This window comes from Enterococcus sp. AZ163 (assembly GCF_050498925.1).
Classification (GTDB): Bacteria; Bacillota; Bacilli; order Lactobacillales; family Enterococcaceae; genus Enterococcus_A; species Enterococcus_A ferrettii.
Genome location: NZ_JBIPAO010000001.1, coordinates 115,344 through 173,014, shown reverse-complemented (window position 1 = coordinate 173,014; position 57,671 = coordinate 115,344). Strand labels below are relative to the sequence as shown.

52 protein-coding genes, 1 other RNA gene and 1 pseudogene (2 of these 54 cut by a window edge) are annotated in these 57,671 nt (G+C 41.0%); 37 read left to right on the top strand and 17 right to left on the bottom strand.

Annotation, left to right across the window (positions count from 1 at the left end; all coding sequences use genetic code 11):
* Positions 1 to 154 carry the final stretch of a cysteine hydrolase family protein gene (locus tag IGI46_RS00840; RefSeq protein WP_429964471.1) on the top strand. Its footprint begins 392 nt before the window's first position, so 154 of the gene's 546 nt are visible here — the last part of the coding sequence; the start codon falls outside the window, past its left edge; it ends in the stop codon at positions 152 to 154.
* A gap of 91 nt (positions 155 to 245) precedes the next feature.
* Here the strand turns inward: IGI46_RS00840 and IGI46_RS00835 are convergent, their stop codons facing one another.
* On the bottom strand, positions 246 to 746 hold the full coding sequence (locus IGI46_RS00835) for a DUF2922 domain-containing protein (RefSeq protein ID WP_429964470.1): 501 nt from the start codon (positions 744 to 746) through the stop codon (positions 246 to 248).
* 53 nt (positions 747 to 799) lie between these two features.
* Positions 800 to 1,182: pseudogene (locus IGI46_RS00830) on the bottom strand (hypothetical protein).
* A gap of 892 nt (positions 1,183 to 2,074) precedes the next feature.
* Between IGI46_RS00830 and crcB (IGI46_RS00825) the strand changes: the two are divergent.
* The 10 genes from crcB (IGI46_RS00825) (at position 2,075) to IGI46_RS00780 (ending at position 9,735) form a co-directional block, all read left to right on the top strand.
* A complete protein-coding gene (gene crcB, locus IGI46_RS00825) occupies positions 2,075 to 2,458 on the top strand; it encodes a fluoride efflux transporter CrcB (protein WP_429972670.1) in 384 nt (127 codons plus the stop codon).
* Complete coding sequence (gene crcB / locus IGI46_RS00820) at positions 2,455 to 2,808, top strand: fluoride efflux transporter CrcB (protein WP_429964468.1); 354 nt, start codon at positions 2,455 to 2,457, stop codon at positions 2,806 to 2,808. Before crcB (IGI46_RS00825) ends, crcB (IGI46_RS00820) begins: the two co-directional genes overlap by 4 nt.
* 15 nt (positions 2,809 to 2,823) lie before the next feature.
* The gene (locus tag IGI46_RS00815) at positions 2,824 to 3,336 is read left to right on the top strand and encodes an adenylate kinase (RefSeq protein ID WP_429972669.1); all 513 of its coding nucleotides are present in this window, start codon (positions 2,824 to 2,826) and stop codon (positions 3,334 to 3,336) included.
* A 233-nt stretch (positions 3,337 to 3,569) separates the two neighbouring features.
* Positions 3,570 to 4,601: a 2-hydroxyacid dehydrogenase gene (locus IGI46_RS00810; protein WP_429972668.1), complete on the top strand. Its 1,032-nt coding sequence runs from the start codon at positions 3,570 to 3,572 to the stop codon at positions 4,599 to 4,601.
* A gap of 12 nt (positions 4,602 to 4,613) precedes the next feature.
* Entirely contained in the window at positions 4,614 to 5,789 is a 1,176-nt protein-coding gene (locus IGI46_RS00805; protein WP_429972667.1) for an iron-containing alcohol dehydrogenase, read from the top strand.
* A 19-nt stretch (positions 5,790 to 5,808) separates the two neighbouring features.
* The gene (locus tag IGI46_RS00800) at positions 5,809 to 6,465 is read left to right on the top strand and encodes an L-fuculose-phosphate aldolase (protein WP_429972666.1); all 657 of its coding nucleotides are present in this window, start codon (positions 5,809 to 5,811) and stop codon (positions 6,463 to 6,465) included.
* A 69-nt stretch (positions 6,466 to 6,534) separates the two neighbouring features.
* Positions 6,535 to 7,473, top strand: a complete 939-nt coding sequence (locus IGI46_RS00795; protein WP_429964463.1) for a sugar-binding transcriptional regulator — start codon at positions 6,535 to 6,537, stop codon at positions 7,471 to 7,473.
* 55 nt (positions 7,474 to 7,528) lie between these two features.
* A complete protein-coding gene (locus IGI46_RS00790; RefSeq protein WP_429964462.1) occupies positions 7,529 to 7,996 on the top strand; it encodes a PTS sugar transporter subunit IIA in 468 nt (155 codons plus the stop codon).
* A 14-nt stretch (positions 7,997 to 8,010) separates the two neighbouring features.
* Positions 8,011 to 8,307, top strand: coding sequence for a PTS sugar transporter subunit IIB (locus IGI46_RS00785; RefSeq protein ID WP_429964461.1), 297 nt, complete (start codon positions 8,011 to 8,013; stop codon positions 8,305 to 8,307).
* A 24-nt stretch (positions 8,308 to 8,331) separates the two neighbouring features.
* Complete coding sequence (locus IGI46_RS00780; protein WP_429964991.1) at positions 8,332 to 9,735, top strand: PTS galactitol transporter subunit IIC; 1,404 nt, start codon at positions 8,332 to 8,334, stop codon at positions 9,733 to 9,735.
* Positions 9,736 to 9,918: 183 nt separating this feature from the next.
* Here the strand turns inward: IGI46_RS00780 and IGI46_RS00775 are convergent, their stop codons facing one another.
* The 4 genes from IGI46_RS00775 to IGI46_RS00760 form a co-directional block, all read right to left on the bottom strand.
* Complete coding sequence (locus IGI46_RS00775) at positions 9,919 to 10,392, bottom strand: universal stress protein (protein ID WP_429972665.1); 474 nt, start codon at positions 10,390 to 10,392, stop codon at positions 9,919 to 9,921.
* A gap of 57 nt (positions 10,393 to 10,449) precedes the next feature.
* Complete coding sequence (locus IGI46_RS00770) at positions 10,450 to 10,728, bottom strand: hypothetical protein (protein WP_429972664.1); 279 nt, start codon at positions 10,726 to 10,728, stop codon at positions 10,450 to 10,452.
* Positions 10,729 to 10,795: 67 nt separating this feature from the next.
* A non-coding RNA gene (gene ssrS, locus IGI46_RS00765) (6S RNA) lies at positions 10,796 to 10,989 on the bottom strand.
* A 137-nt stretch (positions 10,990 to 11,126) separates the two neighbouring features.
* A complete protein-coding gene (locus IGI46_RS00760) occupies positions 11,127 to 12,404 on the bottom strand; it encodes a replication-associated recombination protein A (protein ID WP_429972663.1) in 1,278 nt (425 codons plus the stop codon).
* 155 nt (positions 12,405 to 12,559) lie between these two features.
* On the opposite strand from IGI46_RS00760, the gene IGI46_RS00755 reads away from it, so the two are divergent.
* The 6 genes from IGI46_RS00755 (at position 12,560) to dtd (ending at position 18,271) form a co-directional block, all read left to right on the top strand.
* On the top strand, positions 12,560 to 13,183 hold the full coding sequence (locus tag IGI46_RS00755; protein WP_429972662.1) for a DNA-3-methyladenine glycosylase: 624 nt from the start codon (positions 12,560 to 12,562) through the stop codon (positions 13,181 to 13,183).
* Between the two features lie 38 nt (positions 13,184 to 13,221).
* A complete protein-coding gene (locus tag IGI46_RS00750; RefSeq protein ID WP_429972661.1) occupies positions 13,222 to 13,695 on the top strand; it encodes a DUF3013 family protein in 474 nt (157 codons plus the stop codon).
* A 17-nt stretch (positions 13,696 to 13,712) separates the two neighbouring features.
* Positions 13,713 to 14,660, top strand: a complete 948-nt coding sequence (gene prmA, locus IGI46_RS00745; protein WP_429972660.1) for a 50S ribosomal protein L11 methyltransferase — start codon at positions 13,713 to 13,715, stop codon at positions 14,658 to 14,660.
* A 1-nt stretch (position 14,661) separates the two neighbouring features.
* Complete coding sequence (locus IGI46_RS00740) at positions 14,662 to 15,411, top strand: 16S rRNA (uracil(1498)-N(3))-methyltransferase (protein ID WP_429964456.1); 750 nt, start codon at positions 14,662 to 14,664, stop codon at positions 15,409 to 15,411.
* A gap of 188 nt (positions 15,412 to 15,599) precedes the next feature.
* A complete protein-coding gene (locus IGI46_RS00735) occupies positions 15,600 to 17,813 on the top strand; it encodes a RelA/SpoT family protein (protein ID WP_429964455.1) in 2,214 nt (737 codons plus the stop codon).
* Between the two features lie 11 nt (positions 17,814 to 17,824).
* A complete protein-coding gene (gene dtd / locus IGI46_RS00730; protein WP_010756710.1) occupies positions 17,825 to 18,271 on the top strand; it encodes a D-aminoacyl-tRNA deacylase in 447 nt (148 codons plus the stop codon).
* Positions 18,272 to 18,300: 29 nt separating this feature from the next.
* On the opposite strand, the gene pgmB is transcribed toward dtd, so the two are convergent.
* The 4 genes from pgmB to IGI46_RS00710 form a co-directional block, all read right to left on the bottom strand.
* Entirely contained in the window at positions 18,301 to 18,960 is a 660-nt protein-coding gene (pgmB, locus tag IGI46_RS00725) for a beta-phosphoglucomutase (protein WP_429964454.1), read from the bottom strand.
* A gap of 56 nt (positions 18,961 to 19,016) precedes the next feature.
* Entirely contained in the window at positions 19,017 to 20,708 is a 1,692-nt protein-coding gene (locus IGI46_RS00720; RefSeq protein ID WP_429972659.1) for a glycoside hydrolase family 3 protein, read from the bottom strand.
* 19 nt (positions 20,709 to 20,727) lie between these two features.
* Positions 20,728 to 22,185, bottom strand: coding sequence for a PTS transporter subunit EIIC (locus IGI46_RS00715; protein ID WP_429972658.1), 1,458 nt, complete (start codon positions 22,183 to 22,185; stop codon positions 20,728 to 20,730).
* A 129-nt stretch (positions 22,186 to 22,314) separates the two neighbouring features.
* Positions 22,315 to 23,175: a helix-turn-helix domain-containing protein gene (locus tag IGI46_RS00710; protein WP_429972657.1), complete on the bottom strand. Its 861-nt coding sequence runs from the start codon at positions 23,173 to 23,175 to the stop codon at positions 22,315 to 22,317.
* 285 nt (positions 23,176 to 23,460) lie between these two features.
* Between IGI46_RS00710 and IGI46_RS00705 the strand changes: the two genes are divergently transcribed.
* The 6 genes from IGI46_RS00705 to IGI46_RS00680 all read left to right on the top strand — a co-directional run bounded on the left by IGI46_RS00705 (position 23,461) and on the right by IGI46_RS00680 (position 35,409).
* The gene (locus IGI46_RS00705; protein ID WP_429972656.1) at positions 23,461 to 27,387 is read left to right on the top strand and encodes a 5'-nucleotidase C-terminal domain-containing protein; all 3,927 of its coding nucleotides are present in this window, start codon (positions 23,461 to 23,463) and stop codon (positions 27,385 to 27,387) included.
* Positions 27,388 to 27,615: 228 nt separating this feature from the next.
* The gene (gene fumC, locus IGI46_RS00700) at positions 27,616 to 28,986 is read left to right on the top strand and encodes a class II fumarate hydratase (protein ID WP_429964449.1); all 1,371 of its coding nucleotides are present in this window, start codon (positions 27,616 to 27,618) and stop codon (positions 28,984 to 28,986) included.
* Positions 28,983 to 30,152 (top strand): NAD(P)-dependent malic enzyme, encoded by a 1,170-nt coding sequence (locus tag IGI46_RS00695; RefSeq protein ID WP_429964448.1) that lies wholly within the window; start codon positions 28,983 to 28,985, stop codon positions 30,150 to 30,152. Before fumC ends, IGI46_RS00695 begins: the two co-directional genes overlap by 4 nt.
* Before the next feature lie 79 nt (positions 30,153 to 30,231).
* A complete protein-coding gene (gene metG / locus IGI46_RS00690) occupies positions 30,232 to 32,241 on the top strand; it encodes a methionine--tRNA ligase (protein WP_429964447.1) in 2,010 nt (669 codons plus the stop codon).
* Positions 32,242 to 32,647: 406 nt separating this feature from the next.
* Positions 32,648 to 33,493: a BglG family transcription antiterminator LicT gene (gene licT, locus IGI46_RS00685; protein ID WP_429964446.1), complete on the top strand. Its 846-nt coding sequence runs from the start codon at positions 32,648 to 32,650 to the stop codon at positions 33,491 to 33,493.
* 14 nt (positions 33,494 to 33,507) lie between these two features.
* Positions 33,508 to 35,409: a beta-glucoside-specific PTS transporter subunit IIABC gene (locus tag IGI46_RS00680; protein WP_429972655.1), complete on the top strand. Its 1,902-nt coding sequence runs from the start codon at positions 33,508 to 33,510 to the stop codon at positions 35,407 to 35,409.
* A 34-nt stretch (positions 35,410 to 35,443) separates the two neighbouring features.
* Here the strand turns inward: IGI46_RS00680 and IGI46_RS00675 are convergent, their stop codons facing one another.
* Positions 35,444 to 36,361, bottom strand: a complete 918-nt coding sequence (locus IGI46_RS00675; protein WP_429972654.1) for a MurR/RpiR family transcriptional regulator — start codon at positions 36,359 to 36,361, stop codon at positions 35,444 to 35,446.
* A gap of 226 nt (positions 36,362 to 36,587) precedes the next feature.
* Between IGI46_RS00675 and IGI46_RS00670 the strand changes: the two genes are divergently transcribed.
* The gene (locus IGI46_RS00670) at positions 36,588 to 37,979 is read left to right on the top strand and encodes a 6-phospho-beta-glucosidase (protein ID WP_207702847.1); all 1,392 of its coding nucleotides are present in this window, start codon (positions 36,588 to 36,590) and stop codon (positions 37,977 to 37,979) included.
* A gap of 17 nt (positions 37,980 to 37,996) precedes the next feature.
* Positions 37,997 to 39,427: a 6-phospho-beta-glucosidase gene (locus IGI46_RS00665; RefSeq protein WP_429964444.1), complete on the top strand. Its 1,431-nt coding sequence runs from the start codon at positions 37,997 to 37,999 to the stop codon at positions 39,425 to 39,427.
* A 47-nt stretch (positions 39,428 to 39,474) separates the two neighbouring features.
* Here IGI46_RS00665 and IGI46_RS00660 read toward each other — a convergent pair whose 3' ends face one another.
* The gene (locus IGI46_RS00660) at positions 39,475 to 39,999 is read right to left on the bottom strand and encodes a putative immunity protein (protein ID WP_429964443.1); all 525 of its coding nucleotides are present in this window, start codon (positions 39,997 to 39,999) and stop codon (positions 39,475 to 39,477) included.
* A 258-nt stretch (positions 40,000 to 40,257) separates the two neighbouring features.
* On the bottom strand, positions 40,258 to 40,545 hold the full coding sequence (locus IGI46_RS00655; RefSeq protein ID WP_207702850.1) for a hypothetical protein: 288 nt from the start codon (positions 40,543 to 40,545) through the stop codon (positions 40,258 to 40,260).
* Between the two features lie 156 nt (positions 40,546 to 40,701).
* Between IGI46_RS00655 and IGI46_RS00650 the strand changes: the two genes are divergently transcribed.
* Both IGI46_RS00650 and IGI46_RS00645 read left to right on the top strand, forming a co-directional pair.
* The gene (locus IGI46_RS00650; protein ID WP_429964442.1) at positions 40,702 to 41,145 is read left to right on the top strand and encodes a MarR family winged helix-turn-helix transcriptional regulator; all 444 of its coding nucleotides are present in this window, start codon (positions 40,702 to 40,704) and stop codon (positions 41,143 to 41,145) included.
* Positions 41,132 to 42,508 (top strand): MATE family efflux transporter, encoded by a 1,377-nt coding sequence (locus tag IGI46_RS00645; RefSeq protein ID WP_429964441.1) that lies wholly within the window; start codon positions 41,132 to 41,134, stop codon positions 42,506 to 42,508. Before IGI46_RS00650 ends, IGI46_RS00645 begins: the two co-directional genes overlap by 14 nt.
* Before the next feature lie 53 nt (positions 42,509 to 42,561).
* Here the strand turns inward: IGI46_RS00645 and IGI46_RS00640 are convergent, their stop codons facing one another.
* Positions 42,562 to 43,176: a hypothetical protein gene (locus IGI46_RS00640; RefSeq protein ID WP_429964440.1), complete on the bottom strand. Its 615-nt coding sequence runs from the start codon at positions 43,174 to 43,176 to the stop codon at positions 42,562 to 42,564.
* Between the two features lie 283 nt (positions 43,177 to 43,459).
* Between IGI46_RS00640 and IGI46_RS00635 the strand changes: the two genes are divergently transcribed.
* The 8 genes from IGI46_RS00635 (at position 43,460) to IGI46_RS00600 (ending at position 50,892) form a co-directional block, all read left to right on the top strand.
* Complete coding sequence (locus tag IGI46_RS00635; RefSeq protein WP_429964439.1) at positions 43,460 to 44,236, top strand: TatD family hydrolase; 777 nt, start codon at positions 43,460 to 43,462, stop codon at positions 44,234 to 44,236.
* Entirely contained in the window at positions 44,229 to 44,795 is a 567-nt protein-coding gene (gene rnmV, locus IGI46_RS00630; protein ID WP_207702855.1) for a ribonuclease M5, read from the top strand. Before IGI46_RS00635 ends, rnmV begins: the two co-directional genes overlap by 8 nt.
* Positions 44,792 to 45,679, top strand: coding sequence for a 16S rRNA (adenine(1518)-N(6)/adenine(1519)-N(6))-dimethyltransferase RsmA (gene rsmA / locus IGI46_RS00625; protein WP_429964438.1), 888 nt, complete (start codon positions 44,792 to 44,794; stop codon positions 45,677 to 45,679). Before rnmV ends, rsmA begins: the two co-directional genes overlap by 4 nt.
* 86 nt (positions 45,680 to 45,765) lie before the next feature.
* Complete coding sequence (locus IGI46_RS00620; RefSeq protein ID WP_429972653.1) at positions 45,766 to 46,884, top strand: DUF3089 domain-containing protein; 1,119 nt, start codon at positions 45,766 to 45,768, stop codon at positions 46,882 to 46,884.
* Positions 46,885 to 47,026: 142 nt separating this feature from the next.
* A complete protein-coding gene (locus tag IGI46_RS00615) occupies positions 47,027 to 47,971 on the top strand; it encodes a rhodanese-related sulfurtransferase (RefSeq protein ID WP_429972652.1) in 945 nt (314 codons plus the stop codon).
* Positions 47,972 to 48,070: 99 nt separating this feature from the next.
* Positions 48,071 to 48,682 (top strand): hypothetical protein, encoded by a 612-nt coding sequence (locus tag IGI46_RS00610; protein ID WP_429972651.1) that lies wholly within the window; start codon positions 48,071 to 48,073, stop codon positions 48,680 to 48,682.
* Between the two features lie 239 nt (positions 48,683 to 48,921).
* Complete coding sequence (locus IGI46_RS00605; protein ID WP_429972650.1) at positions 48,922 to 49,605, top strand: helix-turn-helix domain-containing protein; 684 nt, start codon at positions 48,922 to 48,924, stop codon at positions 49,603 to 49,605.
* 138 nt (positions 49,606 to 49,743) lie between these two features.
* Positions 49,744 to 50,892 carry a glycoside hydrolase family 3 protein gene (locus IGI46_RS00600; RefSeq protein WP_429972649.1) on the top strand — a complete coding sequence of 383 codons (1,149 nt, stop codon included), beginning with the start codon at positions 49,744 to 49,746 and terminating at the stop codon, positions 50,890 to 50,892.
* A 71-nt stretch (positions 50,893 to 50,963) separates the two neighbouring features.
* On the opposite strand, the gene IGI46_RS00595 is transcribed toward IGI46_RS00600, so the two are convergent.
* Complete coding sequence (locus IGI46_RS00595; RefSeq protein WP_429972648.1) at positions 50,964 to 52,727, bottom strand: ABC transporter ATP-binding protein; 1,764 nt, start codon at positions 52,725 to 52,727, stop codon at positions 50,964 to 50,966.
* Positions 52,720 to 54,447 (bottom strand): ABC transporter ATP-binding protein, encoded by a 1,728-nt coding sequence (locus IGI46_RS00590; protein ID WP_429972647.1) that lies wholly within the window; start codon positions 54,445 to 54,447, stop codon positions 52,720 to 52,722. Before IGI46_RS00590 ends, IGI46_RS00595 begins: the two co-directional genes overlap by 8 nt.
* A 123-nt stretch (positions 54,448 to 54,570) precedes the next feature.
* Here IGI46_RS00590 and IGI46_RS00585 point away from each other — a divergent pair, with 123 nt between their 5' ends.
* The gene (locus IGI46_RS00585) at positions 54,571 to 55,386 is read left to right on the top strand and encodes a putative ABC transporter permease (protein ID WP_429964427.1); all 816 of its coding nucleotides are present in this window, start codon (positions 54,571 to 54,573) and stop codon (positions 55,384 to 55,386) included.
* A 15-nt stretch (positions 55,387 to 55,401) separates the two neighbouring features.
* Positions 55,402 to 56,160 (top strand): tyrosine-protein phosphatase, encoded by a 759-nt coding sequence (locus IGI46_RS00580; RefSeq protein WP_429964426.1) that lies wholly within the window; start codon positions 55,402 to 55,404, stop codon positions 56,158 to 56,160.
* 38 nt (positions 56,161 to 56,198) lie between these two features.
* On the opposite strand, the gene IGI46_RS00575 is transcribed toward IGI46_RS00580, so the two are convergent.
* Positions 56,199 to 57,671, bottom strand: partial view of a helix-turn-helix domain-containing protein gene (locus IGI46_RS00575; RefSeq protein WP_429972646.1) — the 3' portion only. Its footprint extends 60 nt past the window's final position; the window shows 1,473 of its 1,533 coding nt (coding positions 61–1,533); its start codon lies beyond the right edge, outside the window; its stop codon occupies positions 56,199 to 56,201.

Genomic DNA, 57,671 nt, shown 5'->3' with positions numbered 1-57,671 from the left:
TACCGACATTTGTGTGTTGCATACCGCAGTTGATGCCTACAACTTAGGGTACAAGCTGATCGTTCCTGAAAAAGCAGTCGCAAGCTTTGATCCTGTAGGGCATGAATGGGCGTTAAGCCACTTCAAAAATACCCTAGGAGCAACCATAATTTAAGCAGCTAGAAAAATAGGAGTAGTCAAAAGGGTGATATCAAGCTCTTTTGGCTGCTTTTTTGACTATTCGATTTTCAAGGAACGCAAGCAAATTAAACGTTTGGCGGATCAGGTGGTGCCTCACGACCTTTGGCTCTATTTTTGCGACGTATTCGCCATGAGAATTTTTCTTTGGTTAGTGTATAAGCACTAGCGATTGTCGGAGCAATGTTTTTTTGTTTTGAGCCGTTACTGTTTGCAGGGCGAGGGGATGTTTGAACTTCTGGTTCATTTTCCACCGATTGCAAATGTTGATTAAGTGCTGTTTGTGCTTGACTGTGAACGTACGTAGGAGCTGGTAGATCAATGACCGCAGCTGGCTCACCAAACAACTTCCCTCCTTCAAAAATAGGAGTTTCAATTGTTTCTACGTATTTGGCTTTGACAACTTTTTGGAACAAGCCGACGCCATCTTTTTCAAACAACCCTAAGCTGGCTAGCAGCTCTAGCGATTCTTTTATTTCTTCTGCTGATTTAGTAGTATCTGGCTCTTTAAAAGACCAGATGTGCTTGTTGCCTTCACTGTTCAGGAAGGTGGTGACTAAGCTGATCATAGTATTTTTCCTTTCATTTTTTTCGACTAAAGGGACGGACAAGGTGTCTATTTTCAAGGAATGGCTTCCTCGTTTGGACGGAATTTGGCAATTTGTGAGCTAAGCAAGGCTGTAGCTTTTTCGACAAACTTCTTAATTGGAAATAGCTTCAACCCTAGCTTGCGCAGTTCACTAGTTTCAAAATAATCCTTGAATAGTAGAAGAAGTGCTTCATGGTACGGGTAGCTTTTGTTCGCAAAAATAAGTGACGAACGAGATCTTTTAGCACTAAAGCAAATTCTTTTGCTCCCAGCTGATGACGTACCTGTAAAGCAAGTATCAGCTTCACCGTTGTTGTTCCGTCTTGCGTCTCTTGATAGTGATCCAAAATTCGAGTTTCTAAGGTTTCAAGCTTTAAATTAAAAAGCTGATGATGAGTAAAGGGTTGTTCTGTCATGTTGATTTCCTCCGTTTTGATTATTAATTATTTCGCTGATTTTTTTAGTTATAGCTTTCTCAAAATCTATGGGAATTTGAGCTTTTTTTGTTCGATTCGGCCGATGACTAGAAGTTAAATGAATAACAAAAAAATGTAAAGAGCAGTTATACGCCATAAATTGCACTTATAGACCGTATTAATTTTTATAAATCCCGGTTTAATAAGGTTTTCATTTTTTGAATTCTTTTCTTTTTGCGATTTTATGGCGTATAAGTACTAAAAAAATTTTTTAATAAAATGACCAAATAACCAGTATTTTTTGTGGGAAATATAGGTATAAAGAGCGCTATTAAAGGATTTTCGTTTGTTGAAATGTGATACGTTTGATTTGGAATAAATTCAAAACAACTGATTTTTCCGTTTTAAAATAACGAATTACTGGATGAGGCTGTTTGTTTTTTCGCCGGCTAAACGAACAAACAGCTGCTGTTCCTTTTTCCAAAATTCTTCGTTTCAGTTTTTACTGCTCCCCGCTGACTGAAGAATAGTAGAATAACAAAGCCGATGCAAATGGGCTACTTTGTAAAAACCCCCTCTACTTTGCAAGCTTTTGATCAGGAATACTATAAAATCAAGCTTCTCAAAAATGTTCTTGCAAAGTGGAGGGGGATTAGGAAAGTTTTCTTTGCATGCGTTTGATGAGAATTCTGTTTGGATAAGTAGAGAAAAGCCTATGTTATGCGGTTTGCTGGGGTCTCTAAAATGAGAAAATTTTAGAGCGTGAGAAAAGAATAACAAGCTCTTCGGGATCTCTGGTAATAAGGAGCGGGATAACTTTGCCTGCATTATTTGCATAAATTTGATTCAAGGCTTATAGTGAAAAAGACTTTATTATGGAGATGAACACGTTATGTTGGATTATTTAGTGATTGCGGTGTTTGCCTTTTTTGGCGGATCGCTGCGGTATTGGATCGGCCTCATTTTGCCAAAGATAGATGGTTTTCCACTAGGCACTTTAGTGGCTAATCTGATTGGTTGTTTTATATTTAGCTGGCTGGTGAAGCATATTTTAGATGATATGGATGTTTCTGCCCGTCTAATTTTAGGCCTAGGAGTTGGTTTTTGTGGAGCCTTAACGACCTTTTCGTCTTTTGCCTTAGATACGATGCAGCTAATACAGGCCGGAAGCTGGGGCTTGGCCTTTTTATATCTCGTATTGTCCTTTGTTGGTGGGATTGCAGTGACCTATATTGGCGAAGCGATCTATCGTAAAGGAGGGCAGGCAGACTTATGATTAATTCACTATTAGTTGGAAGCGGGGCAGCTTTAGGGGCGATGCTGCGCTTTACCTTGAACAATTATTTTGAAGCCCAAACGAAGCGTTTGCCTCGCTCTACCTTTTTTATCAATTTAACCGGCAGCTTTTTGCTGGGAATTTTTTTTGGTATCCATCTTTCGTCTTCTTGGTATCTTTTTTTAGGAACCGGTGTGATGGGGGGCTACACAACCTTCTCTACCTTCAATTTTGAGGTGTTGGTTTTATGGAAAAATGATCGGTCGATGTTTTATCGCTACTTGTTAGGCTCTTATGGACTAGGACTATTATGCAGTTTTCTAGGCTTAATGGTCGGAAGCATGCTTTAAAAAGGGAGAAAAACGATGATTGTTTTAATTACCGGAGCTTCTCATACAGGAAAAACGCTCTTGGCCCAGCAATTATTGGAGAAATACCACTATCCTTATTTGTCGCTGGATTTACTCAAGATGGGACTAATTCGCAGTGGAAATACAGAATTAACACCAGAAGATGATGAGGAACTGAAGGATTATCTTTGGCCGATTGCCTGTGAAATGATCAAGACCGCAATTGAGAATCAGCAGCATCTAATTGTTGAAGGCCTGTATATTCCCTTTGACTGGGAGCAGGATTTTGTTGCAGATTATTTAACTGAGATAAAATTTTATTGTTTAATTATGAGTGAAGCCTATATTGAGCAGCATTTTGATGAAATAAAGCAATATGCCAATGCTATTGAGCAGCGGCTAGACGATTCTACTTTGAGAAAAACTTCGGTACTTGAAGAGAATGCGTATTATTTGGCGATGTGTCAGCAACACAAATGCAACTTTCTGCTGATTGACGACAGCTATCAATTGGAGATTGAACGATAAGAAAGACAGGATCTGATGTAAAATTCAGATCCTGTCTTTTTTCTGTTGGATTTCATGAGTACAGAGAAGGCAAAAATCTCTATAAGGAAGATTTTTTTAGAATGAAATGAAATTTATTTCATTGTAAGAAATAAAAAACAAAAAAGTGTTGACTTTTTTTAGGAAGGGCATTATGCTTTATTCAAGAAATAAATTTCTGATTGAGAAATAAATTTCAGTGAAAGGAGTAAAAAATGAATATTCTATTTACAGCCGAATATGATGAATTCCTTATCGAAGAAGTGAAAGAGTTGGGGAACGTGAATATCCAAGGATGGGCTAAGGGGATTGGGAAACTCTCCGAGGAAGAATTACTTCCATTGGTTGGCAATGTGGAGGTGATTGTAACTAGCTACGATGATATTACTAAAGCAATTATCGATGCGGCCCCAAACTTACAACTCATCTTTTGTACCAGAGCAACACCGGTCAATGTGGATGTTGCATATGCACGAGAGAAAGAAATCAAGGTTCTATTCACACCGGGAAGGAATTCTGATTCTACTGCAGAACTGACAATTGGTCTGATGTTATCAATTGCCCGAAACATTCCTTTTGCCCATGAACAGCTCAAAAAAGGAAATTACACCAGAAGCAGCGATACAGATAATCAAGCAAAAGAAGGTTTGAAACGAGATGTAGTTTGGGGTGTTGGGCCTCAAAGTCCTTATGTTGTCTTTAAAGGGGTAGAGTTGAAGGGCAGAACTTTAGGGATTATCGGTTATGGAAGTATTGGTCGAAGAGTAGCTTCCATTGCACGTGGCTTCGGGATGCGGATTCTGGTTTTTGATCCTTATGTTTCAAACATCGATGTGGACACCTTGCTTACAGAAAAGGTCGGGATCGATGAATTATTGACGGAATCAGATTTTATCTCAGTTCATTTGAAGGTTTCAAAGGAGACGGAAAATTTCATTGATAAGTCTGCTTTTGCAAAAATGAAAGAGTCAGCCTATTTTATCAACTGCTCAAGAGCAGCGGTGGTGAATGAAATGGATTTAATCGAGGCATTGAGAATGAAGCAAATTGCTGGTGCTGGTTTGGATGTTTTTTCGACAGAGCCGATTCCAGAGAAGCATCCATTTATTCAGGAACTGGATAATGTGGTGATTACGCCGCATATTGCTGGAGCAACAACTGATGTCTTAACGAACCATACGAAGATGATCATCCAAGAATTAGATCGGTTTAAAAAAGAAGAGCCACTTCTTTATGAATATAAATAGTAGGAGGAGAACATGAGAAATTTCCAGTATTACAGTCCAACGAAAGTAATTTTTGGCAGAGGACAGTATTCTTGCTTAGGGGAAAATGCTCGTCAGTTCGGCCAACGAGCGTTGTTAGTCGAGATCGAAGGGCCACTAAAGGAGCTAGGTGTTTTCCAACAAGCAATTGATTCGATGAAAGCAAAAGGCATGACAGTTTTTGAGCTAGGCGGTGTAACAGCGAACCCTCATTTGACTGTGGTTGATGAAGGAATCAAGTTAGCCAAAGAAAAAAAGGTGGATGTGATTGTAGCGGTTGGCGGAGGAAGTTCAATTGATACGGCAAAGGCGATTAGTCTTGGTGCAGCAAGTGAGACAGATATTTGGGACTATTTCACAGCGAGCAAGCAAGCGAGAGAAAAAAAGCCGGTCATAGCAGTTTCGACAATTGCTGCTTCGGGATCTGAAATGAGCTGCCATTGTATTTTGACGAATGATCGCAGCGCGAACAAAGCGGATTGGAAAAAGTGGGCGCTGCATGATGAACTATTATTTCCAGAAATTGCGATCGTAGACGCTGAACTGGTGAAGACCGTTCCTAAACGTCTAACGGCAGCGGGAATGGCAGATATTAATTCTCACGTTCTAGAAGGCTATTTCGACGATCAAGTGACGAATAATGATTTGGGCGATTATTTAGCTGAGAGTGTGGTATGTACGATTTTAGAAAATGATAGCGTTTTAGAAAAATTAGATGATATCGATGCCCGCGAGAATATCAGCTGGGCAGCAACCTTGGCGATGAATGGGATCGCTGACTGCGGACGAGATATGAAAGGATTTCCTTGCCATTGGATTCAGCATGCGGTAGGAGCAATGACCAACTCCTCTCATGGTGAAGGTCTTGCCGTAATTGAACCAGCCTGGTTGAAAAATGAGCTTAGGAAAGATCCAAAAAAATTTCTTCGTTTCAATCAAAACGTCCTACATCTAGAACGCCGAGACGCGATGAGTGATGAAGAATATGCAGAAGTCGGCATTAATCACTTAAGAAAAATCTATGATGAGTGGGGCTTGCCATCAACGTTAAGAGAGCTAGGTGTAACGAAAGCAATGATCCCTAAAATTATCGAAGAGATCATGAACAACAATGAAGCCTATGAATTTGATCCAAAAGATATCCAAATAACTTTAGAAAGTTGCTATTAAAAAGGAGAGCTGAAAAAAAATGATGGAAAAAGAAAAAGAGCAAATTGTTGAGTATGGAAAAAAACTGATTACAAGTGGTTTGACGGCAGGAACTGGAGGGAATATCAGTATCTACAATCCTGAAGAAAACTTGATGGCGATCAGTCCAAGCGGAATCGACTATTTTGAAACGAAAGTTGAAGATGTCGTAATCATGGATCTGGATGGAAATATAGTAGAAGGTACGTGTAAACCTTCCAGCGAATGGTCCATGCATATGATTTATTATCAAAAGCGAGGAGAAGAAATTCGAGCTGTGGTACATTCTCACTCGACCTACAGTACTGTACTAGCCATTTGTGGAATGGACTTGCCAGCAACAGATTATCAGGTAGCAATTGCTGGTGGCAACAATGTTCGTTGTGCAAACTATGCGACTTTTGGTACACCAGAATTAGCTGAAGTATCTTTTGAAGCAATGAAAGACCGTTATGCCTGTTTCTTAGCCAACCATGGATTATTAGCTTGTGGTCCTTCCATTGAACAAACATTTGCCGTTGCTGAAGAAGTTGAGCGCTTGGCGGGCTTACATTACATGGCGTGTACACTAGGGAAACCGATGGTATTAGATGATCAAGAGATGGAATTAATGATCGAAAAATTCAAAACCTATGGACAGGTACAGCCTGTAAGTTAAAAGACATTTGTAAAACTTCCATGCACAGGGTAAAATGAATTGAAATTAATTTCATGGGAGGAAATAAAAATGGAACAAGATCAGTTGGAACTAATGAAGGTCGTAACAGAAAAATACTATTATCAAAACATTAATCAGGCACAAATCGCGACAGAATTGAATTTATCTAAGCCGACCGTTTCTCGATTGTTGAAAAAGGCAAAAAAAGATGGGTACATCAAAGTAGAATTGAATTTTCCTACGACGTACCAGCAAAGCCTTGGAGATCAATTAGCCGATACCTTTAATCTTCGAAAAGCCTATGTTTATGATACGCAATTGACGAATAAGAATTTGATTATCGAAGAGATGTCTGATCAAGTTTCTTTGTTTCTTGATGGATTAATCCAGGCTGGGCAAACAATTGGGTTGGCTTGGGGTCGTACACTGCACGAGCTCTCGGAAAACATCAAAGGAAGCGAGAAGCAGCAAACGAAGGTCATTCAAATTACAGGGGCTGCCGCAAGGAATAGTTTAGTGACGAATAGTGAGGCGATCGTCATCAATTTTTCAAAGTGTTATGGCTCGGAGTGGTTCCAGCTGCCGGTTCCTGCATTTGTTGATTCGGAAGAAATCGCGTTAGCATTAAAGAAAGATAGTCAAATCAAGAATGTGTTGGATACGTTTAAAGAAATTGATGTCGCTTTGTTCAGTGTCGGTGAAATCCACAAGAATGCGATTGCTGTAGAAGCTGGCTATTTTGGAGAAGCGGATTACCTCGATTTATTAGAAAAAGGGGTAGTCGGTGATATCGTTGGAACCTTCCTAGATAGTAACGGGAATGTCCTTGAGCTTGGCCTGTCGAAACGACATATCGGAATCAGCGCACAGCAATTACGCGAAATTAAGAGCAAAGTTTGTGTAGCGATCGGTGCGGAGAAGAAAGACATCCTGAGAGCTGCTTTAAGGGGTGGCTATATTGATTATTTGTTTACAGATACCGTAACGGCGAAGGAGATATTGATGTGATAAAGGTATTTCTTCCAATAAATTTGTTGAAGGGGATAGATTAAGGAGGAAAGAGATGGATGTGGATTCAAAAAAATTTGTTTCGGAAATTTTTATTTCCTTGGATGTCACTAAAAAGAATTTGATCGAACTCTATCAAGATGTTGGACAGGAGTTATTTGAAAGAGGATTCGTGACAGCAGACTATGGCAAACAACTATGCATGCGAGAAAAAGATTTCCCCACGGGTTTAGTTACAAAATTCGGGAATGTAGCAATTCCTCATACAGATGCAAAATATGTAAAAAAGCCTTTCATTTATGCAATCCGCTTAATAGAAGATGTAGAGACGTATCGGATGGATCAGCCAGAGATAGCAATTCCAGTAAAATTACTATTTGTCCTTGGTTTTACGAAAAGTGAGGATCAATTGGTGTTATTGACAAAAATGATGCAGACATTGAATAATGAAACTATCTCTAATCAATTCAAACAAGTGGATTCCCCAAAAATATTCAAAGAAGTGTTGAAACAACAACTATAGGGAGGTATAAAAAAATGAAAGCTGTAAAAGTTTTATCAGTATGTGGTTCGGGAACAGTAACAAGCTCAATGGTAGCTAATAAAGTGAAGGACATGCTAAAAGAACGTGGCTATTCTTCGACAACCGTGGAATCAAATCCTGGTAGTGTAGAGACTAACTTAGATACAGGTGGATTTGACTTAATCGTTTTTACTAGCCCACTGAAGAAAAAGGACTATGGGATACCTGTTATTAATGCGATTGCTTTGATTACTGGTATGGGGGAAGAAGAGTTTGAAGAAGAGTTGGATGCATTTGTAGCAAATCTTTAAAAGGAGGAGTCCACTTTGGATAATGTGTTAGGGGTATTAACAAAAATTATGGAAGCGTTCGGCCCATCAGTGGTTGTTCCTTTTGTCCTGTTCTTTATTGCATTGGCTCTGAAGGTTCCTGTGAAGAAAGCATTCAATTCCGCGTTAAGTGCTGGAATCGGATTGACCGGGTTTAATATGATTATTACGGCGTTCACGCCGATTGTGACTCCAGTGGTAACACGAATGGTAGAAGACACGGGGATCAATTTACGAATTTTAGACGTAGGTTGGCAAGCAGCCAGCGTAGTTGCCTACTCAACAGAAGTTGGGATGCTCTTTTTAATTATTGGATTAGCACTTCAAACAATCCTATTTTTGACGAAGTTTACCAATATTTTTATGCCATCAGATTTATGGAATAATTGGCAATTTATGTTGTGGGGTTCGATGGTCTATTTGACAACAAGAAATCTTTGGCTAGCGATGGGCTTAATGATTTTACAGAATTTATATGTTTTAGTTTTTTGTGAAACGATTGCCAAACGATGGTCGAAATTCTATGGTTATCCTCGGACAGTGATCGTTGCACCCTTGATGGCGTGTACTGTTCCCTATGCAATCGTCATGGATAAGTTATTGAACTTGCTTAAGCTGGATAAAGTAAAATTGAATCCAGAATATCTTGAGAGTAAGTTAGGTTTCTTGGGAGAACCGGCTTCATTAGGTTTTATTTTAGGCACAATTTTAGGCTTTTTTGGAAATCTTACCCGATTAGGGGAGTTAAATGCTTGGGGTGAAATGTTAATCTTAGGGATATCCATGGCAGCTGTGATGTCAATTTTTCCAAAAATCGCAGGAATTTTCGCAGGAGCCTTCTCAGCAATCACCGATGCGTCACGAAAAGCAACGAAATCTGGTAATAAAGGTCGTATCTGGTATTTGGGAGTCAATGATGCTGTCGGATACGGTGAGCCTTCTACACTGCTAACTGGGATGCTATTGATCCCAATCATGCTGGTAATTGCGATCTTTTTACCGGGAAATCAGGTTTTACCAATGGTAGATTTAATTGCGATTCCTTACGTGATTCAAATGATCATGTCCGTTTCCAAAGGCAATATTGCCAAAGGACTGATTTCAGGAGCGATCTATTTCTCAATCGGCCTTTTGACAATCACTGCGGTAGCTCCAACATTTACCCAAGTCGCTATCCAAACGGGTGTTTCAATTCCGGCAGGTGCAATGCTGATCTGTTCCTTTGCAAATATGAGCAATCCGATCTTTGCTCTCTTGTTTTTTGCCTTTAATTCGCAAAGTCCGCTATTGATTGGCCTTTCTGTTGCCGTATATCTGGGACTGTTGTTCGTTACTAAAACTAGAAAAAATCAACTTGAGGATTACTTAGAGCAAAGCAATGTTGAAGTTAAAGCTGATACAGCGATTTAACTGTGATGTTAGGAGGCCGTGACAAAACTCTCTAGAAAAAGCCATTGGAATGACGGGAATCCCCTGTTCATTCCAATGGCTTTTTAGGTGAAATAATAGAGTAAAGGTAGCAGTTTTTACTCTAATTCTAATCCTTGAAAAAAATCTTTAGTCATTTTTTTAGATTACTGACGTCACAGCCTTTTAATTTTTGTCGTCATCAGGCAGCTGATTGTTTAGGTCCGTACGTACAATTAAGACATCACAGCTGGCGTTGCGGATGACGTATTCAGAAACTGAACCGATAAACAACCGCTCTACGGCATTTAGTCCAGTTGCACCCAACATAATCAAATCAATATCATTTTCTTCAGGGATTTGAGTAGCAATCATTAATTTTGGTGCTCCGTATTCGATTACCTTAGAAATATTTTCACAGCCAGCATTTTTGGCATACTTCTCGTAATCGTTTAAGGTTTGTTTGGCCATTTCAGTTGCTTGCTCGGCCAAGACATTGTCAAAGGAAGAAACCGTTTGGAAAGCGCGGGTGTCAATTACATGAGCCAACAAAAGCTCCGCATCGTTTCTTTTGGCAACATTGACAGCTTTTTTGAAGGCAAGCTCTGCTTCAGATGAGCCATCGACAGCGGTCATAATTTTTGTATATTGTTGTTCCATTTTCCTCAGCTCCTTTTCTACCTATATTTTAAAACATTTTGGCGTAAAATCATATCTTTAAGAGGATTTCGTTTTTTGAGCCAACTGAATACTGAATAATGCAGCAAATAAAATGACTGCAATCAGGTAAATCATTGAAGGGGTGGAGTGATTAATAATAGCAATAAAAAAACCAATAATTCCTAATGCGGCATACAGAAGTCCATAGTGGCGCAAAAAACGTTTGCTGGCTTCTTTTTTTGACAATAGCATCAGCAAGCCGTCAGATTTTTGAATTAAATAATAGCTGCAAATCAGTAATAAAATCGACATTGCTATCATCAGTAAACGAATCATCATTTTTTCCTCCTAAATACAATAAAAAGCAATTTGCATATGCAAATTGCTTTCATCCAAAAGAATGGAAAACTCCGTCGATGCCGTTATTTACCCGATAGTATTGATCCCGCAAATTCAAGCAGGTGGGTTCCATGGTCTAAGCCTCGAACTACCAAATGATAAGGCTTGTTACCAGCTTTGACACAAGACAGATCCCAATATATCAATAAAAATGTTCGGTCAACACTGAAATGGGCAACGCGCACATCACAGAATTTTCAACTCAATCATAGCATAGTCATTCGTAAGACGCAATCAAACAAATCTGGAATTTGAAATCTTCATGTTTTTCAATGCGTCTTTCTTTATGTTCTTATTGTAGTCGATAAGTAATAGAATTGTCAAAATAATTGTTCCTATTTTTTCTTTTTCCACTCCTGAATTCGATGGTATTGCTGCCCCAAGGCTTGTTCGTATTTGCCCGTGGTTTTGGGCTCGTAATAATGAGCGTTTTTCAACTTATCTGGCAAGTACTGCTGATCTACCCAAGCATTTTCAAAGCTGTGAGGGTATTGGTAATCAATTCCTCGCCCTAAGTCTTTAGCACCCTTGTAATGACTGTCCCGTAAATGATCGGGCACGTCGCCGGCCTTACCAGTTTGAATATCAGAAATCGCGGCATCCAGCGCTACGTAGGCGGAATTGGACTTAGGCGACAAACATAGATCAACAACTGCATTGGCTAAAGGAATTCGGGCTTCCGGAAAGCCCAGTTTTTCAGCGGCTTGAACTGCTTGAACCGTTCGTGCGGCTGCAGGTGGATTGGCTAATCCAATATCTTCATACCCCATCACCATCAAACGCCGGCAAATAATTGGCAAATCACCAGCTTCGACAAGTCGACCCAAATAGTGCAGGGCGGCATCTACATCACTGCCGCGAACCGATTTTTGAAAGGCGGAGATTACATCATAATGAGCATCGCCATCCTTGTCGTGAGTCAGGGCTTTGCGCTGCACACATTCTTCGATGATGGGCAAGGTTAAATGAATCTGACCTTCTGCGTTTTCTGGTGTTGATTTGGTAGCTAATTCCAGTCCATTCAAGGCACTTCGCAAATCCCCATTGGTAGCTTGCGACAAAAAGCGAAAAGCTTCTTCATCTAATTCGACTGAATAAGAACCTAAACCGCGTTCTTCATCCGTTAAGGCCGCCTTGACAGCCAACTGGATGTCTTCTTCGGATAGAGGTTTTACTTCAAAAATTTGTGTCCGGCTGCGGATCGCCGGGTTAATTGTAATATAAGGATTTTCGGTGGTAGCACCGATCATGATAATTCGGCCGCTTTCCAAATGAGGCAGCAAAAAATCCTGCTTCGTTTTATCTAAACGATGGACTTCATCTAATAGTAAAATGACAGTGCCGCTCATTTTGGCTTCTTCTGCGACAATCTGCAAATCCTTTTTCGTGTCTGTAGCGGCATTCAGCATGCGAAAGGCATAGTTGGTGGAACCGGCAATCGCGCTGGCAATACTGGTTTTTCCAGTACCCGGTGGTCCATACAAGATCATTGAGGAAAGCATTCGAGCTTCTACCATTCGGCGAATAATTTTTCCCGGACCAACCAGCTGCTGCTGACCGACGACTTCATCTAGGTTGCGGGGGCGCATGCGATAAGCTAATGGTTGCTGCATGGTGTCCCTCCTTTTTTAAGAATCAATCCACGATTGCTCATGGATTGGGAATGTATGTTCTATTATACCATTTTTTTCTGATAAATTATAGGAATCTGAAAGGGTGAACGTGGTATCTAGCCTTATTATTGTGTATGATGGAAGAGGTGAACGAGATGAAAAAAACAATCGATTTTTTTAACACACATACGACGGAAGAAGTGGCCGAATTTTTGTTGGGAATGTACGTGGAGCATGAGACGCCGCAAGGAAATTTAGGTGGCTACATTGTCGATTGCGAGGCTTACTTAGGACCGGATGACGAGGCGGCCCACAGCTATGGCATGCGGGATACACCAAGAGTTCGTGCTATGTATCAAGAACCAGGAACTATTTATCTTTACACGATGCACACACATTTAATTTTAAATATGATTACCCAACCAAAGGGCACCCCACAGGGAGTAATGATTCGGGGAATCGAACCGACTGAGGGACTGAAAATAATGAGCCGCAATCGTGGAGGTCAAACGGGCGCTGCCATTAGTGATGGACCAGGCAAGCTGGTGCAGGCGATGGGAATTAATCGCGAGCTGTATGGTGAATCAATTTTTACCAGTACTTTGCATTTAGTTCCAGAAAAACGTCGCTACCCGCGAGAAGTAGAACGTGTGCCGCGGATTGGCATTCCGAATAAAGGGATTTGGACCGATTTACCGTTGCGCTTTACGGTGAAGGGCAATCCTTATCTATCCAAACAACGAAAAAGTCAAGTCGTTGCGGATCATGGCTGGCAATAAAAGACGAATAAAATGGAAGAACGAATGGAGACTTATACATGGCAAAAGAAACAATTATCAGCTATTTAGATGCTTACTTAGGCAAAAAAATTCCCGATTATGAATTAAATTTAGATTGGGATACCCGTAATCGTACCTTTGAGATAGCTTTTCGTCTGTATGCTGAAAACAAGCAGCAGCTGGAATTAGACGATGTGGATGGGGTTGCTTCTGAAGAAGAAGTGATCGAGTTTGAGGATGCCGTAATTCTGGTCGATCCTGAAAAATCTAAAGTTGACCCAGAGGACTATTTGGCAGTAATTCCATATGAAGGAAAAAAAGGCATGAAAAAAGCCGAACTAAAGGCAGTAGTTGATTATCTGCGAGAAGTGATGGAAGACGGACAAAGTGATTTGCTGGACTTTTTAGCTGATGACAGTGAAGAAGCAGTCTTTGAATTAACTTGGTCTGACGAAGAATTTCGTAAGCATGTAAAAGGCGATGATGTGTATCTGCCTTATCCTAACTATTAAAAACAAGGAGACTGAACATGAAGTGGAATGAAGTAAAAGTGACAACGGCTAGTGAGGCGGTTGAAGCAGTAGCGAATATTTTAATGGAAGCTGGCGCTAGCGGAGTGGCCATTGAAGATGCTTTAGATATTGCTAATTACAAAGAGGATCAGTACGGGGAATTACTGGATCGTGATACCTTCACGAATTTAGAAGAAGGTGCGGCAGTTAGTGCCTATTTTCCAGAAACGATCTTTTTACCAGAACTCATGCCCTTTATTAAGGACCGGATTAATTTGCTGCCGGAATTTGGCTTAGCGATTGGTAAAAATGAAATTACGGTCAGCGAAGTGGAAGAAAGCGATTGGGCGACTGCTTGGAAAAAATATTATCATCCCGTGCGAGTGACCCGCTATTTAACGATTGTACCGAGCTGGGAAACTTATGAAGCACAGTCTGCTGAGGAAAAGATTATCACCCTTGATCCGGGAATGGCCTTTGGAACAGGAACTCATCCAACCACTAATCTAACGCTGCAGGCCTTGGAAACAGTGATTCGCGGCGGCGAAACTGTCTTAGATGTAGGGACTGGCTCAGGAGTGTTAAGTATTGCTTGCTCATTGATGGGGGCTAAAGAAATTTATGCTTACGATTTAGATGAAGTTGCTGTACGCTCTGCGCAAGAAAATGTAGATATGAATAAGGGAACAGAAAATATCAAAGTAGCAGCTAACGATCTATTAACGGGTGTCGAAAAATCAGCCGATATTATTGTAGCCAATATTTTAGCGGATATCATCACGTTAATGGTTCCTGATGCGTGGCGTTTGCTGAAAGCCGATGGAACCTTTATTATTTCCGGGATCATTGAGGACAAAAAAGACATGATTCTAGAAGAAATTTACAGCCAAGGCTTTGAAGTGGATCGGATTTTCCAACAAAAGGATTGGTACGCAATGATTTTGAAGAAACCAGAGGAAGATTAACATGCAGCGCTATTTTATTGATGAAGCGTATCAACCCAGCGTTCAGCTGACTGGTGAACCTCACCATCACATGCTGCGAGTGATGCGAATGACTGCTGGAGCTGCCGTTTTCTTAGTGTTTAACGATCAGACCGCTATCAAGGCTGAAATTACTGCCATTGATTCTGAAAGTGTCCAATTGAAAGAAATCGAAAAGGAGAGCTTCATCCGTGAGCTGCCAGTTAAAGTTACTCTTGCTAGTGGTCTGCCCAAGGGAGAGAAATTAGAACTGATTGTCCAAAAAGCAACGGAGTTGGGTGCCCATGAATTTTTAGCTTTTCCGGCTGACACTTCAGTAGTCAAATGGGACAACAAAAAGCAGCAAAAGAAACAGCAGCGCTTAAACAAGATTATTCAAGAAGCTGCTGAACAATCGCATCGTCAGTTTTTACCTCATCTAGCATTTTTAGCCAGTGAAAAAGAGCTGATTTCAACTTTTGCAAAGTATGATGAAGTGTTGATTGCTTATGAAGAATCGGCTAAGCAGGGAGAACAGGCGCAGCTGGTGCAAACTTTGCAAAGTGCAGCCCATGGCAGCAGGCTTCTAGTGATCTTTGGTCCAGAGGGCGGTTTTTCACCCAAAGAAATAGAAAGCTTCCAACAAGCAGGCGCAAAACTTTGCGGGTTAGGCCCTAGAATTTTACGCACGGAAACCGCTCCGTTGTACGTGATGAGTGCGGTGGGCTTTTATTACGATTTACTTAATGATTGATTGAAATGACTAAGACATGTCTGTATAATAAAAACAATTATTTCAAAATAACTATATGAATCACATTAAAGATTCCCTGCACGAAAAGTGGCCTTTACCAGGACCATCAACAAAGGAAATCAGGTTCTTTAATGGGATTCATATAATGCCAGACACGAAGAAAAAATACGTCCCGAGGAGGATGTCTGATGGCAAAAGATGTAGAACTAACTGGACCAGACGTGATTGAGCTGGTCGCAGGCTATATGAGTAAAGAGCATGTGGCGTTTGTAAAGAAGGCCTATGAATATGCTCTTGAAGCACATAAAGAACAAATCAGAAAATCTGGAGAACCTTACATTATTCATCCGATTCAGGTGGCTGGGATTCTAGCAGACTTACATATGGACCCTCATACCGTTGCAACAGGTTTTTTACATGATGTAGTGGAAGATACCGAGGTTACCTTGGAGGATCTGCAGAAAGAATTTGGTTCTGATGTTGCTTCATTGGTTGATGGGGTAACTAAATTAGGGAAGATTAAATATAAATCCCATGAAGAACAATTAGCAGAAAATCACCGAAAAATGCTGCTGGCTATGGCGCAAGATTTACGAGTAATCATGGTTAAGCTGGCGGATAGACTGCATAATATGCGCACTTTGCGTTACCTGCGGGATGACAAACAGCGGCGAATTGCCCGTGAAACCTTGGAAATCTACGCACCGTTGGCTGATCGCTTAGGGATGAGCCGGATCAAGTGGGAGCTGGAAGATACGGCACTGCGCTATTTGAATCCAAAGCAGTATTACCGAATCGTTCACCTGATGCAAAGCAAACGTGAGGAACGGGAAAGCTACGTTAAGGAAACGGTGGAAGAAATTAAGAAAGCTACCCATGAACTGGAAATTGAAGGCGATATTTATGGTCGACCGAAGCATATCTATTCCATTTACCGGAAAATGCGGGATCAAAAGAAACAGTTCGATGAAATTTATGACCTGCTGGCTATTCGAGTAATAGTTGATTCCATCAAGGATTGTTACGCTGTATTAGGGGCCATCCATACAAAATGGAAGCCAATGCCTGGCCGTTTCAAGGATTATATTGCTATGCCAAAGGCCAACATGTATCAGTCGCTGCATACCACGATTATTGGCCCAAGCGGGAATCCGGTAGAGGTGCAGATTCGAACCCATGATATGCATCAAATTGCCGAGTTCGGGGTTGCGGCTCACTGGGCCTATAAAGAAGGCAAGACAGAGAAATTAGAAGAAGGCAATGATAACAAGCAGCTGGATTGGTTCCGGGAGATTTTGGAGCTGCAGGATGAAAGCTACGATGCTTCTGAGTTTATGGAAAGTGTTAAGGGCGATATCTTCAGCGATAAAGTGTACGTGTTTACCCCTAAAGGTGATGTGACTGAGCTGCCAAAAGGTTCAGGACCATTGGACTTTGCTTTTAGCATTCATACCGACGTTGGAAACAAGACGACTGGTGCCAAGGTAAATGGCAAGATGGTTCAGCTGGATTACAAGCTGAAAAACGGGGATATCATTGAAATTATGACCTCGCCAAATTCCTTTGGACCAAGTCGTGATTGGCTAAGTATGGTGAAAACCAGCAAGGCTCGAAATAAAATCAAACGATTCTTCAAAACTCAGGACCGCGAAGAAAATATTACGAAAGGTCATGAAGCCGTAATTAAATGTCTAAACGATATGGGCTTTGTTCCAAAAGAAGTCTTAACAAAAGACAAGCTGCAAAAGGCGCTGGATAAATTCAATTTCCATAGCGAAGATGATCTATATGCCTCGATTGGTTTTGGAGAATTGAGTGCGTTAACTTTTTCTAATCGCTTGACGGAAAAAGAACGCCGGGAACAAATGAAACAGAAGAAGCAAGAAGCGGTGGACGAGCTGGTTAATCAGCCAGCCAAAAAAGAACCAGAAAAAATCAAGGTTCGCCATGAAGGCGGAATTGTCATTCAAGGAATTGATAATCTGCTGATTCGTATTAGTCACTGCTGTAACCCAGTACCAGGTGATGATATTGTCGGCTATATTACGAAAGGTCGGGGAATATCGATTCACCGTGCCGATTGTCCAAACATCACTAAGCAAAAGGACATTCAAGAACGATTGATCGAAGTAGAATGGGAAGATACGTCTAATATTAAGCAGGACTACAATGCTGACCTGGAAATTTACGGCTTTAATCGGGATGGTTTACTAAACGATATATTGAATATTGTTAGTGGAATGACTAAGCAGCTGGTTAGCGTAGAAGCCAAGCCTTCAAAAGACAAGATGGCAATGATCCGCTTAACCATCAAGATTCAAAACCTGAATCATCTCTATTCTATAGTAGATAAAATTAAAACAGTTCCCGATGTATATAGTGTGAAACGTACAAAAGGATAAGGAGGCCCCTGATGCGAGCAGTCATTCAACGAGTAAGTCAGGCGTCAGTTGCCATTGACGAACAGATAATCGGTAAGATCGATAAAGGTTTTATGATTCTATTAGGCATTCATGAAGAGGATACCCAAGAAGATGCAGATTATTTAATTCGAAAGATTCCTTTGCTGCGGGTTTTTGAAGATGCAGAAGGAAAAATGAATCAGAATATTCAAGACGTAGCAGGCAGTATTTTGAGTGTTTCTCAATTCACCCTGTATGCTGATACGAAAAAAGGCAACCGCCCCAGCTTTATTAAGGCGGCTCGACCAGAAACGGCGATTCCTCTTTATGAATATTTCAATGAGGGATTGCGTCAGCAGGGGTTGATTGTAGAAACTGGCGAATTTGGCGGCGACATGGATGTGGCACTGGTTAATGATGGACCTGTAACTATCATTTTTGATACGAGAGATAAATAAAAGACTTGAGAAACTCAGAAATGGGTTTCTCAAGTCTTTTTGTATTTATTGAATAAGTCGGGCGATAATTCATTAAAGGAAGGTACCAATAAATCAGTTTTTTTCAGCTGCCCCTTTGGATCTATACCGACTGCAAATATGCCTGCTGTCCGTAACCCTTCAATTCCAGCTTGTGCATCCTCAAAGCCCACGACTTCTTGAACCCCTAAATTGAGAGCTGCTGCAGCCTTCAAGAAAATTTCTGGGTCTGGCTTTCCTTTACTTAAGCTTGCTGGATCGACTACGGCTGCAAAAAAGTCCGTAACCATCAGTTGTTTTAAAATGTGTGTGGCATTATGAGAGGCTGAAGCCACAGCACAAAGTATTTCTTTTTCTTTAGCCGCTTGCAAAAAGGGGTGTACGCCAGGTAATAAATCTTCAGCAGTCAACTGCTCCAATAACTGGCAGTAGTGGCGATTCTTTCTGTCCGCCAGCTGCTGTTTCTCCTCTTCAGTAAAGTGAGCTGCTTGCCCTCCATGGTCCAAAATCAATTCTAATGAATCTCTTCTGCTAATGCCCTTTAAGCGTTCATTGAAGGCTAAATCAATTGAGATGTTCAACTCAGCTGCCAGCTTCTGCCAAGCCGTAAAATGCAACGGGGCAGTATCCGTCAATACACCATCCAAATCAAAAATAAATCCCTTAATCATTTGTCTGCTCCTTTAAAAAGTCAGGGAACAAAAAGCTCCCTGACCATCATTTTTCATTATCGTTTTGCATCCCAATAGCCGCAAAATGGATCAATCGGGTTAATGCCCTTGAATGCTGACTTGCCTACCAGTTTTTCCACTAATACTTTAGGGTTAAATTCATTGGCTGTATAGGCATTGATGTAGGTTTTTATCATGGGCACATCTTGCAAATGATAGGGATTAGCTATCGAAGCAAATAATGTGGGTAATTCCTCAACGAACCAAGGCACATCCAAGCCCATTGGTGGCAGCCAATTGATACGAACGGTTGTCTGATTGCTAGCTGTCTTAATATTGGCAAAGTAGATCACCAAATCAAAGGCACCAGTTAGATCCTCAACAGTTCCTCGGGATAACAAGTCACCATGGAGCTCTTTTTGGAAAAGAGTCGTTTCAAAGCCTTCTTGGGCTAAGTGTTGAAGGAAGTCTTGACTGACTGGCGGCTTGCCGCTGGCACTGACAACATCCCCTAAGACAATGACTAGTACCTTGGGCGTGTCTGCTGCGGAAATTGGCAGGAGCTGTTGTGTATCCTTGACTAAAGTAATCGATTCATCCGCTAATTCATAAGCCCACTTTTGGTGCTCAGCACTGCGTAAAACCTGTAAAGCCTGAGTATCAGGAACGACTTCTTCTTTATCGAATAGACCTAAGGCTGCTTTAGTAGCTAAAATCCGCAGCACTGCTTCCTCTAAACGTTCCTCAGAGATGATTCCCGTTTGATAACCAGCCATCACTGATGTGTAATCTTCAGCGAGATTCCGTGTGAATAAAAGCATGTCACAGCCTGCAGCAATCGCTTGAGGCAGCAGTTCTCTGCGTTTACCACAGCTTGAAAAGCCAGCCATGTTGGTAGCGTCTGTAACAATTAATCCATTAAAATTCATTTTTTTTCGCAGCAATCCCTGCAATAACTCCGGCGAGAGAGAAGCCGGTAAAATATCTTGATCGGTGATCTCAGGATTTATTTTTCGACTATAAGCTGGCTGCATAATATGCCCCGCCATTACAGTTTTTGCTCCAGCTGCGATTAATTCCCGATAAATGACACCATAGGTTTGGTCCCATTCTTCAACAGAAAGACTATTTACTGAAGTAAGCAAATGCTGGTCACGATCATCCACACCATCGCCAGGGAAGTGCTTGATCGATACCGCAACGCCTTCTTCCTGACAACCTTTGATGTATTGCAACGCTAAATCTTTCACTCGGGCAGCATTAGAGCCAAAGGTACGAACGTTGGTGATCGGATTCGCAAAGTTGTAATTAATATCTACTACTGGAGCAAAGGCCCAATTACAGCCAACTGCTGCTCCTTCTGAACCGGCAACTTTACCTAGCCGGTAGGCATGCTTTTCATCCTTAGCAGCAGCTACTTGAATGGCTCGGCCAAAAAAAGTACCATCGTTGCCGATGCCGTCACCGCCAGCTTCCAAATTGGCAGCCAACAGCAGGGGAACGGAGCTGGTTTGCTGAATGAGGCGATGGATTCCTTGAATTTGCTGGCTTTCGCCTGGTCGATACATCATGGCTCCTGGCGAATAATCAGCAATCACTTGCTTAATTTCATCAGTGTTGCGGTAATCGCCATGAAGACAGAACAGCTGGCCAATTTTTTCTGTTAAAGAAAGCTGAGCAGCAATTTGTTTTACTGTAGCAATTTGTTTATCTGTCAGGTTAAATGGCTTTGTTGTCAAATCAATCATACTATTCCTCTTTATCTATTTATTTTTCAGTTAAAGCTTCTTCTAAGGCAACTTTCTCCTCTTGTTTTTCCTCAGTAACATCGCGGTACGAGAACAGGGTTGCTGCAAAAGAAATAATCATCGCTATACCTATTGCGATCACACTCATCCAAATACCAGTAAAGTCACCAGAAGCTGGATTCAAGTAGCAGGGAAAGGCAAAAATTCCCTGACCGCCCATTTGGTAGAATTTTACTCCCAGTACCATTGCTAAGGCTCCGCCAATCCCAGAAGAGACACAGCTGATAATAAATGGTTTTTTCAATGGCAGGGTTACACCATAAATTGCCGGCTCAGTGATTCCAAAAATAGCTGGGAAAATGGCAGCAGTAGCAGTATTTTTGATTCGTTTATTTTTGGTACGAATAACAATTGCGATCAAAATCGCTAATTGAGTAAATGACGCCGTACAGGTAGCCGCAAAAATCGTATCGTAACCAAGCGTTGCCAAGTTGTTGATGACAATCGGGATCATACCTTGATGGATTCCGAACATAACGAAAATTTGCCAGAAGCCACCAACAAAAGCACCAAATAGTACAGGACTGAAATTATAAAGTACCTGTACAAAAGCGCCGATAATAGTAGAAGCCCAGGTTGCCAAAGGTCCAATGACAATAAAGATAATCGGTACGGCAATCAACAAGGTAACCAGTGGCACAAAGAAATTTTTAACGGGTGCTGGAGCAATTCTTTTTACCTGCTTTTCAATGATGGAAGCAAACCAAACAGCTAAAATGGCGGGAATAACCGTTGAAGAATAGTTGGTTAATAAAACAGGTATTTTGAGAAAGGTTAAAAATACATTGGATTCAACAATGGTTCCCGAAAATAAGGTTTCAAGTGGTGTTTCAGTAATTGAAGTAATAATAGCTGGATAAATCATTGTGGCTCCGATGGCCATTCCGGTGAACTCATTCACCTTGAATTTCTTAGCAGCAGTATACGCTAAGAAGATCGGGAAAAAGTAAAACAGAGAATCGCCGACCGCATTCAAAATGACATAGGTACCGTCAGTTACCGCTAACAATCCCGAAACAGACAAGATTGCCAAAATTCCTTTAATAATCCCGCAGGCTGTCAATAAGCCTAAAAGCGGCATAAAAATTCCGGAAATCGTATCCACGAAACGATTAAATAAAGACTTGTCCTCCGCAGATTCCTCAGGCTCTTCTTCCTGCTCAGCTGCCAAATCCAATCGTTTCATGACTTCCAAATACACGGCTTCTACCTTCATGCCAATAACGACCTGATATTGACCGCCCTGTTGAATTACATCGACCACATCTTCCGATTGCTTCAACAAGTCAGTATTGGCTTTTTCCTCATCCTTTAACACAAATCGCAACCGTGTGAAGCAATGAGTCAGCGAACGAACGTTATCTTTTCCACCAACATGCTGAATAATCATTTTTGCAAGATTTTTATTATCTGCCATGGTTTGTTCCTCCTTTGTATGAATACGTTCTCATTATAAGGAGAATTAGCAGAAGATGCTTTCCGATTATTGAGTAGATTTTTGGCAATTATTGACTTTTTAAAGGTATTTTGTTCGATAAACACAAGACTAATATTCTTTTTTTGATTTTGTTGATTTGAATTGTCTTCGATATTGGCTGGGAGTTGCAGCATAGGCTGTTTTAAAAGCATTGATAAAGGCCTTGTGGTCAGCAAATCCGCTAGTATAAGCGATCTCAGTTAAATTTTTTTCAGTGGTCAGCAATTCTCGTATCGCTTTATTCAAACGAACCTTTTTCAAATAATCCTTAAAGGAAATACCGATATAGGATTTAAAGTTGCGGGAAAAGAATTCTGGATTCAAATGAACCGTAGCAGCCGCTTCAGCTAAGGTAATTGGTTCAGTAAAATGAGCATTGATGTATCCGATAACAGTCTTGTACCGTTGCGCGTATTTAGATTGTTGAGTGGAAATCTGATGCTCCTGCAGGCAGTGAGAAAAGAGTAGATACATAATTTCACTGGCTTTGCTTTGCAGCAAAAAGGTAGTCCAAGGGTCCTCTGACAGATAAATGTCGCGCAGTGAAACCAATAATTCTGTAAATTGATCCGTCCGTTCATCAGCCTTTTCCAAAGAAAACATATAGTGATCCAGCTGGGGAATCTGCTTTTTCAAGAATTCGTAGGAAACAATCAAGGTGACTCCTTGGTAGTTGCCATTGTTTTCCAGCAAAAATTCATGGCTTTCTTCACTGTTAATCATCAACAAATCCCCATGCTTTAATTGATGTTTTGTTCCTTCCTTCCATATGATCATAGGATCACCCAAGATTAAAACAAACTCCAAGCTCCGGTGCCAGTGCAGCGAAAGCGAATCATGGGTTCGTCCTTTTTCCAAAAAGATGTTATGTGGAATAACTTTAACGGGATAATTTTTTTTCATGTGATGGATTTGATATTTGCCCTTCATCGCATCAGCGCTCCTTTTCAAGTAAAGTTCATCTAATCATATACCAAATTTGAGTGCTTTGTCTTTTTGTTAAGATTACAATCAGAAGAAGACTTCTTTCAGGCCGGATGCTTGATTATGAGTTTTTGGAAACTTGTTTTCTTAGTAAAAAATATCATTAATGCAAAAAAAAGAACGAAACAAGAAAGAAAAAATGAGTTTTTACTAAGAAAATCAACAAAAAAACTAGTCCTGCCATACGTCACCTGATAAACTAAAAGTACATTTCTTTGAAGGAGGAAAAAAATGAAAAAGCAAAAATGGAAGCGGTTTATAAAGGTGTGGCATATTGCTTTAGTAACGGGGCTGCTGATGGGGACAGCTGCACCAATAATAGGCTTGGCAGAAGAGACGTCTTCGCAGGCTTCGTCTGAAATAGAGCAAACGACGGCTAGCTCTTCTAAGGAAAAAGGAACAGCAGAGTCAGCAACAAAAACGAGTCAAACAGTCGGCAATGCGCCGGAGCAAACAACAGCCTCTAGCGAAAAAGAAATCACTTCGCGAGCAGCTGCTGATACAGGCACTAAAAAATTAACTATTTTAGGTACGAGTGATGTCCATGGACAGCTGTGGAATTATTCTTATGAGGATAATAAGGAGACGCCAGTAGGTCTGGCTCAAGTGAGCAGCGCAGTGCAAGCCGCCCGCAGCCAAAACGAAAATGGAACGGTCCTGATTGATAACGGAGACATGATTCAGGGAACGATTTTAACGGATGACCTGTATAACACCAGGGAAGGTTATAAAGACAAGGCACACCCGATGATTAAGGCCATGAATTACATGAAATACGATGCAATGGTTTTAGGAAATCATGAATTCAACTTTGGCCTGCCATTAATTGAAAAAATTAAGTCGGAAGCAAGCTTCCCAATTTTATCGGCGAATACCTATAAGAAGGCTGACGGCAGCAATTTTGTTGGCAGTACAATCGTAAAGGAATTAGATTTAGATGGCGATAGCACACCGGATATAAAGGTAGGGGTTATTGGGTTAACTACTCCGCATATTCCTCAGTGGGATGGAGATAAGGTTGCTAGTCTAGAATTCGCCGCGCTAAAGGACGGAGCTGAGAAGGCAGTTCGAGAACTGGAAGGAAAAGGTGCCGATGTCATCGTAGCTTCAATCCATGCGGGAAGACAGGACGACGATCCAGCTGCAGCTGCTGATACCGTAATTAACAATGTTCGTGGGATTGATGCTTATTTGCTGGGACACGATCATCGCTCATTTGCAGAGACCGTCACTGGCGTAGATGGTAAGCAAATTCCAATTGCTGGACCTAAGGATACTGGCACACAAATGATGCGAATTGATTTGGATGTGGCAAAGGAAGACGAGCAGTGGGTCGTCAAAAACTCAGCTTCACAAATTGTTGATACCACCAAATACCCAGCAGACACTCAGCTGAAGGCAGAAACGGATGAATATCATAACAAGACCAAAGAATTTATTGATGCTGTTATCGGTAAAGCTACGGGTGATTTCTTGCCAAAAGAAGAGATCAAAGGCATTCCAGAGGCACAGCTGCAGCCAACAGCAATGATTTCCTTAATTAATAATGTTCAGCGTTCTGTTACTGGTGCTGATTTATCAGCCTCAGCCTTGTTTAAAGCAGACAGCAAGCTGCCTGCAGGTGACTTGACCTATTCCAATGTTTTTGATATCTACAAGTATCCCAACACCTTGGTTAAGGCCAAAATTACTGGCGAAAACCTGCTGAAATACATGGAAAATCAAGCGGCTTATTACAATGCACCAAAGCCGGGAGATGTTACATTAAGCTTTAATCCAGAAATTCGTGTGTACAATTACGATATATTTTCAGGTGTTGATTACGTGATTGATGTTTCAAAGCCCGTGGGTGAGCGAGTGACAGCAACCATCGGCGGTCAACCTGTGGATCCAGCCAAAGAATTTACGATTGCCATTAATAACTATCGCTATGAAGGGTTAGTTGGCTCAGGTATTTTGGCTCCAGATAGTTTACTCCTGAATACCGATCCTCAAACCTTGCGAGGCCTAATTGTTGAATATATCAAAGACAAAGGAACGATTGATCCAGCCAAAGAATTAGAGGATAACTGGGAAGTTGTAGGAACCAACTTTGAACAAAACTGGCGAGATCTGGCCAAGCGGTTGGTAGATGAAGGCAAACTTACAATCAAATCATCCGCAGACGGACGTACACCGAATGTCGTTCCGATTACTAAAGCAGATATTCGTGAGGCATTGGCAGCAGAGGGGGCTTCTCAGCCGGTAACGATCATGCACACCAATGATGTTCATGGCCGTTTGGAAGAAAATGCTGGAAACAAAACTTTAGGAATGGCTAAGCTGAAAACAGCCAAAGAGTCGCTTGCACCGACCTTGATGATTGATGTCGGCGATGTTTTCCAAGGGTTGCCGATTTCTAATTATTCTGAGGGTCGTCAAATGGCTAAGGTTCTGAATGAAGTTGGCTATGATGCGATGGTGGTAGGAAACCACGAATTTGATTTTGGCTATGACGTAGCAATGGAATACAAGGATTTGTTGAATTTCCCAATCCTTTCAGCCAATACTTATAAGGATGGAAAGCCAGCCTTTGAAGCTTCGACAGTGGTTGAAAGAAATGGTCAAAAATTTGCTATTATCGGGTTAACCACGCCTGAAACAGCAGTGAAAACTCATCCGAAAAATGTAGAAGGAGTAACCTTTGATGATCCACTAAAAACAGCGATGGCAGAGATCGACCGCTTGGATAGTCAAGGAATTGATGTCTTTGTTGTAGCAGGTCATTTAGGAATTGATGAAACGACTCCAACAAAATGGCGTGGTGATTATGTAGCAAAAGAGTTAGACAAGGCCTACACGGATAAAAATATTGTCTTTTTAGATGGACACTCTCACACCGAAAGTGAACAACGTTTTGGCAAGGTTCTTTATGCTCAAACCGGGAATTATTTGAACAATGTAGGAGAAGTAACAGTGGACGTAGCAGATCCCGAAAAAAGTACGGCTGTTTTACATTCATACGCTAGCTTAAGCAGTTATGAACCGAATGCGGCAGTTGCTGCTTTAGTTCAAGCTGCTAAAGATGAATTCGATGTCGCAAACAGTGAAGTACTGATTCCAAATAATACGATTTTCTTCAATGGACAACGGGAAAATGTTCGTACTCGCGAAACCAACTTAGGCAATTTAATCGGGGATGCCATGTGGGCTTATGGACAAGAAGGCTTTAGCGAACCAACGGATTTTGCCATGATGAATGGTGGCGGAATTCGTGAAAATATTGAAGCAGGGCCGATTACTAGAGGAGATATTATTGCAGTCCTACCTTTTGGAAATAGTATTTCTCAAATTAAGGTCGAAGGTTCGCAAATAAAAGAAATGTTTGAATACTCTGTTCGTTCAGAGGCACAAAAGGATGCTGATGGAAATGTTATTACAGATGAAGCAGGGCAGCCATTACTAGGTGCCAATGGCGGATTCCTGCATATTTCTAAATCAGTGAAATTCTATTATGATTCCAATAAAAAAGCTTCCACCGATGCCTCAGCGGGAGAGCGAGTTCTTCAAATTGAGATTTACAATCGCAAAACGCAAGAATTTGAGAAACTCGACAGTAAGAAAACCTACAACATGGCAACGAATGATTTCCTTGCCGCAGGTGGAGACGGCTATGATATGTTAGGTGGATCGAGAGAAGAGGGTCCTTCCTTAGATAGTATTCTAATTAATTACTTGCAAAGTGCAACTAAATTAAGAATATTGGATGAAAACAATGTTGACCTAAATGATTATCAAGTTGAGCTGTCTCAGGATCGGATTATCCCAATGTCAGAAGCCAAGTTTAATGAACTGAACAAACCAGCACCAGAGCCGGGCAAAGACGGCGAAGATGGAAAAGATGGCGAAAATGGACAGAACGGTCAGAATGGCCAAAAGGGGGATAAAGGCGACCAGGGAGATCCAGGAAAAGCTGGCGTTGGAACTGATGGGAAAACGGGGACTGACGGTAAAGCAAACCAAACAGGTGTGATTACTCAAACTGCACAGCCAGTCAGCACTAAAAAGCAATACCCTAGTACGGGTGAAAAAGTTGCTGCATATGGTTTTGCAGGATTACTGGTTGTTGCTGGATCCGCAGGTACCTGGATTTGGTACAATAAGAGAAAAGCGTCGTAAGCGGTTCGTCTAAGAGAAGAAAATACTCGTTATAGAGAGTTCTTCTCTTTTTTGATCACTAATGAAGTAAAAGCAGCAAATGAATTTTGAAGAATAGTCTTCAGTTGTTTTTCAATGTTCCTAGACCCGAACTTTCCCAAAGGTTTTGGGTCTTTTTTGCAAGGAAAACTATCAAAAATACCAGAAATAGGTGATAATTGAAAAAAAGTCAAAGGAGCAATGGAATTAATGCGAACACGAATAGAACGAGATTCAATGGGAGAAATTGACGTACCGGTGGATGCGTTATGGGGAGCACAGACTGAACGCAGCCGTCAAAATTTCAAAATCGGAGGCGAAAAAATGCCGCCTGAATTGCTGGAGGCCCTCGTATTAGTCAAAAAAACTGCGGCTGCTGCTAATCAGGTCACCGGTAAATTATCCAATGAAAAAGCAGAAGCGATTAAAACAGCAGCGGATCAATTGTTGAAAGAACAACGCTGGGATGCGTTTCCTTTAGTTGTTTGGCAAACAGGCAGTGGAACGCAAAGCAATATGAACGCGAATGAGGTGATTGCTCATTTAGCTAGTGACAGCACATTACAGATCCATCCGAATGATGATGTAAACATGTCACAAAGCTCCAATGATGTCTTTCCTACCGCTATTCATGTGGCAGGTACCTTATCAATTGAAAAAAAACTGCTGCCAATGATTGAAAAGACCGTAGCTGCGCTAAAGGAGCTAGAAGAGGCGAATCGTGAAGTTATTAAGATCGGTCGCACGCATTTGCAGGATGCGACGCCGGTTACTTTCGCTCAGGAAATCAGCGGCTGGCGGGTTGGTTTGGAACGTAACCGCAAAATGTTGATTGAAAGTCTAGCTGAATTAAAGCAGCTGGCAATTGGCGGAACCGCTGTTGGAACGGGTCTAAATGCTTCACCAGCTTATGAGGAAGCCTTCTTAGAAGCGTTGCATGTGGAAACTGGGATTTATTTTATTGGTGAAGAAAATAAATTCCATGCCTTAGCGAATCGTGATGCAGTTGTATTTGTCAGTGGTGCTTTGAAGGCACTCGCAGCAAATTGCATGAAAATGGCCAACGATGTTCGGTGGCTGGCTAGCGGTCCTCGCAGTGGCTTGGGAGAAATCTCGATTCCTGCTAACGAACCTGGCAGTTCAATTATGCCCGGTAAAGTGAATCCAACCCAATGTGAAGCTTTGTCAATGGTTGCTATACAAGTGATGGGGAATGACGCCGTTATTGGGATTGCTGCTTCACAGGGGAATTTTGAATTGAACGTTTATTTACCGGTAATAGTCTTTGATCTTTTGCAGAGTATTCGCTTATTAAGTGATGCGCTAGAATCTTTTACCGAACACTGCTTAGTCGGAATCACCGTGAATAAAGAACGGATGGCAGAATTGCTTTCCAATTCGTTAATGCTGGTAACGGCTTTAAACAGCCACATTGGTTATGATAAAGGGGCAGAAATTGCCAAGAAGGCTTTCAATGAAGGAACTACCTTGAAGGAGGCTGCGCTGGCACTCGGCTATGTTACTGAAGAAGAATATGATCAGTGGGTACTTCCCAAAAAAATGATTGGAGAAAACAGATGAACATTTATGAAGAGGCTTTAGAAGTCCATAAAAAATGGCGGGGAAAAATTGGGGTTGCAGCAAAGGCGAAAGTAGTAGATCGTCATGATTTATCCTTAGCGTACACACCTGGCGTGGCTGAGCCTTGCCGCGAAATTCAAAAGGATGTTAGCAAAGCGTATGACTATACTTGGAAGGGCAATACAGTGGCTGTTGTTACCGATGGAACTGCTGTTTTAGGTTTAGGAGATATCGGACCAGAGGCTGCTTTGCCGGTAATGGAAGGCAAGGCTTTGCTGTTTAAGGAATTCGCTGATATTGATGCCGTGCCCATTTGTTTGGATACCAAGGATCCACAAGAGATCATCCAAATTGTTAAAGCGATGGCACCCACCTTTGGGGGAATCAATTTAGAGGATATCAGCGCCCCTCGCTGTGTCGAAATTGAACGGGCGCTAATTGAAGCCTTGGATATTCCTGTCTTTCATGATGACCAGCATGGAACAGCAGTAACTGTTACTGCTGCTCTAATTAATTCCTTGAAGCTGGTGAAGAAACAGCCGGAAGACTTGAAGGTGGTTGTTTCTGGAACGGGTGCTGCAGGTAGTGCGATTATCCATATGCTGGTTCATTTTGGGATTAAGCAGATCACTGCCTTCAATAAATTTGGTGCCTTACATGAAGGAATGAAGGATGCTACCTTTGTAGAAGAAGAGATTTTAGCTTTGATTCAGCCAAAGAATTTTACCGGAACGATGGCTGAAGCCTTTGAGGGAGCAGATGTCTTTATTGGGGTGTCGGCACCTAATTTGGTGACTAAGGAAATGGTCGCCTCCATGAATCAAGGCAGTATTATCTTTTCGATGGCTAATCCTGATCCCGAAATTACTTATGATGAGGCTATTGCTGGAGGGGCAGCGATTGTAGGAACTGGCCGTTCGGACTTTCCGAACCAAATCAACAATGTCCTAGCCTTTCCAGGGATTTTCAGAGGAGCGTTTACTGCTGAAGCGAAAAAGATCACTCCGAACATGCAATTAGCAGCGGCTCATGCCATTGCTGATTCCATTGATGAAGAACGCTTGACCAGCGATTTCATCATTCCATCAGTTTTTGATAAACAGGTAGTTGAAGCGATCACTCTTAAGGTGGCTGAGGCGGCTGTTAAAGATGGTGTAATACGGTAGTAACAGTAAAAACCTCCTACTGTAAATAGAAATTGTGGTATACTAGCAAGGAACGATTTGTGATCAAAGGAGGAGCCTCATGGCAGAAAAAGAAACATTTTATATCACAACGCCGATCTATTATCCAAGCGGTAAGTTGCACATTGGAAATTCGTATACGACGATTGCCTGTGACGCAGTAGCTCGATACAAGCGTTTGATGGGCTACGACGTATTCTATTTGACGGGTGTAGATGAGCACGGTCAAAAAATCGAGAAAAAAGCCGAAGAATTAGGCGTTGAACCGAAAGAGTACGTAGATAAAATGGCCGGAGACATTACTAAACTATGGAAAACCCTAGATATTAGTTACGATAAATTCATTCGTACAACGGATGACTATCATCAAGCAGGGGTTAAAAAGATTTTTGATCAGCTGTTAGATCAAGGAGACATTTATCTTGGTGAGTACGAAGGCTGGTATTCAGTCTCGGATGAAGAATACTTCACTGAAACACAATTAGATGAAGCTTATCGTGATGAAGAAGGCAAAGTCATTGGCGGGAAAGCGCCAAGCGGACACGAAGTTGAATTGGTTCGTGAGGAGTCTTATTTCTTCCGGATGAGCAAATATGCGGATCGCCTGCTGAATTATTACGAAGAGCATCCTGAATTTATTCAGCCGGAGTCTCGTAAAAACGAAATGATTAACAATTTCATCAAGCCAGGCTTGGAGGATTTAGCGGTTTCGCGGACAACCTTCTCATGGGGGATTCCGGTAAATGCCAATCCAGAGCATGTGGTTTACGTGTGGATTGATGCATTATCGAACTATATTACTGCTCTAGGCTATGGTTCAGAAGATGACAGCCTCTTCCAGAAATATTGGCCGGCAGATGTTCACATGGTAGGAAAAGAAATTGTTCGTTTCCACACGATTTATTGGCCAATTATGCTGATGGCCTTAGACTTGCCATTACCTAAGAAAATTTTTGGTCATGGTTGGTTAATGATGAAGGACGGTAAAATGTCTAAATCTAAAGGCAACGTTGTTTATCCAGAAATGTTGGTAGAACGCTACGGCTTAGATGCTTTGCGTTACTATTTGCTGCGGGCGGTACCATTTGGTTCGGACGGCGTCTTTACCCCAGAAGATTTTGTCTCACGGGTAAATTACGATCTAGCCAATGATCTTGGCAACCTATTGAACCGAACGGTTGCGATGATTAATAAGTATTGTGAGGGTGTTGTACCGAAATACAAATCCTTAGTGACGCCATTTGACAGTGAATTATCAACAACTGCTGCGAATGTTGTTAGTCGCTATCGTGAATCCATGGAAAAAATGGAATTCAATACTGCCTTGGCTGAGATTTGGGTATTAATCTCTCGTGCCAACAAGTACATTGACGAAACTGAGCCTTGGATTTTAGCCAAAGACGAAGAGAAAAAAGAAGAGCTGGACAGTGTGATGGTTCATTTAGCTGAAAGCTTACGAATTGTTGCCATTTTGTTACAGCCAATTATGACACAAACACCGAAGAAAATTTTTGAACAGTTAGGGTTAAACCCTGACAGTATGCAGTTAGAGAAAATTCACTTTGGCGAATTCCCTGAAGACACCAAAGTCATTCCTAAGGGCAAACCAATCTTCCCACGGTTAGATATGGAAGAAGAAGTTGCCTATATTAAACAAAAAATGTCTGAAGGCAGTCAGCCGGAAGAAGAAGCTATCAAATGGAACCCAGAAGAGACTGAATTGGTTTCAGTCAAAGACAAGGAAATTAAGTTTGATGTCTTTGATAAAGTTGAATTGAAGGTTGCTGAAGTCATCGACTGTAAGAAGGTCGAGGGAGCTGATAAGCTGCTTCAATTCCGTTTAGATGCGGGTGATAAACAAGACCGCCAGATTCTTTCAGGGATTGCTGAATTCTATGCTGACCCTGCTTCGTTAATTGGTAAAAAACTGGTTATCGTTGCTAATCTGAAGCCTCGTAAAATGCGTGGCGAAATCAGTCAAGGGATGATTTTGTCAGCAGAAACACCTGACGGCAGCTTGAAAGTGGTTGAGGCGCCGAAAGATATGCCGAATGGCTCTATTGTTGGATAATACAGTCAAAAAGGCTTGAAATCTCCAAGATTTCAAGCCTTTTTCTTTCTGTTGAAAAACAAGTCAAACCTAAGGCAATGCTTCCCATGGATAATCAACCGGAAAAAAATTTCAAAAAAATGTTGACAGCGTTTTCTCTCTTTGCTAAGATGAATATGAATTAAATAGACCACTGATGGATAGTGATTGTTTAAATACAAGCTAAACCTGATGACGTAAGACAAAGTTTATTTGTCGTACGCTCATTGGGTTTTTTTGTTGTTCTCCAGGAGGTGAAAAAAGAACACTGATTATCGGAAATCAGATTGACATCAATTACTTAAAACTCTATCATTTTAGTGAGAGAAAAATTTAAAAGCTACTAAATTTCTCTGCAACGTACAGCGTAGAACGGGGGAAGCTTTACATGCAGATCCAGAAGATCTTGAATAACAACGTTGTAATTGCCACAGATTCTAAAAATAACGAAAGTGTGGTAATGGGCCGGGGTCTAGCCTTTCAAAAAAAAGTGGGGGATGAGATTTCAGAAGAATGTATTGATAAGAAATACCGTTTAGCAAACCATGAATTATCTCAAAAGCTGCAAGAATTATTGGAAGACGTTCCGGTAACTTATTTAGAATTGGCCAATGACATTATTGAAGAAGCAAAAAAAGTTTTAAAAGATCCATTGAGCGATCTACTCTATGTTTCAATTACTGATCACTTGTATTCAGCGATTCAACGAGTAAAATCTGGCGTCCGCATTCGCAATTTACTTTTATGGGATATCAAACGTTTTTTCCCGGAAGAGTTTGCTATTGGGAAGAAAGCGGTTGCTGAGATTGAAAAAAAATATCGGATTGATTTAGGAGAAGATGAAGCCGGAAACATTGCTTTACACCTAGTCAATGCTCAAACCGAAGCTGACAATGAGAACGTATATGAACTAACCGAATTGATGCAAGAGATTATCCAGATTACCAGCTATTATTTTAAAGTTCAGTTTGAAGAAGACTCGGTCTACTTTTATCGATTCACAACCCATCTACGATTCTTTGCTTCTCGTATCATGAGCAACAATCAGTTGAGTGATGAGACCGATGATGAATTGCTGTTGATCATTCAAAAGAAATATAAGAACGCCTATCAATGTGTCGAAAAAATCGCAGAATTTATTCAGAAAAAATACCATTATCCAATGTCAAATGATGAGAAATTATACTTAACGATTCATATTGCTCGACTCGTTCAGAAGGTCGACACAACATAAGGGAGGAATACCTCATGGGAAAATACCATGATTTAGCAGAGAAGATCGTCGCAAATGTTGGCGGAAAAGAAAATATCAACAGCTTGACCCATTGTATTACACGGTTGCGTTTTAAATTAAAGGATGAAAGTAAGGCAAATGATGAGATTCTAAAAAACATGGACGGCGTAGTTACAGTCATGAAAAGTGGCGGTCAGTATCAAGTGGTTATCGGAAACCATGTGCCAGAGGTATACGCAGATGTCTCAGAGGTAGCAAACTTAAGCCAAGCAACAGTCACTGAAGACGGCGAAAAGCAAAACATTTTTAATCGCTTGATTGACATCATTAGTTCTGTATTTCAGCCTTTCCTAGGCGCATTAGCAGCATGTGGGATGTTAAAAGGACTTGTTTCTTTACTTCTAGCAATGAACGTCTTAGACCCATTGGGAGGAACCCATATGGTCTTGAATGCAGTCGGAGATGGCTTGTTTTATTTGATGCCTGTGGCAGTAGCTGCAGCAGCCGCAAAAAAATTCAATATGAATCAATATGTGGGAATGGCAATCGGTGCAGCTATGTGTTACCCTGCTTTGCAGCTGGCTACATTAAGCGAAGCTGGAGAGCCGATCCGTACCCTGTTTGAAGGAACAATGTTTGCCAGTCCAGTATATACAACGTTTTTGGGGCTTCCATTGATTGCAAACAACTATACAAGTTCAGTCGTTCCAGCGATCTTGATCGTTTGGGTGGGAAGCAAAGTTCAAAAGGTTGCTAAAAAAGTTTTACCAGAAGTGATTCAAAGTTTCTTCGTTCCATTTTTCGTATTAGTGATCGCACTGCCATTAGGCTTTTTAGTAATTGGTCCAATTATCAGCTCACTAACAGGTATTTTGAGTACAAGTTTCGATGCATTAATGAATTTCTCACCAATATTGTTTGGTTTAGTTCTAGGTGCATTCTGGCAAGTATTAGTTATTTTCGGTTTGCACTGGAGTGTTGTTCCAATCGCCATTATCCAATTAGGAGACATGGGCTATGCGACTGCTTTGGTGGCAACATTTGGTGCGAGCTTCGCGCAAACAGCTGTTGTGTTTGCAATGTATTTCAAACTAAAAGATAAAAAATTAAAAGAGCTTTGTATTCCAGCTGTTGTTTCAGGAATCTGCGGTGTAACTGAACCTGCAATCTATGGCTTGTCTCTTCCGAAAAAACGTCCATTCATTTATTCAATGGTTGGTGGTGCACTGAGTGGTGCTTTCCTAGCAGCGATGGGATCTACACAAAATACGGTTGGGCCATTAGGGGTTTTCGCAATTCCAACGTTTATTGATGCTCAAACAGGAAGTATGAGTGGTATGTATTATTCGTTGATCGCAATTGTTATTGCTTCAGTAGCTGGCTTTGCATTGACCTTCTTCTTCTGGAAAGACGATACTGCCGTAGAAGAAATTAAAGAAGAACAACCAATGATGACGACTCGTAAAGAAAATGTTTCTTCACCGATTGAAGGATCAGTTATGCCTTTATCAACGGCTAAGGACCAAGCTTTTGCTCAAGGTGTATTAGGTAAAGGGGTAGTAATCCATCCAACAAAAGGTGAAGTTGTTGCACCATTTGACGGAACAGTCATGACTCTATTTCCAACAAAACATGCAATCGGGTTAGTTTCGGATAATGGATTGGAATTGTTGATCCACATTGGCTTAGACACGGTTCAATTAGATGGAAAATATTTTACAGCACATGTTGCTCAAGGTGACAAAGTTAAACGAGGCGACAAGCTGGTAAGCTTTGACCTAGAGGCAATCATCTCAGCTGGTTACAGCGTAGAAACACCGATTATTGTGACCAATGCAGCAGACTATTTAGATATTTTGGATTGTGAGCAAAAAGAGGTATCTGGAGAAGACGAGATTCTTACAGCATTAGCTTAAAATAAATAAAAAAGGAGGAAGTTTTCCTCCTTTTTTAATTCGGACGAAATGATTCTGAAAATTGCAAACGGAATTCCGGCGATTCCTCCATGATTTCAGAACTTGTCTTTCGTGTATCGACCGTTTCTCCAATAGCAATTAAATGGTTAAGGTTGTGAGAATACTCTTCAGCAAAAATACAGCTGTACAAAACATCCAGTAAATAGGAAATTGAGGTATTGATGGTAAAGTTGCCGATTTTTGAATAGAGTCGTTCGCGAGTCGTTAAACGCAGCGTGGTATTACTTAGTTTCGCCAACGTATTATCTCCAATACTGGTTAGTCCGATAAATGGAATGTTGCCCTGTTTTAAAATTTCAGCAGTTTGTAGAATCATTTCATTTTCTCCCGTATAGGAGATAAGAATACAGCAATCATTCGCCTGGCAGTTATACGCCTCATAGGCAGTCTCATAAAGGGTTTGGCAAGGAGTAACGTTCTTACCGATACGACGCATTTTTAAAGCGAAGTCTTGTGAAATTAAAGTATTAGCATTGCTGCCAAAAACTTTGATCTGGTTGGCCTTTAACACCAACTGTTTCGCTGCCTGCAAATTATCGTGATTCAATAGACTCAAGGTATCATCAAGGGTCGTTCGCTCCAACGTAGCAATTTTGTTGGCAATGGTCATTACGCCATCCATTGAATCAAACGGCAGATTGGCATCGACTGTATCAAAATAGGTTTGCAGATAGGTTTGTTCCTCTAGAAGAGCAGTCTTCAGCTCCACCCAACCGGCGAAGCCAAGTTTTTTTGACACACGAATTAAGGTTGAAGGATGAACGAATGTTGCCTGAGCGATTTCTTTAATCGTCAATTCATCAATGGCAATTCCTTTATCTAAGATATAAGCGACCAAAGCTGATTCAGCAGCTGAAAAGTCAGTTTGCTTCATTTTTTCACTAATTAACATGGAAGACACCTCTTTTTACAATATAATTAGTCTTATTGTAAATGAAAAAAAATCGTTTGAATAGGGTTATGGATTTTCATCCCTTGAAACAGAAACGATATTTACAAATGTATCGACTAATTCGTGAATTTTTGTAAACGCAGATGCAATCAAAGCGTTTACTATTGAACAACAGGTTTACATATCTGATAATGATATTGTAAATAAAAACAAGGGAGACGATTCAATGACTCAAGGTGTTAAAATTGCGACTATCGGTGGAGGAAGCAGCTATACTCCGGAATTAATGGAAGGTTTTATCAAACGCTATGATGAATTACCCATTCGTGAGATTTGGTTAGTTGATATTGAAGCTGGAAAAGAAAAATTGGACATTGTTGGCAAAATGGCGCAACGGATGTGGGATGCTTCACCTTACGATGTAAAAATTTATATGACCTTGAATCGTGAAGAAGCGTTGAAGGATGCCGATTTTGTAACCACTCAATTTCGGGTTGGGTTACTAGAAGCCCGCATTAAGGACGAACGTATTCCAGCCTACTATGGCATGCTTGGTCAAGAGACCAATGGAGCAGGCGGGATGTTCAAAGCCTTTCGAACAGTGCCAATCATCTTAGAAATTGTTGAAGATATGAAACGCTTATGTCCGGATGCGTGGTTGATTAACTTCGCTAACCCAAGTGGCATGGTGACTGAAGCGGTCGTTCGTTATGGAAAATGGGATAAAGTGATCGGTTTATGTAATGTTCCAGTAATGGCACAGATGATCGAACCTGAAATGTTGGGCAAACAACTGGATGAATTGATTTACAAGTTTGCTGGCTTGAATCATTTCCATTGGCATAAGGTAACAGATGCTCACGGGAAAGATGTAACACAGGACATCATCAATAAAATGTATGAAGGCGACGAAACAGGAATGCCGAAAAATATTCATGATATTCCATTCCCGAGAGAGATTCTAGAACAAATGCAAATGATTCCTTGTGGTTACCATCATTATTATTACCAAGAAGAAGAAACTCTTGCTCATGCATTAGAAGAGTACCAGACGATCGGTACACGTGCCCAACAGGTGAAGAAAACAGAAACCGAATTGTTTGAATTATACAAAGATCCAAACTTAGATTACAAACCAGAACAATTAAGTCAACGCGGCGGTGCTTACTATTCTGACGCAGCTTGTGAATCAATCGCTTCGATCTACGCGAACAAAAATACGCAATTGGTCGTTTCAACGAAAAACGATGGTGCAGTGCCAGATCTTCCGGCAGACTGCGTGGTTGAAGTTTCAGCGTATATCGGTGGACAAGGGGCCCGTAATGTTGCCTTTGGCGAATTACCAACAGCCGAACGCGGCTGGCTGCAGGTTATGAAAGCAATGGAATTGTTAACCATTGAAGCAGCGGTAACCGGTGATTACAACACAGCCTTACAAGCATTTACCATCAATCCAATGGTTCGCTCGGGTAAAACAGCTCAACGCATCATGGATGAATTATTTATTGCGCACAAAGAACATCTGCCAAACTTTAAAGAAACCATCGAACGCCTGGAAAAAGAAGGCATCGAGGTTCAGGATGAAGTGGCACGTGAATTAGACTTAGAAAAAGTATAGAAAGCAGGAATTGATTAATGGGATTTAGAAAAGACTTTTTATGGGGCGGCGCAACAGCTGCCAATCAATGTGAAGGCGGCTATGATAAAGACGGACGCGGGTTAGCAAACGTAGATGTTGTGCCAATTGGCAAGGATCGTTTTCCAGTCATCGCTGGTCAAAAGAAAATGTTTGAATTTGATGATGAGCACTTTTATCCAGCAAAAGAATCGATTGATATGTACACACATTACAAAGAGGATATTGCTCTATTTGCAGAAATGGGCTTCAAAACCTATCGTCTATCGATTGCCTGGAGTCGGATCTTCCCTAAGGGTGATGAAACAGAGCCAAATGAAGAGGGTTTAAAATTCTATGAAAATATGTTCAAGGAATGCAAAAAGTATGGTATTGAACCTTTAGTAACGATTACTCACTTTGATTGCCCGATGCACCTAGTTGAAAAATATGGCGCATGGCGCAGCCGTGAGCTAGTTGGTTTCTATGAGAATCTATGTAATGTCATCTTCAAGCGTTACAAAGGCTTAGTAAAATACTGGTTGACCTTCAATGAAATCAATATGATTCTGCATGCCCCATTTATGGGCGCAGGTCTTTACTTTGAAGAAGGCGACGATGTTGAACAAATCAAGTTTCAAGCAGCCCATCATGAATTGGTAGCCTCAGCAATCGCTACTAAAATTGCTCATGAAGTCGACCCTGAAAACCAAGTGGGTTGTATGCTAGCAGCGGGTGCCTATTATCCGTATTCACCAAAACCAGAAGATGTTTGGGCTTCTCGTTCAGATGATCGTGAAAACTACTTCTTTATCGATGTACAATCACGAGGGGAATACCCAGCGTATGCTTTAAAAGAAATGGAACGTAAAGGGATCGAGATCAAAATGGAGGAAGGCGACAAAGAATTACTAAAAGCACACACTGTCGACTTTATTTCTTTCTCTTATTATTCTTCTCGGGTATCAACCACCGATCCAGAGTTGTTGGAACAAACAGAGGGCAACATCTTTGCTTCAGTAAAAAATCCTTACTTGGAAGCAAGTGAATGGGGCTGGCAAATTGATCCGCTTGGCTTGCGTATAACAATGAATGACATTTACGATCGTTACCAAAAACCATTATTTATTGTGGAAAATGGATTAGGCGCAGTGGATACTCCAGATGAAAATGGCTACGTGGAAGATGATTACCGGATTGACTATTTAGCAGCACATGTTCAAGCGATGCGGGATGCAGTAGACGAAGATGGTGTAGATTTGTTAGGCTACACTACTTGGGGTTGTATTGATCTAGTTTCTGCTGGAACTGGTGAAATGAAGAAACGCTATGGCTTCATCTATGTGGATCGCGACAATGAAGGAAACGGCACGTTGAAACGCAGCAAGAAAAAATCCTTCGACTGGTATAAAAAAGTCATTGAAACAAATGGTGAAGATTTAAGCAACTAGTTTGCTCGAATAGTCTGAGTACGGCAGCCCCCGTTGTCGCGCTCAGGCTATTCTTTTTTACTAGCTAAATAATGACGTGCCAAAGCCAATTGAGTTTCTCTTTGCTGCCTAACCTGCAACAAATCCTTAGGAAAAAGGATATTCATAACTTTGATACCATAATCAGCTGAAACTAAGGCATGTCCTCGCATGTGACCGCTGGCGATTGCTTGGGCAAAGACACGGGCAGCATATTTACTAAGTTCAGTAGAAGATTCCTGTGCTAATTCATTTGCAGTAAAACCTGCTTGTCTCAATACGTGAGCAGAGCATTCTCCATTAATTCGTTGCTGCAGCACGTTTATACTCTGAGGAATTCTAGGGTCCTTTTGAAGTGGAGGATCTAGGTATTGTAAATAAGCTAATGCTTGTTCCAGAGCCCACTCAGCCACTAAAGCATGAGGAAGTTGTTCCAAAGTCATTTCCAGCTGCATGCGCAATTCAGGATCATCTGCCAGCTTAATCTTTGGTTTGGTTGGCAATTGCCTGTTCGTTGTCAGTTCATGCTCATTCCAAGAATACGTGTGCTTCATGTCAGCCTCCCAAAAAATCTTTTACAGGCTATTATAACAAAAAAGACCGGCTTCGCCAGTCTTAACACTATTTATTTGTACTTCTTTTTTTTCGTAGAGTAATGACAAACAACATTGCACCCATTGCTAGTACTGTTACCATGACTTGATCCATTTTTTATTTCCTACTTGTTGTTCTCATTTGTTGTATTTATTATACCAAGAGAATCAGGACGAAACTACTTACGGAATAGCCACGCAATCTTACAATGGTGAAAGTTAGCGGTCCAAGGTAATTTTTTCAAAGTGATTGTCATCTAATTGATAGTATAGTTCGAGATTTTTTGCATTCAAATAAGCTGCGGCGATTTTAAGGTCCTGTTTCGTCCACATCGTGGCAGGAGTGCCATACAAGTATTCTGCTATGTAAAACAAAGAACCATTTGTATTTTGATAGGAAGTAATTAAATGGGTACTAACCATCGTTGAAGCACAATAAAAAGATAATTCTTCTGGTGCTTTGTAGGGACTGATTGTTTTGAAAAAAGGGGTTCTGGTTGCCATCATTTGACTCACTTCCTTCCTATAATAGTTATAAATTAGAACTTCTTCAGCCTTATAGTAACAAATAGTCAATTTAGCGACAAAATTAATGCTTGCATGGACGAAAAAATAGTTGACAACGCAACTAATTATTTCTAGTATGAAGAGGGAGGGGAAGTCATGGTACAAAGCTTAGGGCGTCTAATTTCTATTTTATACCGAAAAAATCAAGGCTATTTGAATGACGCACTGGCACCGCATGATCTGACGGCCAGTGAACAAGCAGTCTTAATGTATTTATATAAACATAACGAAATTTCGCAAGAAGAAATTGCCCACTATCTGCAGCTGGATAAGGCATCGATCACACGCACACTGCAATCATTAATTAACAAAGAGTTTGTCACCAAGAAAAAAGATACACTGGACAAGCGGTGCAATGTGGTCTCAATTACCACTAAAGGTGAAGCCATCAAGCAAACAATTGCCGAAAAGCTGCAGGCTTGGAATCAATTCCTGCTGGAAGATTTTGACGAAGAGCAGCAGCAGTTTATTTATGACAGCCTGCTGGAGATCGTTGAAAAAGTAGAAAAACACGAGGGTGAAAAAAATGGACGAAAGTAAAAATCCGTTAGGGACAGAAAAGGTATCAAAATTAATTATTCAGTTTTCCATTCCAGCGATTATCGGAATGATTGTCAATGCGCTGTATAATGTGGTCGATCGAATTTATATCGGTAATGCGCCCAGCCTGGGACAAAACGGTCTGGCTGGAATTACCATTGGTTTTCCGATTATGATTATTTTGATTGCGATTGGTTTGCTGTTTGGTGTAGGTGGGGCGACCTTGTTTTCCATTCGTTTGGGTGAAAAGAAGGTGCGAGAAGCGGAAGAGGCGATGGGGAATGCCTTTAGCTTGTTAATAATCAGCGGATTGCTGTTTATGCTACTGGGGCAGTTGTTTTTAACTCGGGTACTGACACTTTTTGGTGCGAGTGCTACTGTTCTGCCGTATTCAATTGAGTATATGCGCATCATTTTCTTTGGTGCAATTTTCCAAATTGTTAGTTTAGGCATGAATAATTTTATGCGAGCGGATGGCCAGCCTAAACTGGCAATGATCACAATGTTTATGGGGGCCGGCGTCAATATTGTTTTGGACCCTGTGTTTATTTATGTATTTGATATGGGAATGGCAGGTGCAGCTTTTGCAACAATTTTGTCCCAATTTATTTCAATGGTTTGGATTTTAGCATACTTTTTAGGCAAACGCAGTCATCATAAAATTCATGTTAGGAATATGCGTTTAAAATGGGCAACCTCCTCTCGCTTAACTGCACTGGGATTGCCGTCATTCTTTATCCAATTAGCTAACAGTTTGTTAAACGTTGTTTTAAACGTAAATCTTACGGCTTATGGTGGTGATATTGCTGTTTCTGGTATGGGAATTGTCAACAGCATCCAAACGATTCTTTTAATGCCTATTACTGGCTTAGTACAAGGCACACAACCAATTATCAGCTTTAACCATGGCGCGAAGAAATTTCAGCGAGTTTGGCAGGCGCAAAAGATCGCGATTACTTCTGCTACAGCGATCGTGGTTCTTGGCTGGATTGTTACTCGAATAGCTCCTGAGCTGCTGGTTTCGATGTTTAATCGGGACCCAGAATTGATGTCCTTTAGCTCTTTTGCCCTACAGGCTTGGTTCTCTTGTTTGCCAGTTATTGGTTTTCAAATCGTAGCGTCAAATTATTTTCAGGCGACTGGAAAAACCACAATCGCAATTATTTTGACACTTACTCGTCAATTTTTACTGCTGCTGCCAGCAATCTTTATTTTCTCTAATGTTTGGGGATTAGAAGGAATTTTGTACGCTGCTCCGTTTTCTGATGCGGTATCTGTTTTACTGACAGGCAGTTTGTATGTCCTAGCAATGCGAAAATTAAGACATGAAATCCGGCTGAATGATCAGTTGGATTTTGAATAGTATACAAAAGATCCGCAAGCTCAAAAAGCTTGCGGATCTTTGTGTATCTATATCTAAAAGCGAGTCGTTTTATGGATAGTGGGTTTCTTTTGATAGTCAGGACCCTTAAAACGATTTTTGAAGCGTTTTGGCAGTAACAAAGCCAATAGCTCAAAAGGGGTAGCCAGAATAGTCCAAGCAACCTGTCGAGCATTTGGATGATACCTGTAGACTTTCGTAAGACTGACATGCAGAATAATTAGACCTGGAACCAGCAGCAAGGCGGTTTGCCAATGCTCATTCCATCCAGTGAAGTGCTGCAAAATACTAAGACCTAACGGATACAGATAAAAAAGTGTGGTAATCATATTTACGCGCCAGCTTCTAGTTAACAAACGAATGTTTAACAAGAAAAAGATTGCTGACAAAACAATCCCTAATGGCGGGAAAAGACTTACCAGAAAAGAATAAACGATGCCCCAAATGATTAATCCCGGGCCCTTGATTAAAGCTGTGACTAATATCAATAAGCCGATTGTCCATAATTGATTCTGGATCGTGGCGACACTTAGGAAACTAAAAATCGCTAAAACCACCCAATGCCAGATACTGCTCAACGGCGCTTTTTTCGGGAATTTTTGCTTCAAAGCTTTGGCCGCATTTGGATAATCTCGTTGAAAATTATGCATAAAAAGCCTCCAATTCAGATAGTTGAAATAAATGGCCAGTTTCTAAACGAACGAACTGACATTCTATATCATTATAGAAACTTTCTGCTCAACTTACATCCGACTAAAGACTGAGCACCAGTTAATCATCTTCACGAGTACTGATTTATCCACCATAAGTTAAAACTACCTATAGAAATCGGCCATTTCTGCATTTACTAGAAGATTGTAGTAAAATGGTAAACGGACAAGAAACTACTACTTGGATAACAAGACATAGATAAAATGTAAGGAGCGAGTATGTATGCTTTTTGATTCACACACACATTTAAATGCGGAACAATTTAAAGATGAAATTCCTGAAACTGTAGAGCGAGCTAAAGAGCTTGGTGTTACAGAGATGGCTGTTGTAGGCTTTGAAACACCAACGATTGAAAAAAGCTTAGAGCTTAGCCAAACCTATGAAGGCATCTACTCGATTATTGGCTGGCATCCTACTGAAGCGGGCAGCTATACAAAAGCGATAGAGGAAAAGCTGATCCAGCAATTAACCTTGCCAAAGGTAGTTGCTTTAGGTGAAATCGGTTTGGACTATCATTGGATGGAGGACCCAAAAGAAGTACAAGACAAGGTTTTTCGTCGTCAAATTGCTATTGCAAAAGAAATGAACCTGCCTATCAGCATCCACACGCGGGAAGCTTTGGAGGATACTTACAACGTATTGAAGGAAGAAGACATCCGTTCTATCGGCGGGATTATGCACAGCTTCAGTGGCGATGATGAATGGGCCAAGCGTTTCCTAGATTTAGGAATGCACATTTCATTTTCTGGTGTTGTTACCTTTAAGAATGCGCCAGAAGTTCAAGCGGCTGCCAAGGCAGTGCCTTTAGATAAGCTGTTAGTAGAAACAGATGCGCCGTATTTGGCACCGATGCCTTACCGAGGCAAACGCAATGAACCTGGGTATACTCGTTACGTAGCAGAGAAGATAGCTGAACTGCGGGAATTATCGTTAGCAGACGTTGCGCAGCAGACAACCGAAAATGCCCGTCGCTTATTTAGGATTGGTGCCCATGACTGAGACAGCATTTGAAGAAATTATTGTCGTTGAAGGCAAGGATGATACCAAACGATTAAAAGAAGTCTTTGGAGAAGTAGATACCATCGAAACACGAGGCTCAGCGATTAATCAAGATATTTTGGAACAAATTGAACACGCGCAAGATACTCGTGGTGTGATTGTCTTTACCGACCCTGATTTTTCAGGGGAAAAAATTCGAAAAACGATCATGGCGGAAATCCCCGATGCCAAGCATGCCTTTTTGTCGCGCAGAATGGCAGCTCCTGCTAAACGAGGGGCAAGCTTAGGGGTTGAACATGCCAGTGATGAGGCGATCCTTGAGGCTTTGAGGCAGGTTGTTACACCGATCGAAACAAAAGGTACGATTATACCTAGACAAACCCTGATGGAATATGGTTTAATAGCGGGAGCTCAAGCCCGAGATAAACGAGAACGTTTGGGAGAAGAACTGCGTATCGGTTATACAAACGCAAAGCAACTGGAGAAGCGTTTAGCCATGTTTCGGATTACGGAAGAAGAATTGCACGCGGCGATGAAGAAAGTCGAGGAGACTCTGTGAATAAAGATATAGCGACACCCTCAAGAACGAAAGAAATTTTAAAAAAGCACGGCTTTTCATTTAAGAAAAGCTTAGGTCAAAATTTTTTGACTGAGCCGAATATTTTACAAAAAATTGTAACGACAGCAGGAATTGATGCGCAAACCAACGTGATTGAAGTCGGTCCTGGTATTGGAGCGCTCACCGAACATTTAGCTAGAGCTGCGCATCAGGTTTTAGCCTTTGAAATTGATGATCGCCTGATTTCTGTACTAGCGGATACCTTAAGCCCGTATGAGAATATCAAAGTGGTTCATCAGGATGTCCTGAAAGCAAACTTAGTACAAGAAGCCAAATACTTTGATCAGGCTGGACCGCTTAAAGTAGTAGCAAATCTGCCTTACTACATTACGACACCCATTATGATGCATTTCTTGGATTCAGAATTGCCAGTTGATGAAATGGTCGTAATGATGCAGCGAGAGGTGGCAGATCGTATTTCAGCTGAACCAGGAACCAAGGCTTACGGTTCCTTAACAATTGCTGTGCAATATTATATGGAAGCAACAACTGCCTTTATCGTTCCTAAAACGGTTTTTATTCCGCAGCCCAATGTGGATTCAGCCATTCTGCGTTTAGTCCGTCGGGAACAGCCAGCAGTAACGGTAACCAATGAAAAAGAATTTTTCCGTTTAACGAAGGCAGCCTTTGCGTTGCGTCGAAAAACACTTTGGAACAATTTACTGCACAGCTACGGTAAAGATGAAATCAGCCGTGCCTGGTTGGAAAAAAGTTTAGAGCAAGCGGGGATTGATCCAAAACGAAGAGGCGAAACCTTGTCTTTAGAAGAGTTCGCGAATCTTTCTAACGCACTAGAAGCCAATAAACCGATACGAGAAGAATAATTCTTTTCGTATTTTTTATTAAAAACGAGAAGCAGCTCTGCTATCTCAGCTAGAAATTAATTATACTGTTTGCAAGGAGGCATCACATGAAGAAATTAATTTACGGCTCTATGGTCGGGCTGTTGGCCTTGGGATTGCTGTCGGCCTGCAGTCAAAAAGAGAAAAAAGAAGAAACCAAACAATCAGCGGCAGTGGAAACACCTGCAAAAAAAGGGGACACCATTGAAGCATCGGACTACAATGATGTGGATAACTGGTTAGCTAAAACAACAGATCCTACTGATCCAGCTGATGTATTCATTTTATATCCGACTGCTTATCAAAAGCAGGGGAATCAATCACCCGTTTCAAAAATAGACAACTTAAGCATGAGAGCAGGAGCACAGGTTTTCTTGGCCAACCAAGGATCAGCTTTTGAAAGCAGCGGGAATGTCTTTGCACCCTATTACCGTCAGCTAGACGCGAATTGGTTATTAACTCAATCAAAAGAGAAACAAGAAGAATATGTCAACGGGGTGCCTAAAGCAGATGTTTTGGCAGCTTTTCACTACTATATTGAGAATTACAACAATGGCCGGCCATTCATTTTAGTCGGACACTCTCAAGGGGCGGCGATGGTCAAAGAAATTTTGTTTGACTATTTGAAAAAGAATCCTGAAGTAAATGACCGTATGATGGCAGCTTATGTTCTAGGACAATCTGTCACACAAGCAGAGCTGGACGCCAATCCGCAAGCGAAATTTGCCAGCGGTCCGGACGATACTGGCGTAATTGTTTCTTACAATACCGTCTCTGAGAACTTCACAGGAGAGCTGTCTACCAGCGCTCCTGGAGCGATTGCCATTAATCCAATCACTTGGACCAGAGATGAAACACCCGCACCAGTAGAGGCGAATTTAGGCTCTTATGTACGTAACGATGAAGGTAACTATGAAAAAGCAATGGGGATTGCAGATGCACGAGTAGATACGGCTCGAGGGCTAGTCATTTGCTCAACTGCTGACGTTTCTCGTTATGCGATGCCAGAGAGTACACGGAAAATATTCCCGGAAGGCTCCTTCCACAACAATGATATTAGCTTTTATTACTACAATCTGCAGCAAAATGCTGAAAATCGAGTGGCTCAATATTTAGCTGCTCATCCGCAAGCGCCAGCTGCTGAAGAGTCTGTCCCCACAGAAACGACTGGCGAGCCAGTCCAATAATTGATTAGAACTAATCTAACGCCGCTTTATTGCCGCTTAGATTAGTTCTTTTTTTGATGAGTTTGTACATCACTAAACAAGCAAAGGAGTCGTCAATTTTCTAAACTTTTCGTATAGTAAATGGAGAAAGTGGGGAATTAGTATGGATTATCGTGTTTTACTTTATTACCAATACACACCAATTGCAGATCCTGAGCAGTTTGCTAAGGAGCACTTGGCTTTTTGTCGCGCGTTGGATTTAAAAGGACGTATCTTAGTGGCTGAAGAAGGCATTAACGGAACCTTGTCAGGAACCAAGGAAGCAACCGACCGATACATGGATTTCATGCATCAAGATGAACGCTTCAAGGATACCTTTTTCAAGATGGATGAAAGCGAAGAACATGCCTTCAAAAAGATGTTTGTTCGACCTCGCAAGGAATTGGTTTCTTTAAATCTAGAAGAGGATATCAATCCTAAGATGTTAACCGGAAAGTATTTAGAGCCGAAAGATTTTAAAGCAGCATTATTAGATGAAAATACTGTAGTTATTGATGCGAGAAACGATTACGAATATGATTTAGGACATTTTCGTGGAGCCGTTCGACCAGATATTCGTGCCTTTCGCGAGTTGCCTGAATGGATTCGTGCAAATAAAGAACAGTTTATGGACAAAAAAGTTGTGACCTACTGCACTGGCGGGATTCGTTGTGAGAAATTTTCTGGCTGGATGCTGCGGGAAGGATTTGAAGATGTGGCCCAGCTCCATGGCGGAATTGCTAACTACGGAAAAGATCCGGCTACCAAGGGTGAACTTTGGGATGGTCAAATGTATGTCTTTGATGAACGAATCAGTGTAGAAATCAATCAGGTCGATAAGCAAATTGTAGGCAAAGAGTGGTTTGATGGAACTCCTTGTGAACGGTATATCAACTGCAGCAACCCCGAATGCAATCGCCAAATTTTAGTTTCCGAAGAAAATGAAGCACGCTATTTAGGCGCTTGTTGCTATGACTGTGCAAGTCATGAGCATAATCGATATGCAGCGGAGCACGGATTATCTGAGGCTGAAAAACAAAGCCGTTTGGAAAAAATACTGAATCGTTAGAAGCATGAGCATCATGCTTCTTTTTTGTGTCTTGACACATCCGGTAGTTTCAACTAAACTAGAACACAGTCATCTATGTCAAGACACTTGGAGGAAATAATGAAAAATAATTCTGTTAAGCATTTAACGATTTCAGCTTTACTAATTGGGTTAGGAGTGCTGATTCCAATGATTATGCCGAAGGTGGTAATTCCGCCGGCTTCCTTCACCTTAGCCAGTCATGTACCCGTCTTTATTGCGATGTTCTTTTCACCAGGCATGGCGGTGGCGGTAGCCTTAGGAACGGCATTTGGTTTCTTCATTTCGACTTCACCAATTATTGCTTTACGCGCACTGTCCCATTTAGTATTCGCAGTAATAGGCGCATACTATCTGCAAAAGCATCCGGAGATTGTATTCAAAAAAGGCCAATTCACTTTAGCCAACGGCAAATTTCAACTATTTAATCTAATTATCGCTATCATTCATTCTGCGGTTGAAATGGTTGTGGTCAGTGTTTTCTACTTTATGGGGAACATGCCGGATACTTACTACTCACAAGGATACATCTATACCGTTTTTGTACTGATGGGAATTGGTGGTGTGGTCCACAGCTTGGTGGATTACAATATTGCCTACTTTATTTCCGGCACGTTATACAAGCATTTCAACTTACCAATCTTTGATAAAGCAATTAAGCATGAGAAAGAATTGAAGAAAGTAATCGCCTAATCGCAGTTTTTACTGCGGTTTTTTGCATTTTAGAGGTCGTAAAAACAACTAAATATTTTTTGTTTTATAAAAAATATGAAAAAAGAAGACAAAAACCGCGTGTTTAAAGGGGTTAGAGCACTTTAATAACAAACATTGAACAAAAAAGAATTTTCTAAAAAATCAAGACTATAATATTATTTTATTGTATAGTAATAGAAAGTTTAATTTTTACAAAATTAATAAAAAAGAGGGAAAGCATGATTAGAATACTACTACTAAGCAAAAATGTCTTGTCTGAGCAAGAACTGTTACAGAAGCTGCAACGTTTGAACTTCGAAGTGTTTACATCTTCAAGTACGCTGCATTCGTTGATTGCTGGAGATCCCGGGGCTGATTTAGCCGATTATTTTTCCGTTGTGATTCTAAGTGAAACCATCTCCTGTCGAGAAGTCCAAACCGTTTTGCCGCGATTAGTAAAAGAAGGCCGCCTAATTTTCCGTAAAGCGGACCGTTCATTTGTCGAGGAAGAGAAGTCTATCTTAAGTCAGGAACAAATTACTGACTGGATGTATTCTGAAGCTTCTACAGAAGAAATACGTGAATTGATTGCTTCTCCTTTTTACACTATGGGGGCAGAGAATCCAATAACCCATACTTTTACGCAGGATCAATTCTCAAAAGTTGACAACAAGCAAATGGAAAATGTACTGGCTTCCTTATCAGCCAGCGAATTCAAGATTTTCCAAAAGTTAAAGCAGGAACGAGGACGTACTGTTGCTCGAGAAGAACTGTGTCAACTATTGTGGGCAGAATCAACTCAATCAAGAATGGTTCAATTGTCCTCATTAATAAAAAATATGCGGGTAAAATTCAAAGCCAATGACATTGATGGTGAAATCATCCAAACTGTCTGGCGCAAGGGCTATATTTTAAAACAATAAACAGAAAGGTTCGGCTCCCAACAGCCGGACCTTTTTTGGTAGAAACAGTTCTCAGAACTCCTGAAGCCATGAAGTGAGTCTTTTTTTCGTAAAAGTTAAAAACTTCGTGTTAAAATGAAACGGTTGAAGGAGGCACTCATGGCAAAAAATAGAGTTTATTTAGTATTCGCTGCATTGTTGGGACTTGCTTTAAGTGCATGCAGTACCAATTCAGGAACCGACAATACCAAAGAAAATCAGCAGTCATCTACTGCAGCAACAACTGAAGCACCAAGTGTATCAGAAAAAGGACAGGTAAAGGACATGTTGGATCAAATGACAATCGAAGAAAAGGTAGGTCAGCTGTTCCTTGTTCGGGTTCCGTCAGAAAACCAGTTGGAAGATATTCAAACCTATCATTTAGGCGGCTATTTGCTGTTTGATCGGGATATGCAGGGGGAAACAACTGATTCTCTGCAACAGAAAATCAAAAGCTATCAGGAAACGAGCAAATACCCTATGCTGATTGGTTCTGATGAGGAAGGAGGGCTGGTTACTCGGCTGAGCCGCAACCAATTAATTGACCCGCCATTTCCTAGCCCACAGGAACTCTATCAAGCTGGTGGATGGCAGGCAATCGTAGATGATATTACTCGTAAGGGCACCATTTTTCACGAATTAGGCATTCAAGTAGGGATGGCCCCAGATGCTGATGTTTCTACTGATCCTGAATCATTCATCTATGACCGTACTATTGGTATGGATGCTGCTGGTACCAGTGAATATGTGACCAAAAGCGTAGAAGCAATGAAGCAGGCTCAAATAGGTTCAACGTTAAAACACTTCCCTGGATATGGTAATAATCGGGATTCCCATGTGGAAATTGTCACCGATGATCGTTCATTGGAAGAATTGCGCGGTACTGATTTCATACCTTTCAAGGCAGGGATTCAGACTGGCGCAGACAGTATCATGGTTTCTCATAATATTGTGAATGCCCTAGATTCAGAACGACCAGCGTCTATTTCACCCAAAGTTCATGAAGTGATTCGCCAAGAATTAGGCTTTGATGGTGTGGTAATGACCGACGATATGGATATGGCAGGATTAGCGGCCTTCACCTCTCAAGAAGAAGCCGGGCTTCAAGCCTTACAGGCTGGCAACGACTTGATTCTATCCTCCAGCTATAGCAGTCAAATACCTTACATTCTACAGGCAATTCAAAAGGGCGACTATAGCGAAGAGCAGCTGAATCAATCAGTTGAACGAGTGCTGCAATGGAAAGCTGAGTTGGGTCTAATAAAATAAAAAAATCTGCGCCTCTTGTAAGCCGCTCGACTAATTTAGCAGAGCTTGCTTCTTGCAAGAGGGCAGTTTTTTTATACTCCTTGATTAGAAAATTGTGCTTGGTACAAACGTTTATAGTAACCGCCAGCCTGCAGCAGTTCATCATGTGTTCCAACTTCCACAATCTGACCTTGATCTAAAACTAAGATTTGATCAGCATTTTGGATGGTGGATAACCGATGAGCAATGACAAAGCTAGTGTGTCCAGACATCATTTTTAAGAAAGCATTTTGAATATTTTTCTCAGTTAAGGTATCAACTGAACTAGTTGCTTCATCCAAGATCAGCATGGGAGGACGACTAATCATTGTCCGAGCAATCGTCAACAATTGCCGTTGCCCATCTGAAAGTTTTAGACCAGCTTCACCAATTACGGTATCCAATTTCTTCGGCAGACGCATAACAAATTCATACATATAAGCATCTTTCAATGCGGCATAAATTTCTTCATCCGTTGCTTCTTTTCGACCGTAACGCAAATTGGCTCTTAGACTGCTGTCCATCAACCAAGTTTCCTGTAAGACCATTCCGAAATGTTTTCGTAGACTTTCTCGCTGGATTTCGCGAATATCGGTACCATCAATTTTGATACTTCCCTGATCAACCTCGTAAAAACGCATCAGCAAATTTACTAAGGTAGACTTGCCAGCCCCAGTTTTACCAACAATCGCGATCGTTTCACCCGGTTTTACCTTCAAGTTAAAGTCTTCGATTAGTTTTTGACCAGGACGGTAACTGAAGTATACGTGATCAAATGTTACTTCACCCTTTACTTGATCCAAAGCGATTGCCTCAACAAGATCCGGTTTTTCAACCGGCTGATTCAGTAAATCAAAGGAACGATCCAAACCAGCGATCGCAGTTTGCAGCTGAATGGTAATTCCTGACAGCTCAATGAATGGTTTGGTAAACTGACTGGAATAAATCGTGAAACTGGAGATCATGCCAATGGTAATGCCATGAGAGCCCTGCAATGCCAACAAACCGCCGACTAAGCCGACCATTAGATAGCCTAAGTGATCGACAAAACGTGAAGACGGATTGGTGAGGGAAGAGGCGAATTGCGCCTTTTGCCCACGTACATACAACTCTTGATTGATCCGCTCAAAATTTTGCTGGTTAACCTCTTCACGTTGGAAGGACTTCACGATCTTTTGATTGCCCACCATTTCGGTAATGAAACCGGAAATTTGTCCAACGATTCGTTGTTGACTCGTAAAGTATTTTTGCGAAGTCCGAGCTACAATATAAGTAATTAAGAAAATAATCGGTGTTGCTACCAATACGACTAAAGTGAGTAATGGGCTAAGATACAACATGAAAACCAGTGCAACCAGCACGACTGACATGCCCGAAAAGACTTGGTTAAATACTGCCGAAACAGCTATGGATATATTATCCATGTCATTCGTAAAGCGACTCACGATGTCTCCCTGAGAGGACTGGTCGTAATAGCTTAGCGGCAACTGATTCAAATGGCGGAAGGTTCTATCCCGCAAGCTGGCAACTGAATCAAAGGCTACCTTATTTCCAATTCGTTGAATCAAATATTGACTGACCACGGTAACTAAGAATAGACCGATAAATAGACGCAAAATGTAGAAAAGATGGTTAAAATCGACTTGTCCAGCACTCACCATTTGATTAATACCTACACCAATATAGTAAGTCATCATAACTGAAGTAATACCGTTGGCAAATCCTAGGATAACCGCAGCAGTTAATTCTTTCGGATAAGCGGCTAGATAAGGACCAAATAACTTAAGCGAACGAAAGAAGCTTTTCTTTTTATTCATGAGATTCGCCTCCTTCAGCCTGTGAGTCCGCCAATTCTTGATACATTTCGGAGTCCTGCATCAATTGCATATGGCTGCCCTTAGCTACCAGCTTGCCATTGTCTAGCAGCAGAATAGTCGGTGCATCCTGAATTGACCGTAAACGCTGAGAAATGATAATGACAGAAGCATTCAACTCTTTTTTCAAGGCAGTTCGCAAATCCAAATCGGTCTGATAATCCAAAGCAGAGAGAGAATCATCCAAAATCAGCAGCTTAGGTTTACGAATTAGCGCTCTAGCAATCGTTAAACGTTGTCGTTGACCGCCAGAAAAGTTTTTTCCGTTTTCAAAAATCGGCGTGTCTAAACCTTCAGGTAAGCCTTTAACAAATTCCGTTGCCTGAGCAGTATCCAGCGCCTGCCAACATTCTTCGTCAGTGGCATCCGGTTTTCCCCACTGCAAGTTTTCCCGAATTGTTCCAGTAAACAAGACAGCCGTTTGAGGAACCATGGCGATTTCGTAACGCAATTGCTTCAAAGGCCAATCCTTAACATCATTGCCTTCAACGAATACTTGTCCATTAGAAGCGTCATAAAAGCGTGGAATCAATTGAATCAATGTCGATTTTCCACTACCAGTGGCGCCAGTAATTCCCAAGATTTCATTTTCCGGTAAATCAAAGGTAATATCCTCCAGAGCCAAGCCTGAATCTTCTGTGTAACGAAAATCTACATGGTCAAAACGAACCAGTGGAGCAGAGGCATCCGGCTCTACAGCTTTGGATTCCTCAACTAAAGAAGGTTCGGTATCAAAGACTTCATTGATCCGGTTGGCTGAGGCAGCTGCTCGAGTAAATAGCACTACTAGGTTGGAGACAACAATCAATGCCAGCAGCATTTGATTCATGTAATTGATTAATGCTAAAACCTGCCCTTGTTCTAAGTTTCCAATATTTACTTTAAAGCCGCCAAAATAAAGCAGTGCAACGACACCAATATTCATAATTAAGGTAGTGCTAGGTGACAGCAAAGCCGAGATGTTCGCAACTTTCTGGTTTAGATCCGATAGTTCAACGGTCTTCTCGCTAAAATGATCAGTTTCTGTTTTGGTACGAGCAAAGGCGCGAATGACTCTTACTCCACTTAAATTTTGCGTAACTAATTGGTTCAATTGATCCAGCTGATGCTGAACCTTTCGATACAAAGGAACGGAATAGTGAATAATGAAATACAAAATTAAACAGAAAAAAGGCAATAGAATCAAAAAAATAAGTCCCATTTGCCAATCAATATAGAAGGCCATAATGACTGAACCAATGCTTAAGAAAGGCGCTCGCACTACCAAGCGAATCAGCATAGCCAAAGCCTGCTGCATTTGATTGATATCGTTGGTCATTCGAGTAATTAAAGTATCTGTCCCAAAACGGTTCAATTCTTTATGAGCAAAGCGGTTGATGTGAGTCATCAGTTGATTTCTCAGTACAGTGCCGAAGCCCTGCGAAGCAATCGAGGCATAATATTGACAAACCAGAGCACAAAGCAGGCCAAGAATAGACAATCCGAACATCCACAAAGCCATTTCAATGACCTTTCCTTGATTGTTTTTGGCAATTCCTTCATCAACTAAGCGAGCCATAAACAAAGGTAAAACCAGTTCGAAGACAGCCTCTAAAAATTTAAAAAAGGGGCCAAGAATCATTTGTTTTCGATATTCTTTGGCGTAACGTAATAGCCGAACCATAGTAAAATTCCCTCCTTAAAAATAGGGTTCTCTCCCATTGTAGCTCATTTTGTTAGAAAACGGACGAAATTTGATACGAGATTTTGCAGAAATCTGGTAGAATCAAACAGAAGGAGGGGAACGATGGAACGAGAATTTTCAATTGTAGTGCTTTTATTTTTTTGTTATTCCTTGATTGGCTGGGTGTGGGAAACCATTTATTGTTCGATTAAAGCTAAGAAATTTGTGTATCGAGGCTTTCTGTTAGGACCAATCACACCTATTTACGGCTTTGGTGTACTGGGGGTTTTATACTTTATTGCACCTTATCAGAACAATGAGCTTGTGGTTTTTTGTCTGGCTTTCATTCTAATAACCGCATTAGAATACGTTACCAGCTTTTTATTGGAGAGACTATTCCATGCCAGTCTTTGGGATTATAACCAAGTCCCCCTTAACATTAATGGTCGAGTGGCTGTACCGGTTTCGATTTTCTGGGGGATCTGCTGTTTACTAATTGTTGAAGTAGTAAACCCGCGGTTAATGCTGCTGGCAGCTAACTGGAGTGACCGTTTTGGCATTTTTCTGCCGATTGGATTACTGATGCTGATCAGCTTTGATTTAGGCTTTACCTTAAGCAGTGTGCCAGCTTTCCGTCGCGGATTAAATGAGTTAAATGAAGCCATCCAAGAAAAGAAGGGCCAGCTGCAGCAGACAGTGGAGGAAAACAAGGACCTTTCCAGTTTGCGGCTATCAGAAATCAAGCAGCAAGTTTCCGATCACTACGATTGGCTGGCAGAGCTGCGTCAGCCAAAAGAAGGCAGCCGACGCTTGCCTCGTTTGAATTTGCAGGAGCGCCGCTTCCTGTCCGGCTTTCCTAATATGCAGTCCAAGGATTTTAGCAGTTCAATCGAAGAAATTCGAAAATTGGTGAAGGAACTGCGCAAAGACAGCAAATAGTTAGGAGTGATACGTATGATTGATTTACATTGTCATATTCTTCCTGGGATGGATGATGGTCCGCAAACCCTTGATGAAAGTATAGCCATGGCCCACGAAGCAATTCGGCAAGGGATTACACATATTCTATGTACGCCCCATCATAACAACGGTCGTTACGATAATCCAGCTTCAAAAATAATTCCTGCTGTTCAAAATCTGCAGCAGGAATTAGACCGGCGAGGAATTGAATTGACGCTGTTTGAAGGACAAGAAGTACGGATAACGGGGGAACTGATGGAGGCAATCCAACAGCAAGAGATCTTGTTTACTGACTTGGACAATCACTACTTGTTAGTAGAATTTCCAACATTGGAAGTACCTGCATATGCTGAGCAGCTCTTTTTCCAGTTGATTGGGCAAGGCTATACGCCAGTGATTGTACATCCAGAGCGAAATGCCTTCTTTGGTCAAGATCCGAATCGTCTACTGCCTTATTTAGAAATGGGCGCGTTGACTCAGTTAACAGCGCCCAGTATTACGGGCTTCTTTGGCAGAAAGATTCAAAAAACGGCTAAAACGATGCTGGAGAACAAACTCGTTTACATGGTTGCTTCCGATGCCCACAGTATTCAGCATCGTGGTTTCTATTTAAAAGAGGCCTATCAAGAAATTGAGAAGAATGTTGGAATCGATTATGCGCAGGCCATGGAACAGATGGCAAAAGATTTGCTGAATGGGGATCCGGTTCAGCGGCCGGGCTTTCAAAAGATAAAACGAAGTCGCTTTTTCTAAAAAATGCGATGCACAAGAAGAGCTTATTTCCGTCGAAGTTAGAGGGAAATAAGCTCTTTTGGCTGTTCCCTTTGCACATACATTTTATGTAATTTAGTTTCCAGATTGTAAAAATCAAGTTTCGAGGGTTCCTTTGGAATAGCCACGTTTGGAATTTTTGAATACCCATTTGTAATCGTTCGTTTAGTGGAAAGAACTAAATCAATCGTTTGAAAATCAATTAAACAATCGTGATGAGTATAGATTTCCAAATTTATATGTCCTAAAAATTCAGTTTTAATCCGATTAATCAGCCGATGTTCTTCCAGATTTGATAAATCTGACACAAAAAAAATACGTAAAGGCTCCTCCATTTTAGGGATAGGAGTAATTACTTCAAATAATAATGGATAAATACTCAATAAATAATCCGTTTCTTTAAAAAGGGAAAACCCCGTTTCGTGATAGAGCAGGTGAATCAATTCTTTGGTTTTCATTATTAGATGCGGTGAAACCATCGTATTGAACTGAAACATAGATTCGGCAGAAGCAGATTGTTCTCTGTTTTGAAAAAGCTGGCAATATAAGTGAGCACTGTACAAGCACTTATTAATCAGCTGGAGCTCGTCTTTCGGGACAATAAAGTTATGATTCAGCGATAAATGATCTTTTAATGTATGCACGGATTGAGATAATTGCGTATTTTTTTCTTGATGAAAGTTGAGAAAAAGCTTACGAATATAGGTATCATTGAAAGCTTCATCTCTAGTGAAAATATATAGAAATAGAAAACCGACTTCGTCTCTTCGATGTGCTTGTTTAGGTAAAACATCTCTTAACTCATTTGCAAAGCGAGTGAACAGCTCATTGTTGTCGATGTTCTCCGATAATTCCTTGGTTAAAATGACATGCTTCTCCTGCTTCGTCCGTTCAATACAAACCGCAACCATGCAAAATACTTTCATATATTCATAATCAGACAGACATAGATGAAAAAAGTCGATGATCTTTTTGACCAGTCTTTCAGTTAACAGCTTTGTTGTACTCGTATAAGGCCAGTACCCTTTTGCATAAGAGTTGACTAACAGAAAATAGCTTAATTTCCGAATTTGAATTTCATTTCCTAATAAATTTAGGGATCGTCGCTCGATAGCAATGCCCATCGGCAGAAGTTTTTTGCGGAATTTGTTAATCATTCGCCATAAGGAAGATTCACTAACGTAGAAATTATGGGAAAACTGAATAATTGAATGTATCTTTCCGAAAAAAATATCCATCAACAACTTGTAGTTAATCGTTTGCTCGATCATGAAGAAGACTAAATCACTTAACGTTGGATCAAAGTCATAAGATAAGAAAAATCCTTTGCGTTCATGCTTCTCTAAACAAATGTCCGCGTTCATGGAAAAGGCGGAGATATCTTCTTCAATAAAAGCAAGATATTTTAAAATAGTTCGCTGGTTGATGCCCAATTGTGAAGACAATTCATCAATGGACAACCAGGTTTTCTTCTCCTTTAGTAAATAAACAAT

Coding starts and splice junctions, on each gene's coding strand:
- IGI46_RS00645 (WP_429964441.1), top strand. CDS start 41,132: ATGGACGAAAGTAAAAATCCGTTAGGGACAGAAAAGGTATCAAAATTA.
- IGI46_RS00705 (WP_429972656.1), top strand. CDS start 23,461: ATGAAAAAGCAAAAATGGAAGCGGTTTATAAAGGTGTGGCATATTGCT.
- IGI46_RS00610 (WP_429972651.1), top strand. CDS start 48,071: ATGAAAAATAATTCTGTTAAGCATTTAACGATTTCAGCTTTACTAATT.
- IGI46_RS00715 (WP_429972658.1), bottom strand. CDS start 22,185: ATGGCAGATAATAAAAATCTTGCAAAAATGATTATTCAGCATGTTGGT.
- IGI46_RS00710 (WP_429972657.1), bottom strand. CDS start 23,175: ATGAAGGGCAAATATCAAATCCATCACATGAAAAAAAATTATCCCGTT.
- IGI46_RS00640 (WP_429964440.1), bottom strand. CDS start 43,176: ATGCATAATTTTCAACGAGATTATCCAAATGCGGCCAAAGCTTTGAAG.
- IGI46_RS00650 (WP_429964442.1), top strand. CDS start 40,702: ATGGTACAAAGCTTAGGGCGTCTAATTTCTATTTTATACCGAAAAAAT.
- IGI46_RS00810 (WP_429972668.1), top strand. CDS start 3,570: ATGAATATTCTATTTACAGCCGAATATGATGAATTCCTTATCGAAGAA.
- IGI46_RS00815 (WP_429972669.1), top strand. CDS start 2,824: ATGATTGTTTTAATTACCGGAGCTTCTCATACAGGAAAAACGCTCTTG.
- IGI46_RS00695 (WP_429964448.1), top strand. CDS start 28,983: ATGAACATTTATGAAGAGGCTTTAGAAGTCCATAAAAAATGGCGGGGA.
- IGI46_RS00760 (WP_429972663.1), bottom strand. CDS start 12,404: ATGCAGCAACCATTAGCTTATCGCATGCGCCCCCGCAACCTAGATGAA.
- licT (WP_429964446.1), top strand. CDS start 32,648: ATGCAGATCCAGAAGATCTTGAATAACAACGTTGTAATTGCCACAGAT.
- IGI46_RS00750 (WP_429972661.1), top strand. CDS start 13,222: ATGGCAAAAGAAACAATTATCAGCTATTTAGATGCTTACTTAGGCAAA.
- IGI46_RS00735 (WP_429964455.1), top strand. CDS start 15,600: ATGGCAAAAGATGTAGAACTAACTGGACCAGACGTGATTGAGCTGGTC.
- IGI46_RS00595 (WP_429972648.1), bottom strand. CDS start 52,727: ATGAATAAAAAGAAAAGCTTCTTTCGTTCGCTTAAGTTATTTGGTCCT.
- metG (WP_429964447.1), top strand. CDS start 30,232: ATGGCAGAAAAAGAAACATTTTATATCACAACGCCGATCTATTATCCA.
- crcB (WP_429964468.1), top strand. CDS start 2,455: ATGATTAATTCACTATTAGTTGGAAGCGGGGCAGCTTTAGGGGCGATG.
- IGI46_RS00670 (WP_207702847.1), top strand. CDS start 36,588: ATGACTCAAGGTGTTAAAATTGCGACTATCGGTGGAGGAAGCAGCTAT.
- IGI46_RS00635 (WP_429964439.1), top strand. CDS start 43,460: ATGCTTTTTGATTCACACACACATTTAAATGCGGAACAATTTAAAGAT.
- IGI46_RS00800 (WP_429972666.1), top strand. CDS start 5,809: ATGATGGAAAAAGAAAAAGAGCAAATTGTTGAGTATGGAAAAAAACTG.
- IGI46_RS00790 (WP_429964462.1), top strand. CDS start 7,529: ATGGATGTGGATTCAAAAAAATTTGTTTCGGAAATTTTTATTTCCTTG.
- IGI46_RS00585 (WP_429964427.1), top strand. CDS start 54,571: ATGGAACGAGAATTTTCAATTGTAGTGCTTTTATTTTTTTGTTATTCC.
- IGI46_RS00675 (WP_429972654.1), bottom strand. CDS start 36,361: ATGTTAATTAGTGAAAAAATGAAGCAAACTGACTTTTCAGCTGCTGAA.
- pgmB (WP_429964454.1), bottom strand. CDS start 18,960: ATGATTAAGGGATTTATTTTTGATTTGGATGGTGTATTGACGGATACT.
- IGI46_RS00720 (WP_429972659.1), bottom strand. CDS start 20,708: ATGATTGATTTGACAACAAAGCCATTTAACCTGACAGATAAACAAATT.
- IGI46_RS00615 (WP_429972652.1), top strand. CDS start 47,027: ATGGATTATCGTGTTTTACTTTATTACCAATACACACCAATTGCAGAT.
- dtd (WP_010756710.1), top strand. CDS start 17,825: ATGCGAGCAGTCATTCAACGAGTAAGTCAGGCGTCAGTTGCCATTGAC.
- IGI46_RS00665 (WP_429964444.1), top strand. CDS start 37,997: ATGGGATTTAGAAAAGACTTTTTATGGGGCGGCGCAACAGCTGCCAAT.
- IGI46_RS00605 (WP_429972650.1), top strand. CDS start 48,922: ATGATTAGAATACTACTACTAAGCAAAAATGTCTTGTCTGAGCAAGAA.
- IGI46_RS00620 (WP_429972653.1), top strand. CDS start 45,766: ATGAAGAAATTAATTTACGGCTCTATGGTCGGGCTGTTGGCCTTGGGA.
- crcB (WP_429972670.1), top strand. CDS start 2,075: ATGTTGGATTATTTAGTGATTGCGGTGTTTGCCTTTTTTGGCGGATCG.
- IGI46_RS00590 (WP_429972647.1), bottom strand. CDS start 54,447: ATGGTTCGGCTATTACGTTACGCCAAAGAATATCGAAAACAAATGATT.
- IGI46_RS00755 (WP_429972662.1), top strand. CDS start 12,560: ATGAAAAAAACAATCGATTTTTTTAACACACATACGACGGAAGAAGTG.
- IGI46_RS00600 (WP_429972649.1), top strand. CDS start 49,744: ATGGCAAAAAATAGAGTTTATTTAGTATTCGCTGCATTGTTGGGACTT.
- IGI46_RS00835 (WP_429964470.1), bottom strand. CDS start 746: ATGATCAGCTTAGTCACCACCTTCCTGAACAGTGAAGGCAACAAGCAC.
- IGI46_RS00680 (WP_429972655.1), top strand. CDS start 33,508: ATGGGAAAATACCATGATTTAGCAGAGAAGATCGTCGCAAATGTTGGC.
- IGI46_RS00805 (WP_429972667.1), top strand. CDS start 4,614: ATGAGAAATTTCCAGTATTACAGTCCAACGAAAGTAATTTTTGGCAGA.
- IGI46_RS00770 (WP_429972664.1), bottom strand. CDS start 10,728: ATGATTCGTTTACTGATGATAGCAATGTCGATTTTATTACTGATTTGC.
- prmA (WP_429972660.1), top strand. CDS start 13,713: ATGAAGTGGAATGAAGTAAAAGTGACAACGGCTAGTGAGGCGGTTGAA.
- IGI46_RS00795 (WP_429964463.1), top strand. CDS start 6,535: ATGGAACAAGATCAGTTGGAACTAATGAAGGTCGTAACAGAAAAATAC.
- rnmV (WP_207702855.1), top strand. CDS start 44,229: ATGACTGAGACAGCATTTGAAGAAATTATTGTCGTTGAAGGCAAGGAT.
- IGI46_RS00775 (WP_429972665.1), bottom strand. CDS start 10,392: ATGGAACAACAATATACAAAAATTATGACCGCTGTCGATGGCTCATCT.
- IGI46_RS00785 (WP_429964461.1), top strand. CDS start 8,011: ATGAAAGCTGTAAAAGTTTTATCAGTATGTGGTTCGGGAACAGTAACA.
- IGI46_RS00655 (WP_207702850.1), bottom strand. CDS start 40,545: ATGATGGCAACCAGAACCCCTTTTTTCAAAACAATCAGTCCCTACAAA.
- IGI46_RS00660 (WP_429964443.1), bottom strand. CDS start 39,999: ATGAAGCACACGTATTCTTGGAATGAGCATGAACTGACAACGAACAGG.
- IGI46_RS00740 (WP_429964456.1), top strand. CDS start 14,662: ATGCAGCGCTATTTTATTGATGAAGCGTATCAACCCAGCGTTCAGCTG.
- fumC (WP_429964449.1), top strand. CDS start 27,616: ATGCGAACACGAATAGAACGAGATTCAATGGGAGAAATTGACGTACCG.
- IGI46_RS00580 (WP_429964426.1), top strand. CDS start 55,402: ATGATTGATTTACATTGTCATATTCTTCCTGGGATGGATGATGGTCCG.